This window comes from Enterobacter sp. JH25 (assembly GCF_021725435.1).
Lineage (GTDB): Bacteria > Pseudomonadota > Gammaproteobacteria > Enterobacterales > Enterobacteriaceae > Enterobacter > Enterobacter intestinihominis.
Genome location: NZ_CP091319.1, coordinates 1 through 56,627, shown reverse-complemented (window position 1 = coordinate 56,627; position 56,627 = coordinate 1). Strand labels below are relative to the sequence as shown.

The window sequence follows — 56,627 nt, the reverse complement described above, 5'->3', positions numbered from 1 at the left end:
GAGGCTTAATGCCCTCTCGCCGGAGATCGTTGTGCGCCACGTGTTAGCCGTGATCGGCAACGGGATCGGTGGTTAAAGATCCCTGGTCAGATAGTGTCTCTGCATTCCCTGATAAGGGTAATCCTGCAAGGACATCTGCACCTGATAACCCTGTTTTTCATAGAACGGACGCGCCTGGAAGCTGACCGTATCCACCAGCGCGTGACGACACCCTTTACGACGGGCCTCCTCTTCAGCCGTTTTGATCAGCTGGCTGCCGACGCCCGTTCCCCTCACCCTGTCGCTGACCCACAGAAAGTCGATATTCAGCCAGTCGCCTTTACGTACGCCGATTAACCCGCCCAGCATGACGCCGTTGTCGTCCCGCACATATACGCCAATATCGCCACTAAACGTCGCCAGATCTAAATACTGCGCGTTATAGGCTCTTAGCCCCGTTAATAATTCTTCTTTTTCTTCAGCCGTGACTTTATCTGTAATGCTCAGGTGCATAAATCTCTCCTTATTTTCAGCGCAATCTGAATATCTCACAGCTTAACCTTCATAAAAACTCCTTATTTCCTCCATTGTTTAAACAAGGAAATATTCATTCAATATGTAAATAAAAAAAACCTTTCCAATAGGCTCCGAAAACGTATAATGAGAACGATCATTCTCACTTTTTACGGTAGCCGACGATGAGCACAAAGCTGGAAGAACGACAAAAACTACGGCAGGACGAAATCATCACCGCCGCGCGCCGCTGCTTTCGCGCCAGTGGATTTCACGCTGCCAGCATGTCGCAGATCGCCAGCGAAGCCAGGCTCAGCGTCGGACAAATCTATCGCTATTTCAGTAACAAAGACGCGATCATTGAAGAGATGATCCGGCGCATTATCGACTCACGTATTGAGGAGATGCAGGGCAAAACCCTGGTTGAAGGGATGCCGCAGGCGCTTGCCTGGCGCCAGACGCTTAACGAAGATGATGACGCGCTAATGCTCGAAATGTCCGCAGAGGCCACGCGCAATCCGCTGGTGGCAAACATGCTGATCGAAGCCGAAGCCCGCATGTTCGCTAACGCCTGTGAGCACCTGAAAAAGCAGTTCCCCCACCTGAGCGATGAGCATATTCGCTGCTGCGTGGAGATTACCGCCGTGATGATCGAAGGCACGATTTACCGTCGACTCACGCCTTTAAAAGTACCGTCAGAACAATTAGAGCCCATTTACCAGAATATTTTAAATATGCTTTTCTCTGCGAAGTAATCGCATGTGAATAATTAGCGGAAATAAGTAATTTCCCTTTTTTCATTTCTGGCTCTGCCAGAGATGCGGGATCGCTGTGCTTTTAATTAGCCCTCCTCCCTGTTAAGCGATTAACAGGGCAGGCTTCGTTCACCCTGGAAAAAGATTATGAAAACCATAACAACCTCCATCGCAGCATTACTCCTCCTGACAGGGTGCGATAATGCGCAAACATCTGCTCCCCAGCGTCCTCTTCCGGAAGTGGGGATTGTCACACTCATGAGCCAGCCGGTGTCCGTGGTCAGCGAGCTGACCGGCCGCACCGCCGCCGCGATGAGCGCCGAAGTGCGCCCTCAGGTGGGCGGCATTATTCAGAAACGGCTCTTCACCGAAGGCGATACGGTCAAGGCCGGGCAGGCGCTGTATCAGATCGATCCTTCCAGCTACCGCGCCGCTTATGATGAAGCTGCCGCCGCACTGAAACAGGCGCAGGCGCTGGTGCAGGCCGACTGCCAGAAAGCCCGGCGCTATGCGCAGCTGGTTAAGGATGACGGCGTATCACGTCAGGATGCGGAAGACGCGAAGTCCACCTGCGCGCAGGACAAGGCCAGCGTCGAGTCAAAGAAAGCCGCGCTGGAAAGCGCCCGCATTAACCTCAACTGGACCACCGTCACCGCGCCGATTGCCGGACGTATCGGCATCTCCTCTGTGACCCCCGGCGCGCTGGTGACCGCCCAGCAGGATACCGCGCTGGCCACCATTCGCGGGCTGGACAGTATGTACGTCGATTTAACCCGTTCCAGCGCCGATCTGCTGCGTTTACGCAAGCAAACCCTCGCCAGCAACAGCGATACGCTGAACGTGTCGTTGATTCTCGAAGACGGCAGCAGCTACAGCGAAAAAGGCCGCCTGGCGCTGACCGAAGTGGCGGTGGATGAGTCTACCGGCTCAGTTACCCTGCGCGCCGTCTTCCCGAACCCGCAGCATCAGCTTCTGCCGGGCATGTTCGTCCGCGCCAGAGTGGATGAAGGCATCATGAATGACGCGATCCTCGCCCCGCAGCAGGGCATCACTCGCGACGCCAAAGGCACCGCCACCGCGCTGGTGGTGAACGCCAGCAACAAGGTCGAACAGCGTCAGCTGGAGACGGGTGACACCTACGGCGACAAATGGCTGGTGCTGAGCGGTTTGAAGGCTGGCGATAAGCTGATTGTGGAAGGCACCGATAAAGTCACCGCCGGGCAGGAAGTGAAAGCTGAAGAGATGAAAACCAACGGAGGAAACGCCTGATGTTTTCCCGTTTCTTCGTGCGTCGCCCGGTCTTTGCCTGGGTTATCGCCATTCTCATCATGCTCGCCGGGATACTGGCGATCCGCACGCTGCCCGTTGCGCAGTACCCGGACGTTGCCCCGCCGTCGATCAAAATCTCCGCCACCTACACTGGCGCCTCCGCACAAACGCTGGAGAACAGCGTGACGCAGGTGATCGAGCAGCAGCTCACCGAGCTGGATAACCTGCTCTACTTCACCTCCACCAGCAGCTCGGAAGGGTCGGTGAGCATTAACGTCACGTTTGAACAGGGAACCGATCCGGACACCGCTCAGGTACAGGTGCAGAACAAAGTCCAGCAGGCGGAATCACGCCTGCCGACCGAGGTTCAGCAGTCCGGGATCACCGTCGAAAAATCCCAGAGCAACTTCCTGCTGATCATGGGCGTGTATGACAAAACCGATACCGCCAGCAGCTCGGATATTGCCGACTGGCTGGTGAGTAATATGCAGGATCCGCTGGCGCGCGTGGATGGCGTCGGCAGCCTGCAGGTGTTCGGTGCAGAATACGCGATGCGCATCTGGCTCGACCCGGCTAAGCTGGCGTCGTACTCGCTGATGCCCTCCGACGTGCAGAGCGCGATTGAAGCGCAGAACGTGCAGGTCTCCGCCGGTAAAATCGGCGCGCTGCCCTCGTCGAACGCCCAACAGCTGACCGCCACCGTTCGCGCTCAGTCGCGTCTGCAAACGGTCGATGAGTTCAAAAAAATCATCGTCAAGAGCGAGTCCAACGGTGCGGTGGTGCGCATCAGCGACGTCGCGCGCGTGGAGATGGGCAGCGAAGATTACACCGCCACCGCGAAGCTGAACGGCCACCCGGCGGCGGGTATGGCGGTGATGCTCTCGCCGGGCGCCAACGCGCTTAACACCGCCACGGCGGTAAAAGACAAGATCGCCGAGTTCAAAAAGTCGATGCCGGAAGGCTACGACGTGGCCTACCCGAAAGACAGCACCGAGTTCATCAAGATCTCCGTTGAGGACGTGATTCAGACCCTGTTCGAAGCCATTATCCTCGTGGTGGTGGTGATGTACCTGTTCCTGCAAAACATCCGCGCGACGCTGATCCCGGCGCTGGCGGTGCCGGTGGTGCTGCTGGGCACCTTCGGCGTGCTGGCGCTGTTCGGTTACTCCATCAACACCCTGACGCTGTTTGCCATGGTGCTGGCGATAGGACTTTTGGTGGATGACGCCATCGTGGTGGTGGAAAACGTCGAGCGTATTATGCGCGACGAAGGGCTGCCCGCCCGGGAAGCGACCGAAAAATCGATGGGCGAAATTTCCGGCGCGCTGATCGCCATTGCGCTGGTGCTCTCTGCGGTATTCCTGCCGATGGCCTTCTTCGGCGGCTCTACCGGGGTCATTTACCGTCAGTTCTCGGTCACCATTATTTCGGCGATGTTCCTCTCCGTAGTGGTGGCGCTGACCCTGACGCCCGCGCTGTGCGGCTCGATCCTGAATCACACCGCTCCGCACAAAAAGGGCTTCTTCGGCGCGTTTAACCGCTTCTACAGTAAGACCGAGCACGGCTATCAGAATAAGGTTCTGCGCGCCCTGCGCCGTTCCGGCGGCATGCTGGTGATCTTCGCCCTGCTCTGCGGCGCGATGGGGTTCGCCATGCTGAAACTGCCGGGCAGCTTCCTGCCAACCGAAGACCAGGGAGAAATCATGGTGCAGTACACCCTCCCTGCCGGCGCAACCGCGGTGCGTACCGCAGAGGTAAGCCGCCAGGTACGCGAGTGGTTCCTCACCAAAGAGAAAGCCAATACCGACGTGATCTTTACCGTTGAAGGCTTCAGCTTCAGCGGCAGCGGCCAGAACGCCGGGATGGCGTTCGTCTCCCTGAAAAACTGGTCAGAGCGTAAAGGCGAGGAAAACACCGCGCAGGCCATTGCCCTGCGCGCCACGCAGGAGCTGAGCGCCATCCGCGATGCCACCATCTTTGCGATGACACCGCCGGCAGTGGACGGTCTGGGCCAGAGCAACGGCTTTACCTTTGAGCTGATGGCGAGCGGCGGCACCGACCGCGACGCGCTGCTGAAACTGCGTAACCAGCTGATTGGCGAAGCGAATCAGGACAGCTCGCTGCACGCCGTGCGCGCCAACGATCTGCCGCAGATGCCGCAGCTTCAGGTGGATATCGATAACAACAAAGCCGTGTCGCTGGGGCTCTCCCTGAGCGACGTCACCGACACCCTGTCCAGCGCCTGGGGCGGCACCTACGTGAACGACTTCATTGACCGTGGCCGCGTGAAAAAGGTCTACATCCAGGGCGACAGCGACTATCGCGCGGTACCGTCGGATCTCAACAAATGGTATGTGCGCGGCAGCGACAGCACTATGACCCCATTCTCCGCCTTCGCCACTACCCGCTGGGAGTATGGCCCAGAAAGCCTGGTGCGCTACAACGGCTCGGCGGCGTATGAAATTCAGGGCGAGAACGCCAGCGGCGCCAGCTCCGGTACGGCGATGAGCAAAATGGAGCAGCTGGCGAATAACCTGCCGTCCGGCAGCACCTGGGCGTGGAGCGGTTTGTCGTTGCAGGAAAAACTGGCGAGCGGTCAGGCGATGAGCCTTTATGCCCTCTCCATCCTCGTGGTGTTCCTGTGCCTGGCGGCACTGTATGAGAGCTGGTCGGTGCCCATTTCGGTGATCCTCGTGATCCCGCTTGGGGTGCTGGGCGCGGCCATTGCCGCCTCCCTGCGCGGCCTGAGCAACGATGTCTATTTCCAGGTGGCGCTGCTGACCACCATCGGTCTGTCGTCGAAGAACGCCATTCTGATTGTCGAGTTTGCCGAAGCCAAAGTGGCCGAAGGCTACTCACTGACGCGCGCCGCCCTGCGGGCCGCCCAGACGCGTCTGCGTCCGATCATCATGACCTCGCTGGCGTTTATCGCAGGCGTGACGCCGCTGGCGATTGCCACCGGCGCGGGGGCCAACAGCCGCGTGGCGATCGGCACCGGCATTATCGGCGGGACGCTGGCCGCGACGCTGCTGGCTATCTTCTTTGTTCCTTTATTCTTTGTACTGGTGAAACGTCTGTTCTCCGGTAAGCACGCAAACCGGAGGTCATAATGTTTCGTGTAACTGTTTTAGCGTTAGCACTGCTGAGCGCAGGCTGTGTGTCATTAGATCCCACGTATCAGCGCCCGGACGCGCCCGTTCCGGCCACACTGCCCGGCGCGCACGGCGAAGCCAGCGCCGTGGTGAGCCAGTGGCAGCAGGTGATGAATGATGCGCGGCTGAAAAGCGTGGTGACGATGGCGCTCAACAGCAACCGCGACGTGCAAAAAGCGATTGCGGATATCGACGCCGCCCGTGCCCAGTATGGCGAAACGCGCTCGTCCCTGTTCCCGACGGTGGACGCGGAACTGAGCCACACCCGCAGCCGCACGCTGGCGAGCGGCGTCGCGACGAGCGACGAAGCCAACGGCACGGTCTCCAGCTTCGAACTGGATCTGTTTGGCCGCAACCAGAGCCTGTCGCGCGCCGCGCGTGAAACCTGGCTTGCCAGCGAGTTCACCGCGCAGAATACGCGCCTGACGATGGTCAGCGAGCTGACCACGGCCTGGGTGACGCTGGCGGCGGATAACAGCAATCTGGCGCTGGCGAAATCCACCCTGGAGAGCGCCGCGAACTCGCTCAAAATCGTCAAACGTCAGCAGGAAGTAGGTGTGGCAGCGGCCACGGACGTCAGTGAAGCGATGGCGGTTTACCAGCAGGCGCGCGCCAGCGTGGCGAGCTACCAGACGCTGGTGATGCAGGACAAAAACGCCCTTAACCTGCTGGCGGGCGATACGGTGCCCGAGAACCTGCTGCCCGGCACGCTGGAGAGCCTGAGCGATAACGCCATCACGTTGATCCCGGCGGGCGTCAGCTCCAGCGCGCTGCTGCGTCGCCCGGACATTCAGGAGGCGGAACATAACCTGCTGAGCGCTAACGCCAACATCGGCGCGGCACGCGCCAACTTCTTCCCGACCATTTCACTGACCGCCAGCGCGGGCGTCGGCAGCGATTCGCTGTCATCCCTGTTCAGCCACGGCATGAAGGTCTGGTCGTTCGCGCCGTCCATCACCCTGCCGCTGTTTAGCGGGGGCAACAATATGGCGCAGCTGCGCTATGCGGAAGCGGAGAAAAAAGGGTTAATTGCGACCTATGAGAAAACCATCCAGAGCGCGTTTAAGGACGTGGCCGACGCGCTGGCGCGGCGCGAAACGTTGAGCGAACAGCTTGATGCCCAGCGTGAATACGTGGCGGCGGAGCAAAAAACGCTGGATGTGGCGACGCGCAGTTACAAGGCTGGCGCGGGCGATTATCTGACGGTGCTCACCGCGCAGCGGTCGCTGTGGTCGGCACAGGAATCACTGATTGCCTTGCAGCAAACCGACCTGGAAAACCGCATCACGCTGTGGCAATCGCTGGGTGGAGGGGTTCAGTAACGGCCTGAGAGGGCGATTCTCATACCAGGTGAAAAGTAAATTCATACTTTCGGCTGGAATCGCCTGCCTGAATGTAACGATACATTTCAGAGAAAGCCTGTGACTTTACCGGAGGTCTCAATGAAATCTGCACACCTGGTTTGCCTGCTCGTTTGCCTGATTTTCGCTGCGTTTGTTCACGCGCTGGAGAAGAGCGCTCCGGAGAAAGAGGCCCAGATAAAACAGCAGGTCCTGAAAGATGTGAAGAAAACCTGTACCCCGCAGAAAAAGCAGAGCGATAAGGCCTGGCAGGCGATGATTTTGTCGTCTGAGGCCAATCAGCTGCTGATCAAAAATGCCATCACCGCCGTGAAGCGTGACAACCTGGACGCCTACTGGGATGCAGTAAGTCAGGTGGATTGTATGGAAGATTACTGAGGGTTGAGCGCCGGGTGGCGGCTGCGCCTTACCCGGCCTACATCACATGTTTAACGCTTCCGCACATCCGGAATAATCAAATCCCCACGCAGAACGTAGGACCCGAGCATCTGCGTTTTCGCCGTCAGCCAGCTCACGATGCGCGCCGCCATGGCGTCCATGGAATACTCAATGGCCGGGATCACCGGAATACCCGGGAGATGCAGCGAACCGCCGAGGCTGAAGACCATGATGTCTTCCGGTACCGATTTATTAAACGCCTGTAACTGCGGGATCACCCGCTGGGCTTCCTGCTCGTCTGCCACCAGCAGCGCGTTGAAATTCAGCGTGGACGCGTTGTTGAGTAATTCCTGAAGCGCAACGGACGATGAAGTCGCGTCCATAAACACGAGGTTGCGATTAAAGGGCAGGAAGTTTTTCTCCAGCGCATGTTTGTAACCCAGCAGCACCTGATCGGCAAAGCCGCTGCCGTGCGGGTGGATCAGTGCTATCTGGCGACGCCCCTGGCTGGTGAGATAGTTGCAGGCCGTTTCAGCCGCGAACGCGTGATCGAACTGAATGCTGTTGGCGTTATCGGCTTCCATACAGTCGACCAGAATGACGTTGTCCATGTCCACGTCCAGCGGGAAACGCGCGCCAATCACCAGAATGTCATCACATAAGCCGCAGGAGAGTTCTTCAAGGGCGTTCATCACTTCTGTTTTCGTGTGTGCGAAACGCAGCAGCAGATGTTTTTGATGCTGGCTGAGGTGTTTTTCCAGCGCGTACAGGTAACCGGTGGTCTGGTTAATGTTCTCCTGCGCGCAAATCACCCCAATGCAGCCCGTCGACTGGCTGAGCAGCGACTGGGCGATCACGTTCGGACGATAGTTCAGCTCATCCACCGCTCTCAGAACAGCCTGTCGGCTGGCTTCTTTAACGCCACGCGACCCGCTCAACACCCGTGATACCGTGGCTTTGGACACCCCGGCCAGACGCGATACATCGTTGATTGTAGACATCTCTCTCCCCTGTCAGACGCAACTGGCGTCTGTAATTTCCATCACCGCTACGGCTCACATTATAGCCAGAACGGAGTATATCCGTTTCCGTTTTCCATGGAAACCGATTTTCCGTTTCCACTCAATTTGATGTCAAAACAGCCAAATTATGTGACCCACATCCGGTTAATTAGCGTCATAAGTAGTGGATATTGATGGTTGTCACACTTCTGTCTTTTATGAATGGAAACCGGTTTCCGTATCATGTCCAATCATCATCGCAATAACTTTTTACATTTTGAGGATGGTCGTCGATGTTCAAGATTATGCTGTGCTGCTCTGCCGGGATGTCCACCAGCCTGCTGGTCAGCAAAATGATCGATGTTGCAAAAGAACGGGGCTTGCCCGTGAAGATAGATGCGTATGGCGTATCCGAATTTGATACGCAGTTTCCGCACTATCAGGTGGTGCTTCTCGGACCGCAAGTGAAATACATGTTAAAGACACTCTCAGACAAGGCAGCGACGCAAGGCATACCGGTGCAGCCCATCGACATGATGGATTACGGCATGCAGCGTGGCGATAAAGTACTGGACTATGCTCTGTCGCTCATCGAAGCGGCACACTAAAAGGTGTTCACATGAGTTCGTTATATCAATCCATGGTCGCGGTGATTGAACAGTCAATTACGCCGCTGGCCGCGAAGCTCGGTCAGCAAAAGTATGTGATTGCCATCCGCGACGGCTTTACCGCCGCGCTGCCGTTTATGATCATCGGCTCGTTTATGCTGGTGTTTATCTTCCCGCCGTTTTCGGCGGATACCACCAACAGCTTCGCCCGCGGCTGGCTGGATTTCTCCGAGACCTACCGCGAACAGCTGATGCTGCCCTTTAACCTCAGCATGGGCGTGATGACCTTCTTCATCTCGGTGGGGATTGGGGCGAGCCTGGGACGTCAGTTTAACCTCGATCCGGTGATGTCCGGTCTGCTGGCCTTTATGGCCTTCCTGCTGGTCGCCGCGCCGTATGCCGACGGCAAAATTTCGACGCAGTATCTGTCGGGTCAGGGCATCTTCACTGCGCTTATCACCGCGATCTACTCCACCCGTGTATACGCGTGGCTAAAGCAGAACAACGTCACCATCCGCCTGCCGAAAGAGGTGCCGACCGGCGTGGCGCGTTCGTTTGAGATCCTGATCCCGGTGATGGTGGTGATTGGTACCCTACATCCGCTGAACCTGTTCATTGAAGCGCAGACCGGGATGATCATCCCGCAGGCGATTATGCACCTGCTGGAGCCGCTGGTGTCTGCGTCTGACTCGCTGCCCGCGATTCTGCTCTCCGTTCTGCTGTGCCAGATCTTCTGGTTTGCCGGTATCCACGGGTCGCTGATTGTCACCGGCATCATGAACCCGTTCTGGATGGCGAACCTCTCTGCAAACCAGGCGGCGCTGGCGGCGGGCGCGGCGCTGCCGCACGTTTATCTGCAAGGTTTCTGGGATCACTACCTGCTGATTGGCGGCGTAGGCTCGACCCTGCCGCTGGCGTTCCTGCTGCTGCGCAGCCGCGCCACTCACCTGCGCACCATCGGCAAAATGGGCGTTGTGCCAAGCTTCTTTAACATCAACGAACCGATTCTGTTCGGCGCGCCGATCATCATGAACCCGATGCTGTTTATCCCGTTCGTGTTTGTTCCGCTGGTCAATGCCTGCCTGGCGTACGGCGCAACCAAACTCGGCTGGCTGGCCCAGGTGGTTTCGTTAACCCCGTGGACCACGCCCGCGCCGATTGGCGCCTCGTGGGCGGCGAACTGGGCGCTGAGCCCGGTGGTGATGTGCCTGGTCTGCATGGTGATGTCGGCGCTGATGTACCTGCCATTCCTGCGCGCCTATGAGCGTACGCTCATCAAAAATGAAGAGCAGAAAGCCCAGGCAACCGTCGGCACCGCTGAAACAGTTAGCAATTAAGTCAAAGAGGAAGGGTCATGAAATACGCATTTCCCGATAACTTCTGGTGGGGCAGCGCAAGCTCCGCTCTCCAGACGGAAGGGACACGAGAGGGTGAAACCACGTGGGACTACTGGTTTTCCCGCGAGCCGAACCGTTTTCACAACGGCGTGGGACCGCAGCACACCTCCACGTTTTATCAGCACTGGAAAACGGACATTCAGCTGTTGAAGCAGCTGAACCACAACAGCTTTCGCACCTCGATTAGCTGGGCGCGCCTGATCCCCGACGGTATCGGTGAAGTGAACCCGGACGCGGTCGATTTTTATAATCAGGTCATTGATGAGCTGAATGAACAGGGCATCACGCCGTTTATCACCCTGTTCCATTTCGACATGCCGATGGCGATGCAGGAGATAGGCGGCTGGGAAAACCGTGACGTAGTGGACGCCTACGCCCGCTATGCGCAGATCTGCTTCGAGCTGTTTGGCGACCGCGTGCTGCACTGGTTTACCTTCAACGAGCCGATCGTGCCGGTGGAAGGCGGTTATCTGTACGATTTCCATTACCCGAACGTGGTGGATTTTCGTCGGGCGGCGACCGTGGCGTATCACACGGTGCTGGCCCATGCGAAGGCCGTTCAGGCTTACCGCGCCGGGCATTACGCGGGGGAGATCGGCATCGTGCTGAACCTGACGCCGTCATACCCGCGTTCGCAGAACCCGGCGGACGTGAAGGCGGCGCATATCGCGGATCTGATGTTTAACCGCAGCTTCCTCGACCCCGTGCTGCGCGGGGAGTATCCGGCCGACCTGGTGGCATTGCTGAAATCTTACGATCAGCTACCCGCCTGCAAGCCGGAAGACGGTTTCCTGATTGCGGAAGGGAAAATCGACCTGCTCGGCGTTAACTACTATCAACCGCGCCGCGTGAAGTGTCGCGACAGCGCGGTGAACCCGCAGGCGCCGTTTATGCCGGAGTGGTTCTTTGATAGCTACGAGATGCCGGGCCGTAAGATGAACCCGTACCGCGGCTGGGAAATCTACGAGCCGGGTATTTACGATATTCTGGTTAACCTGCGCGACAATTACGGTAACCCCCGCTGTTTTATTTCTGAAAACGGGATGGGTGTCGAAAACGAGCAGCGCTTTATTGAAAACGGTCAGATAAACGATCGGTACCGCATCGAATTTATTTCTGAGCATTTAGCGTGGCTGCATAAAGGTATTAGCGAAGGCTGCAATTGCCTTGGCTACCATATGTGGACGTTTATTGATAACTGGTCGTGGTGCAATGCCTATAAAAACCGCTACGGTTTTATTCAGCTCGATTTGGAGACGCAGCAGCGCACCATTAAAAAAAGCGGAGAGTGGTTTGCCGCTACCGCCTTAAATAATTGCTTTGATAAAGAGTAAAAATGATGATCGCATTAGAAGAAGCCGTAATGGAAATTATCGTCAACGCCGGTCAGTCCCGCAGCCTGTGCTTCGAAGCGCTGCATGCGGCGCGCCAGGGCAACCTTGACGAAGCCAAAAGCCTGCTGCGTGAAGCCGATGGCTACGCGCGCCAGGCACACAAGATGCAGACCAAACTGATCGAGCAGGACGCGGGCGAAGCCCGCCAGCCGATGACCTTAATTATGGTGCACGCGCAGGATCATTTAATGAATTCGCTATTAGCGCGTGAATTATCTGAAGAGATTATTCATTTATATCAGAGATAGTCTATGGCGAAATAAATTAATGTAATACCTCTGTACCTAAAACTAGAAATCCACTTGTTCTGATGATAGCGACATATTCTGTCAGATCGGAGCGGGATGGTTATTGTCTGAATAAAATTAAACTATATTGAGATAACCATGAATACGATTAAAAAACTTCCATTAACCATGGCGGTTATCGCCGCGCTTTGTCCAATTTCCGTGCTCGCGCAAGAATTTACGCAGGAGCAAATCGACGCCATTGTGGCGAAAGCGGTGGATAAAGCCCTGGCCGAGCGTCAGGCGAAAATGGATGCGGCGGTCGCGAAAAAAGCGGACGTCATCACCGAGCCGCAGAGCGCAGCGCAATCCCCGGACATGGCGATTCCGTTTGGCATCAAATTTACCGGCTACGCCCGCTACGGCGCGCACTTCCAGGCCGCTGACCAGAAGTATGTGGCGGTGGACGGCTCCTACAACGGCGCGTCCGCGATTGGTCGTCTGGGTAACGAAGGCAACGGCGGGGAATTCCAGCTCTCCAAGGCCTTCAAGGGTGATAACGGCGCCATCTGGGACATCAACGTGATGATCGACCACTGGGGCGACGAAGTTAACCTCAAAAAAGCTTACGCCGGGGTGACCAACATTATGGCCTCCAACCCGAACGCCTACTTCTGGGCCGGTCGTGACTTCCACCAGCGTCCGCAGCAGGGCATCAACGATTACTTCTGGATGAACCACGATGGCCAGGGCGCCGGGGTGAAGAACTTCGACATCGGCGGCGTGCAGTTCGACGTGGCTGCCGTGGCGGCGGTGGAATCATGTAGCCCGGAAGTGATGGAAGATGAAGCCAACCCGTCGCGCATCACCTGTACCGGCGGCTCCGGCACGGGTGACAAGGGCAACTACGCTGCCACCTCAAAAATCCACGGCATGAAGCTCGGCCCGATCGACCTGGAGCTGTACGCCAACTACGGTTTTGACTCCAAAGCCGTTGAGAGCGACGAGCGTCTGAACGCCTGGCAGGGCGGCGTGGTGCTGAGCCACACCAACGACAGCGGCGTGAACAAGGTGATCGCCCGCTACTCCGATAATTCGGACAACAGCGTGTTCAACAAAACCGAAGATCTGACCACGGTCTACGCCAGCTTCGAAGGGCTGTATAAATTCACCCAGGCCACGCAGGTGGAGTACATCCTCGCCTTCCACGACTATGACAACAGCCGTGATGACACCGACAACCGTAAGAACTACAACGCCATCGTGCGCCCGATGCACTGGTGGAACGACGTTCACTCCACCTGGCTGGAAGCGGGCTGGCAGCACGTAGATTACGACAACGGCGGTGACAACAAGGGCTGGAAGCTGACCCTGTCGCAGAACATGTCTATCGCCATGGGGCCGGAGTTCCGTCCGATGCTGCGCTTCTACGTGACCGGCGGCAAAGTGGACAACGAACGCACCGCGCGCGTGAACAACACCAAAGATGAGACGCTGGACGACTTCAACGTCGGCGCGATGTGGGAGGCGTGGTTCTAAGGTCAACAACATGCCGGGTGGCGCTACGCTTACCCGGCCTACGGTTTTCCCCCTCTCCCCGTGGGAGAGGGCAGGGGTGAGGGCATCAGGCCGCACACAACCATGCTATGCTGTTGGCCAATTAACGACAACATAACAGGGGAGAACATGGGTTCCACACGCAAAGGGATGCTCAACGTCCTGATCGCCGCCGTTTTATGGGGCAGTTCCGGGGTTTGCGCGCAGTACATCATGGAGAAAAGCCACATTTCTTCGCCTTACCTGACCATGGTTCGTCTGCTGTTTACCGGCGTGATCCTGCTGACGCTCTCCTTCGTTCACGGCGACAAGATTTTCTCGGTCATCAAAAACCGCAAGGACGCCCTCAGCCTGCTGTTTTTCTCGCTGGTTGGCGCGCTCACCGTGCAGCTCACCTTCCTGCTGACGATTGAAAAATCCAACGCCGCTACGGCCACCGTGCTTCAGTTCCTGTCGCCAACCATCATCGTGGCGTGGTTCGCCCTGGCGCGGAAGAAGCGTCCCGGCATATTTGTCTTATCCGCGATTTTTACATCGCTTGTGGGTACCTTCCTGCTGGTGACCCACGGCGATCCGACGTCGCTCTCCATCTCGCCTGCCGCACTGTTCTTCGGTATCGCCTCGGCGTTTGCCGCGGCGTTTTACACCACCTATCCATCAACGCTTATCGCCCGCTACGGCACGCTGCCGATTGTCGGCTGGAGTATGTTGATTGCGGGACTAATGCTGACGCCGTTCTACGCCGGACGCGGCACCACCTTCGCCATTGACGGCGGCCTGCTGCTGGCGTTTTTCTACCTGGTGGTGATTGGCACCGCGCTGACGTTCAGCCTGTATCTGAAGGGCGCGCAGATGATCGGCGGGCCGAAGGCAAGCATTTTGAGCTGCGCCGAACCCCTGAGCAGCGCGCTGCTGTCGGTGGTTTTGCTGGGGGTGGCATTCACCCTGCCGGACTGGCTGGGAACGCTGCTGATTGTGTCGTCGGTGGTGCTGATTTCGATGGATTCACGCAGAAGGGTTAAGGCATCGGCGTAAGCGAATGTCCCCTCACCCCGGCCCTCTCCCCAAAGGGGCGAGGGTGAAAAGACAGCACCGAGCAGTCCCCTCTCCCCGGCCCTCTCCCCAAAGGGGCGAGAGTGAAAAGACAGCACCGAGCAGTCCCCTCTCCCCGGCCCTCTCCCCAAAGGGGCGAGAGTGAAAAGACAGCACCGAGCAGTCCCCTCTCCCCTGCGGGGAGAGGGTTAGGGTGAGGGGAGAATTGACTTACTTCGCCTTAACCTTCCCCGCCACCAGCAGCGCGGTCAGCAGCATCAGCGTACCGGAGATCACCAGCGGTGACGTCAGCCCCAGATGGTCGAGCGCTACGCCGCCCACCGCCGCGCCGCAGGTGTTCGCCAGCTGGATCACCGCCACCTGAATCGACCCGGCTTTTTCCGCCTGATCGGCAAGCGAGCGGGTGATCCACGTCGACCAGCCCACCGGCACCAGCGCATAGGCAAAGCCCCAGACAATCGCAATCGCCGATGCGACCCACTTGTCGCTGCCCCACAGCACCAGCACCGCGGCACTGATCGCCAGCACCAGCGGCGCACCCGCCAGCGCCACCTTCAGGGAGCGCTTCAGGAACTGAGACGACAGTGAGGTGCCGACGAAGCTGGCGATACCGAAGCTCAGCAGCACCAGCGTCAGGCCATCCACGTCAAAGCCCGCCATGGTCATATACACCGGGCGAATATAGGTAAAGAAGGCAAACTGCCCGGCAAAGGCCATGAAGATGGCGGTCATCCCCGCCAGCACGCCCGGACGCTTGAGCAGCGCGAACATGTTCTGTTTGTGGTGCGCCGCTTCACCCGGCAGAGACGGTAGCGCTTTCCACACCCAGATAATGCACAGCACGCCCATCACTGCCGCCGCGTTAAAGACGTTACGCCAGCCGATAATCCCACCAAGGAAGCTGCCCAGCGGCGCGGCAATCACCAGCGCAATAGAGACCGCGCCGAAGATAACGGACAGCGCTTTTGGCACGGTGCGCGCGGGCACCAGGCGCATGGTCAGCGAGGCCGACATCGCCCAGAAGCCGCCTAACCCCAGCCCCAGGCAGGCGCGACCCAGCAGCAGCAGGGTGAAGCTTTCAGCGAAAGAGACCAGCAGGCAGGAGAGCGTCAGCAGCACGCTGAACAGAATGACCACTTTACGACGGTCAATGGTGCCAATCGCCTGGGTGATAAACAGGCTGGCGAACATCGCCACAAAGGCGGTGACGGTAACGGACTGCCCCGCCACGCCTTCGGAAATGCCCAGATCCTGCGCCATCGGCGTCAGCAGGCTGACCGGCAGAAACTCAACGGTGATCAGGCAGGCGACGCAAAATGCCACGGAGAAAACCGCCGACCAGTTGGGGCGAGACACCTCTTTGGCCTGCGGTGGAGTCGTGGGCTGGATATGTTCTGTCATGGCATCACCTGAGATAAAAACGTGCGGAAAAGTCGCGCAGTTTATCATCAAAAGTGTGACGGATTTAACGATTTGACAACTTTTGTGGTTTTAGAGGGGATTAGTGCAGATAAAACACACCTTCTTCCGGCAGAAATAGCTGGTTATAGCGCAGCTGGAAGGCGTTCAGCTCCTGCGGATCGGGCTCCATTTCGCGCATAAAGCCAAGTGCCAGTCGAATTTGCGCATCGGTAATGGGTGCGGCAAGGCGGGCTTTACGCAGCATACGGTGCCAGGTATGCAGATTCTCTTCACTGCCGTCGACAATGCAGACCTGCCAGATGAGCAGCACCTGCGCCGCATTTTGCAGATGTGCCTCGTCGGGGCGCTCAAGGTAGCGGATAAACTCATTGCCCGGCGTTTTACCGAACTGATCGATCATCGACTCGACTGGCATCGGGGTGATGCCCAGCCGCTCGCTTAAACGTTTGATGGCGCGGCGGGAGTCTGAGGTCAGGACACGAAATCCAACCACAAATACCACGGCAAGCGTTGCCAGCATTATCCAGACCATGCGTTCTCCTTAGACTAGCCGCCCATCATAGCGGGAAACGCAGCGCGTCAACAGCGGGAACGGCCAGAATAGTGAACCGAAAAAAGCTGGATAATTGCGATGAAAGCAATCCCGCGCAGGCGTGGCTGCGCGGGCTGTTGCTGGAGACCCGTCAGCGCGCCTGAAGCCCTTTCAGCAGCGCGTCGTGGAAACGTTCAGGATCCTGCATCTGCGGCGCGTGGCCCATGTCGTTAAACTCGACCAGCGTCGCGTGCGGAATGCGCTTCGCCGTCTCTTTGCCCAGCACCGCGTAATTGCCGAGCGTCTTGCGGATCTCCGGTGGGGCGAGATCTTTCCCGATGGCGGTATTGTCCTTCGTACCGATCATCAATAATACCGGCATCTTCAGCTCGCTAAATTCATAGACAACCGGCTGGGTATAAATCATGTCGTAGAGCAGCGCCGAGTTCCACGCCACGCGCGCTTTGCCCGGCCCGTTGTTCAGCCCGGCGAGCATAGTGACCCAGCGCTCGTACTCCGGTTTCCACTCCCCGGCGTAGTAGGTGTTTTTCTCGTACTGACGAATACCGTCGGCGCTAACTTTCAGCTCGCGCTGGTACCACTGGTCGACCGTAATATGCGGCACGCCGCGCGATTTCCAGTCTTCCAGACCAATCGGGTTTACCATCACCAGCTGCTCCACCTGCTGCGGCCACATCAACGCATAGCGGGTTGCCAGCATGCCGCCGGTCGAATGTCCTATAACCGTCACGCGCTCGACGCCCAGTGTTTTCAGCAGCGCGTGGGTGTTATCCGCCAGCTGCTGGAAGGTGTACTGGTAATGCTCCGGCTTGGTGGATTTACAAAAACCAATCTGGTCAGGGGCGATCACGCGATACCCACCGGCCGACAGCGCGCGGATAGTGCCGTCCCAGGTGCCAGCACAGAAGTTTTTGCCGTGCATCAGCACCACGGTGCGGCCGTTGGGTTTTTCCGGTTTCACGTCCAGATAAGCCATATCCAGAGGCTGGTTCTGCGAGGTAAAGGTAAAGTGTTTTACCGGCCAGCCGTAGTCAAAACCTTCCAGCTTCTCGCCGTAGGTGGGGGCATCCGCGGCCATTGCGGGGGACGCCAGCGCCATCAGCAGCGCAAGGCAGGACAATCGTCGGGTTAACATGCAAGCTCTCCGTTAGCAAAAGGGCTAAGGCTGCACGAAAGGCGGCAGCAAAAACACTGTAGAGCATAGAGAGGAGCGAGTGTGTAAAGCGGAGTAAAGGTAGGCCGTGCAAAATAAAAAAGCCCGGCATCACACACCGGGCAAAGAAGTTACCTGCACACTCAGGCTGCTTTTAATTTCTGCGCACGATTCTCACGGCGGATCTTACGCTCTTCCAGCACCGCAACCATCGCCATCAGGACGATACAGCCAATCGCGGCGGCATCCAGCGCGGCGAAGGTGCCCGCCCAGCCGGTAAGGCCGAAAATCGGCGTGCCGTCGGCGATCATCCCCAGACCCAGCTTGGCGAAGCTGTCGCCGATCAGGTAGGCGAAGGTGCCCTTAATCCCATCGGCGGCGCCGATCGCTTTTTTCGGGACGAAGCCCACTGCCGCCACACCGATCAGTAATTGCGGACCAAACACCAGGAAGCCGAGCGCGAACAGGGACGCCAGGTAAATGTACTGGTTGCTGGCGTGCTGGTAGACGCCAAGGGTGGCGATAATCAGCGCCAGCGCGACGCAGGCCACCAGCGCGCGGCGGCCATTGGCGAGGTCGGAGAGCCATCCCCACAGCAGCGTGCCGACCAGCGCGCCCACTTCAAACAGGGTGAAGCCCTGAATCGCCACTTCTTTAGAAAGCTTCAGCTCCTGGAAGGCATACACGGTGGACCACTGGTCGATACCAATGCGCACCACGTACAGGAAGATGTTCGAGAAACAGAGCAGCCAAATCACTTTGTTTTTCAGCACGTACTCAACAAAGATCTGCCATTTGGACATCTCGTTTTCTTCGGTCTCTTTGTCCTCTTCGCTGATCTCTTCCCCGAACAGCTCTTCGGCTTTGCCGAGGCCGTACGATTCCGGGGAATCGCTGCCGTAGCGCAGGCCGATAAAGCCAACAATCAGGGCAATAATCGACGGGAAGATAAACATGCCGATGACGTGACCGTCGAACAGGTAGTTCGCGCCGAACAGCGCCACGCCAGCCGCACCCGCTCCGCCGAGGTTGTGGGAGATGTTCCACATGCCGAGGTACGACCCCCGCTTGCGGCGCGGCGTCCATTTGGTGATGGTGGAGTAGCTGCACGACCCGCCGGTGCTCTGGAAGAAACCGCTCAGGGCGTAAAAGGCGATCATCAGGAACAGGCTGACGGAGCCCGCGCCCATGCTGGCGCTGAAGCCGAGCATACAGATGGCAGAGAGGATCAGCATAAACGGCAGGAACTGCTTGGTGTTTTTGCCGTCCGCATAGTAGGAAACGACGGTTTTCCCCACGCCATAGGTGATGGAGAAGCCCAGGCCAATCATCCCCAACTGCGTCATGCTCAGCCCGTAGGTCGAGATCATGTCGTTCTGCGCGATGTTAAAGTTTTTGCGGATCAGGTACATAGTCAGGTAGCCGATGAAGACCACCAGATAGGACTGCATGAACGGTTTGAACCACATTTTGCGCCGCACATCGAGCGGCAGATCCAGGGTCGGCTTGCGCACCTGATTTAAGAAGGCCAGCATGACTGAGTTACTCCTGAGCTGATTTTTGCAGCATTGTAAAAACCAGCCAGGAGAGATGCCTGAGACAGCGTCCAGGTGAAACCGGGAAAATTTCTTAGTTTTGCGCGACTCGGCAGCAAAAGGTGAGGCGCGTCACGCTTCGCGCGGTGCCTGCGCGTGCAAAAACGGCAGCAACAGCAGGGCGGAGATGCCCGCCGCGATGGCGATCACCGCGAAGAACCCGCTCCAGTGCCAGATGTCGATCACCCGCGCCAGCGGCCAGCCGGAGAGCGATGCGCCGAGGTAGGCAAACAGCCCGACAAAGCCCGTCGCCGCGCCTGCCGCCTCTTTGTGGGAGCACTCTGCCGCCGCCATGCCGATCAGCATCTGCGGGCCAAAGACGAAAAAACCGATGGTGAAGAAGCACGCCGCCTGCATCACGTAGCTGGCGAACGGCATCAGCCACAGCGAGCCGACGGAGAGCAAAATTCCGGCGGCGAAAATCAGGTTCATCGGCCCGCGGTTGCCGTTGAAGAGCTTGTCCGAGCCCCAGCCCGCCACCAGCGCGCCGATAAACCCGCCCAGTTCAAACATGGTCACCGCCGAGTTGGCGGTCACCAGATCCACACCGAGCGTCTCGGACATGTACAGGTTGCCCCAGTCGTTGATGGCCGCGCGCACCACGTAGACCAGCACGTAGCAGAGCGACAGCAGCCAGATGTAGGGGTTTTTCAGTACGTATTTGGTGAGGATCTGCTGGCGGGACAGCCCGGCCCCCTCCTGCTGCTGGGCGATCTCCATCTCGTCGTGCCGCCAGTCGCCCACCGGTGGAAGGCCGACGGTTTGCGGCCTGTCGCGCAGGCGCCAGCAGAGGAACAGCCCGGCGACAATCGCGAGGCTACCGGCAATCATCATCCCCGCACGCCAGCCGTAGTGCAGCGCGGCAGCCCCCACCACCATCGGGATCAGCGCTCCGCCAACGTTATGCGCGGTATTCCATATCGCCCACCAGCCGCCGCGCTCGTTGCGTGAGTACCAGGCGGTGAGCAGGCGGGCGCAGACCGGCGCGCCCCAGCCCTGGAAAAAGGCGTTCAGCGCCCACAGCAGGGCGAAGGCCCATAGCGACGTCGAGAAGCCAAACAGGATGTTCACCACGCCGGTGGCGATCAGCCCAACGCCCATGAAATAGCGCGCATTGGAGCGGTCGCTGACGATGCCGGAGAAGAACTTCGACAGACCGTAGGTGATGTAAAACAGCGTCGCCAGCAGGCCGATGTCGGTGCGCGCCATCACGCCGCTGGCGAGGATCTCCGGCGCGGCGGCGTTGAAGCTTTTGCGGGTGAAGTAGAACAGCGCGTAGCCGAGCCAGATAGTGACCAGGATATGACGTCGCCAGTAGCGGTAGCGGGCGTCGATTTCCGCTTTGTTGCCTAGCGGGGCGGCGCTGGCGGGGGTTTTAAACATGGTGCGTCCTTAACGGCAAACTGACGCTGACGCGCGTCCCGTGGGTGCAGGAGATCGTCAGCGTGCCGCCCAGCGCCTTCACGCGCTCGCGCATGCCCGCCAGGCCAAAGCCCTGTTGGCCGGATCCCGGCGGCAGGCCGCAGCCGTCGTCTTCAATCACCAGCATCAGGCGCTCGTCCTGCTGCCAGCCCTGGATCGTGACCGCGCTGGCACTGGCGTGTTTGACGATGTTGTTCAGCCCCTCCTGACAGACGCGGAACAGCGTCACGCGCTGACCTTCGCTCAGGGTAGCTTCATTGATGCGCCAGTCGAGATGGCTGACTATCCCGCGGCTTTCCAGCTCCATCTCGCGCATCAGGGAACGCACCGCCTGCTCCAGGGACAGATCGTCAAGCTGGCGCGGGCGCAGCCGCCCTAACAGGCGGCGAACGGAGTCATAGACACCCAGCGAAAGCTGTTCGATATGCGCCCCGCCCTGCTTCACACCCGCGTTTTCTGCCGCCAGGCGCTGGACAATGCCCGCCTGGGTGCGGATGGCGGTGATGGTCTGGCCGATGTCATCGTGCAGCTCGCGGGCAACCTCCTGGCGCACGCTCTCTTCCGTCTCCAGCAGACGCTCCGCCAGACGGCGATTGCGCGCCAGCTCGGCTTGCAGAGACTGGTTCAGCTCGCGCAGGCGCTGGATGCCCGCCCCCAGCAGCAGCCCGGTCAGGCTCTGGGCCAGCAGCGAGAGCAACAGATCTACCGGATGATCGTGCCAGGTCTGGCTGGCGATCAGCGCGATGGCATTCATTAGGGTCGCGATCAGCGCCCCCTGCCAGCCGTAGTGCCAGGCAAGGGCGATGATCGGCAGCGCCAGACAAAACGGCGTGAAGCGTGATAATTCAGCGGGCAGACCAAGCTGCAACCACAGGCTCACCACAAACAGGAGCAGATACCAGATCAGGTGCCGGGCGCGCCAGTTCACCGGCTGGGAGACCAGCGCCGGGCCGAGCGGCTGCCAGACGGTGCTGGTGAGGTAGTGCCAGAAAACCAGGCAGGTCGGTGCCAGCGTCAGGCCGCCGGTGAGGGTCAGCAGCAGGGCGTTGAGCACCTCCTTTTCGCCCACCCACGGCAGGGACTGCAACAGCGCGGCGGCAATCAGCGCCGCCCCCTGACGCAGCAGCGTGCGCCAGTCGCGCTGGTGACGGTAGCGGGAAATCAGGGCGACCGGGATAAGCGTGAGCAGGCTTCCGGTCATCAATAAAGGCAGATGCGCCAGCGCCACTTCCTGCGCCAGCCAGATCAGCATCAGCCACTCTGCACCGAGCAAAACGGGCCAGTATCCGCGCGGGCACTGAAGCATCAGTCCCAGACGCAGGCCAAAGGGGAAAAGCAGCACCGCCAGCTCCGGGCGTTCCACCAGATGCAGGCTGATGCTCCACAGGCAGAACCATGCGGCGGAGAAGATAAAAAAGCTGGCGACGACGGCGATCAGCCGTGAAAAAACGGGGCTCATTGCCAGCTGTCAAACATACGGCGCGCCAGCTCGACATCGTTACTGACGTTGAGTTTTTCCATCAGGTTGGCGCGATGAACATGCACGGTTTTCGGGGACAGATCCAGCTCCGCGGCAATCTCTTTCACCGACATGCCCTGGGCAAGTTTCTCTGCCACCTGACGCTCGCGTCTGGTGAGCGGATCCTGCCGTCCCGCCGCCAGCTTGATGGCGATATCCGGCGTCAGGTAGCAGCCGCCGGTGGAGACGGTGCGCACGGCGGCAATCAGCTCGTCGGGGCTACAGCGTTTAGAGAGGAAGCCGCGCGCGCCCGCGTTGAGCGCCTGCTCGACCAGCGCCGGGCTGTCGTGGACCGAGAGCATAATGGTCGCCATCCCTTTCGGCAGCTGGCTTAACAGCTCCAGCCCGGAGAGATCCGGCATTGAGATGTCGCAGATACAGACCTGCACCCCGCGTCCCGGCAGGCCCGCCAGCGCCTCGCGACCGGAGCCAAACTCGGCCACGACCTGAAAATCCGGTTCGAGGTTTAAAAGCTGGGCAAAGCCGGAGCGGACGATAAGGTGGTCGTCGATAAGGGCGATGGTGGTCATGGTTTGATCCTGATGCGTGAACACGCCGGATGGCGGCGTAAACGCCTTATCCGGCCTACGTGTAACGTCCTTGCAGGCTGGATAAGCGCAGCGCCATCCGGCAAAAGCCTTTTACCTTAAGTGATTTACTCGAAAAACACCGCAATTTTGTTAAACATGGTGGGATCGGACTGGTTGCGTGCCACTTTGGTGACATCTTCCAGCTTGTCGATCTGCGCCATCATCTGCTCCAGACGCTGATCGTCGTTCACCAGTAGCCAAATGCGGCTGTGCTCGCTGCCCTGAATCGGCAGGCACAGAATGCCTTCCACGTTAAACGCCCGTCGGGCAAACAGCCCGCAGACGTGGGTCATGACGCCAGGGTGGTTGCGGACGGTGAGTTCCAGAATGACATTATCACATTGTTTCTGCATGGCTTATTCCCCCACCATCTCAGTATTGGCCGCACCCGGCGGCACCATCGGATACACTTTTTGTTGCGCGTCGATACGCACGTGGATCAGCGCCGGGCCAGGGCGAGAAATCGCATCCTGCAACGCCGCGTGGGCATCTTCTTCGGCGTTCAGATCGCAGGTGTGCAGGCCAAAACCAGCGGCAATCTGCATGAAGTTGATCATCCCCGGATAGGTCGCCGCAAACACGCCCTGCTTATAGAACAGGCTCTGCTGCTGGTGTACCAGGCCCAGCGCCTCGTTGTTCATCAGAATGATTTTGACGTCTAACTGGTTTTCGGCTGCCGTCGCCATCTCCTGAATGTTCATCATCAGGCTGCCGTCACCGGAGAAGCAGATCACCTTACGGTCCGGGTTGGCGAGCGCCGCGCCAACCGCTGCTGGCAGGCCGAAGCCCATGGTGCCAAGGCCGCCGGAGGTCAGCCACTGGCGCGGGCGGTTAAGCGGATACGCCTGGGCGGTCCACATCTGATGCTGGCCGACGTCGGTGGTGATAATCGCGCTGTCATCCACGCAGGCGGCAACGGCGTTGATAAGGCCATAGTGGCTCAGCGGGTCGCCCTCGGTTGGGATAGCGCCCGGGAACTCGCGTTGCAGATCGGCTACCAGCTGGCACCAGTCGGCGCGGTCGTTTGCCTCCGTCTGTGGGATCAGCTGTGCCAGCACCTCGGCCACATCGCCCTGAATCGCCACGTGCGGCTGCTTGATTTTACCCAGCTCGGCGCGGTCGATATCCACGTGAATGATTTTGGCGTTCGGGCAGAACTCCTCGGTTTTGCCGATCGCCCGGTCATCAAAACGCGCCCCCATAACAATCAGCAAATCCGCCTCTTGCAGGATGTAGTTGGTGCTGCGCGCGCCGTGCATGCCCAGCATCCCTAAAGACAATGGGTGCGCTTTTGGCAGCATGCCGAGCGCCATCAGGGTCATGGTGGTAGGCAGGCTGGATTTTTCAGCGAACTGACGAATTTCATCCGCGGCGTTGATCGCCCCGCCCCCCAGATAGAGCACCGGGCGTTTCGCCGCGTTAATCATGGCGGCGGCATCGCGCACGCTCTCAGCGCTGAATTCCGGCGCCGGGGCACGCTCGCCCGGCTCCGGCAGCACGTCGATCTCAATTTCTGCGGTCTGGACATCCTTAGGAATGTCTATCCACACCGGACCCGGGCGGCCAGACTGGGCAATGCGAAACGCATCGCTGATCACCTGAGGCAGCTCGCTGATATCGCGAACTAAATAGTTATGTTTGGTGATGGGGATAGAGATACCGTAGGTATCCACTTCCTGGAACGCATCGGTACCGATCATCGAGGACGGCACCTGGCCGGTAATGCAGATCAGCGGAATGGAGTCGAGGCGCGCATCGGCGATGGCGGTCACCAGGTTAGTGGCGCCCGGCCCGCTACAGGCCATACAGACCGCCGGTTTACCCTGGGTACGCGCCATGCCCTGAGCGATAAAGCCTGCGCCCTGCTCGTGGCGCGCCAGCACGTGGCGGATCTGTGTGCTTTGGCTTAACGCATCATACAGCGGCAGCACGGTCCCACCCGGGATGCCCGCAACGGTGGTGATGCCCTGTCGTTCCAGTAAATGAACAATCAGCTGCGCGCCGGTGAAACGCGTTTTTGTGGATGTTGTGCCCGAACTTGCCATGCTCCAGTCCTTTTCTTCTGAGCCAGCTTTACGCGTCGTAGTTCAGGTTGCAGATGCGTTGGCTGCGTTCCCTCACCCCAGTCACGTACCTATGTACGCTCCTGGGGATTCGCTCACTTGCCGCCTTCCTGCAACCCGAACTACTTAGCGTATCCGGGAGGGGTCCTAAACGAAAAACCCCGCCCGGTTTGCGCCGGCGGGGTTTTGGATTCGTGTGTTGATCCAGTCCCTACGGCGCATTGCCGACGACCACCACCACACGCACGACGACCACTGCGGCAGGTTGCGCAGTTTTTAGTAGGGTCGAAGTGAAGATGGATGAAGTCATTGGGGACCTGTGTTTGGAATCATTGATAGAATTTATACAAACACAGGTTTTCGGATGTGACAATGGAAATATTTTCAACTGCGCAAAAATGCGTCAGGGATCACGTTTTGTTTGTTGGGCGATGACACTCAATAAAGGGTTTTTACTCACTCAATAAATAGCGCAGGTGATACCCCAAATCTGGCCGCCAGCTTTTTAATATGGTTCAGAGTAAGCTGTCTCTGACCATTCAGAACCCGTGAAACCATCGATTTACTACCAATTTCATCCTTAAAATCCGATATCGTCAGATTGTATTGATCCATCAAGGTTCTCAAAACTGCAATTCCGACGGGAACGGACTCCATCTCCTTGCGTAATGCGACTATCTCTGGCCGATTAGCTTCGTAATGGCTAATTCTGGCGCAAACAATATCCAGCAAGGGGCTATTGGGCTCGTTCATAAGGAGATACTCAACCAGCTCAAGCGCATCCTTATAATCTTTCTCGCTCGGCTGTTCACCCAGTAAAGGAACGGCCGCAACAAGGGCATGCGTAGCTTTCATTGCATCAGCGACGATCATCATTTCTTCCCCTTAGTGCGATGTTTCTCCGTAAAACGGTCATATTCCTTATGAGTAAAAACATGGCGCACATAAAACTTTTGGCTTTCAAAGAATATGAGAGCCACTACTCTGAGATTGTTATTTGCAATATCAATAACATAATGCTTATCAAGATACTTGAAGTTATCCAGCGTTGGGAAAAGTTTTCTCAGTGCAGCGGGCGTCGGGCAGTGGCTCTTTTCAATAACTCGTCCTAAAAAGAGAAGCTCTTCTCTGTATTGCGGGAACTGGCTTACCGCATCCAAAATTGCCTTCATTGAGATTAAATGCATCCTGCTTGCCTGCCGCGTCCGTTGCCATTATGGCAACGATAACACCTATTGCCAATAAGTCAACGGAGGATACTATTTTCACTTCGTCAGAAAACAAAAAACCCCGCCTAAGCGAGGTTTTTATCAGGGTTTTGCGGTTGGTTGCCGCAGAACACACTGTGTTACGTCAACACAAAAAGTATACGCGATCGAAGACGAACGCGCAATTCCGGCACGGATTTTGACGTTTTTGAGTATGGATCGCCTTCCAAAATTTGTCCATAAAATACTGTTCATACATACAGTATTTATCTATACTGAGGGTGTTCGCAGTGAGCGAGGGGGCCGCAGTTTACCGGCGCAACGAAGTCCTGGCTGAAACGGGTGGTGCCGTCAGTGCCTTAACCCCTGAAGTGAGCACACTGTGTTACGTCAATCCAGGTGCTGGCCACAGGCGGCGGAAAGGTACGCCAGCATCGTGCTCCTTTTAACCAAAAGGAGACGCGTATGAGCGTCGTGGATATGGTCATACTTGTCCTCAAACTCATTGTTGCTGTATTGCAACTGCTTGATGCTGTCCTGAAATACGTTAAGTGATTCAGGTTCAAGTCGCACCTGAGAGGGGCGGGCAACCGCCCCTCTTTAATAACGAGGGAATGCTATGTCGCGTCTGTTAATTGAGCCTGTTACGCCTGATGAACCGGGCTATATCGCCCTGAAGGCCGAGAGTATCGCGTTAAATTTCAATATGCTGCGCAGGCTGGAAGAGAACTGGCAGCGCGGTGAGAATCGCTTTAACGCGCCGGGTGAAAAGCTGCTGGGGGCGTTTCTTAACGGCAGGCTGGTGGGCGTGTGCGGTCTAAATCGCGATCCATTCAGCCAGCAGCCGCGCGCCGGACGTATTCGTCATCTCTACGTCAGCGAAAAGTGCCGTGGGATGGGGATTGGAAAACAACTTTTGACCGTGGTGATGGCGGATGCCAGCATCTGGTTTGATTTTCTTAATACCCATGCGCCGGAAACCGCGTACGGATTTTATCATCGGGCGGGCTTCAGGCTTGTGTCAGACGAGCCCCGGGTGACGCACCGCCTTTTTTGCGCAGTGTAAGCGGCTGGCAGCCTCGACGGGGGAATGTTACAGTTGGATGACATTTCACCAACCGATCCGCCATGTCCATCACCGTTTTCTGCATTTTACTGTTCGCCGCACTGCTGCATGCCAGCTGGAACGCCATCGTTAAAGCCGGAACGGACAAGCTCTACTCGGCGATCGGGGTCAGCGGTTCAGCCGCGCTTATTGCGCTGATTTTACTCCCCTTCTCGCCCCAGCCGACTGCCGCAAGCTGGCCTTATTTGTTCGTCTCCTGCGCGTTACAGATGGTGTATACGGTACTGGTGGCAAAAACCTATCAGGTCTCCGACATGAGCCAGACCTATCCGCTGATGCGCGGTACCGCCCCGCTGCTGGTGGCGCTGATCAGTGTGCTGGCGCTTGGCGACCACCTCTCCTGGCTTGCCTGGTCCGGTATCGGCGTCATTTGCCTGTCAATTCTGGCGATGGCGATGAATGGCCGCATGCAGTCGCGCAAGGGGATCTGGCTGGCGCTGCTGAACGCCTGTTTTATCGCCGGGTATACCCTGGTGGACGGCACCGGTGTGCGACTCTCGGACACTGCGCTGGGCTACACGCTCTGGACCTTCTTCATGAACGGTTTCAGCCTGCTGAGCTGGGCAATGGTGGCGCGGCGTCGCGAAGCGTCCAGCTACCTGCGCCTGCACTGGAAAAAAGGGCTGCTCGGCGGCGTAGGGACGATGGGATCTTACGGTCTGGCACTCTGGGCGATGACCCAGGCACCGCTGGCTGTGGTCGCCGCACTGCGTGAAACCTCTATTCTCTTCGGCGCATTAATCGCATTTGTGCTTTTAAAAGAGAAGGTTGCCGGCCTGCGCATCGCGGCGGCACTGGGAATTGCTGCCGGTGCGATCCTGCTGCGCCTGGCGTAATTCGCTGGCAACATTAGTTGCCGATCTTGTTTACAAATCCTGCCTTCACGTCTTCCGTCATTCATCACAGTAATGCTTAAATTGTCATCTCTCTGTGGTAGATTCCTCGCGCATTTATGGGAATGCGTAGTCACTTATTCTTTATTTATCTCTTTTGGCAAAAGTATTCAGCGACATGAAAAAGCAACGGAACGTGAACTTATTGTTGATGCTGGTGTTACTGGTGGCCGTCGGGCAGATGGCGCAAACCATCTACATTCCGGCGATTGCCGATATGGCAAAAGATCTGAGCGTCCGCGAAGGTGCAGTCCAGAGCGTGATGGCAGCCTATCTGCTGACCTATGGCGTTTCACAGCTGGTTTATGGTCCCCTGTCCGATCGCGTCGGGCGTCGTCCGGTCATTCTGGTGGGCATGAGCATTTTCATGGTAGCGACGATGATCGCCATTACCACTCACAGCCTGACCGTCCTGATTGCCGCCAGCGCCCTCCAGGGCGTGGGCACCGGCGTTGGCGGGGTCATGGCGCGTACCCTGCCGCGTGATATGTACCAGGGCACCCAGCTTCGCCACGCCAACAGTCTGTTAAATATGGGCATTCTGGTCAGCCCGCTGCTCGCCCCGCTGATTGGGGGTCTGCTGGACACCGTCTGGTCCTGGCGCGCCTGTTACGCCTTCCTGCTGGTGCTGTGCATTATTGTCACCTTCAGCATGGCGCGCTGGATGCCGGAAACACGTCCGCAGGACGCGCCGCGCACGAAGCTCATCGCCAGCTACAAAACGCTGTTCGGTAATGGGTCGTTTACCTGTTATCTGTTGATGCTAATCGGCGGCCTGGCGGGCATTGCGGTGTTTGAAGCCTGTTCCGGCGTGCTGCTGGGCGCTGGTCTTGGCCTGAGCAGCATGGTGGTGAGCATTTTGTTTATTCTGCCGATCCCGGCGGCGTTCTTCGGCGCATGGTTCGCCGGACGTCCGAACAAACGCTTCTCTACGCTGATGTGGCAGTCGGTGATCAGCTGTCTGCTGGCCGGGCTGATGATGTGGATCCCGGGGCTGTTTGACGTGATGTCGGTCTGGACGTTGCTTATCCCGGCAGCGCTGTTCTTCTTTGGCGCGGGCATGCTGTTCCCGCTCGCCACCAGCGGCGCAATGGAGCCGTTCCCGTTCCTCGCGGGCACCGCTGGTGCCCTGGTCGGCGGTTTACAGAATATCGGTTCCGGCGCGCTGGCCTGGCTTTCGGCTATGATGCCGCAGACCGGGCAGGCGAGTTTGGGCCTGCTGATGACCCTGATGGGGCTGCTGATTTTGCTGTGCTGGCTGCCGCTGGCGTCGCGCGTCCCGCATCACGAACAGCCGGTTTAACCGCATGATGGCCCGGCTTCTCGCCGGGCTTTTCACACACGGGCGCAATCATCGCTTGTAATAACGGCTCTGGCGCAGGCCGCCAGGCGCCCTCTTCCCCGTCGTAAAACTGGAAGTCCGCGTTAAGCGCATACGGGATTTTCGCCTTTTGCAGCTCGCAGGCCATAAAGTTAGCGAAGGCCATTTGCGAAGCGGTTGGCGTGAGGTGGTTTGACTCCCCCACGCCCCAGCCCCCGACCCAGCTAACGTGCCCGGTTTTTTGCTGCCAGTGCAGCGCGGCATTGATTCGGTTACGGATAGCCGCTTTCTCAGCCGCGGTTCCGGACGTCCACGGGTATTTGCCGTTCGTTTTCAGCGGACCCCAGGGGAAAATATGCCATTCCGCCAGCAGGTAATTCTGGCTGTGTGCGGGCAGCTTCAGGCTGGATAAATCCTCCGGCGCGGCGCGCAGACGAGGGGCGATAAAAATCATGCGGCTGGCATCAATGGCGTGAATGTCTTTGATCGCTTTCTCATACACCCGGTTGAGCGAAGCAACGTTGTGGTTGAGCTTGTCCGCCGGTTCGTAGATCAGGTCAAACCCCAGCAACGGCGAGCGCTGACCAAAATAGTGCGCCACGGCAATCCACCAGTTGATCACCGCTTTTTCGGTATCCGCTTTCGGATCGTTTTTATATTCATCGGCCTGATAGGCGATGATGGGGATGACGCCGTATTGCTCGCAAGCCTCCACCAGCTTACGCAGGTGAATCAGCCGCGCTTCCGTCGGTTCGCCCGCCACCCGAATACGGACATGATGTATGCCTTTCGCCTGGAAATCACGGACCACCAACGGGTCGAATTCGCGTATACCGCGCTCGGTGCGGGCCCAGTCGACATCCATTCCGACGCCCAACATCTGCGCGTAACGGGCAGCCGTCAGGGGTGGCTCAGCGGCACAGGCCCAGCCGGAAGCGAGCGCTAACACGGTGACAATGAACGGCTTTAACACGACGCCCCTTGCAAATAATCAAATGCTTTACTCTGTATTTAGCATGCTTTTTCACAATTGGTGTAGAGTCAAAACGAACTAAATTCTGAGACAGATTATGAAAACGACTGACCTGATCGGCCTCATTGACCGGTTTCCGCTGCTGGCGGATTTGATTGCCCTGAAAGAGATCACCTGGCTTAATCCGAACACCACGACGCTGGCGGAAGGGTTGCCATATGTCGGGCTGACCAAAGCCGACGTGGACGACGCGCATGCGCGCCTGAAACGCTTCGCGCCGTATCTGGCGAAAGCCTTCCCGGAAACGGCAGCAACGGGCGGGATTATCGAATCCGAACTGGTCGCTATCCCGGCGATGCAAAAGCGGCTGGAGAAAGAGTCCGGCAAGGCCATTCCAGGCACGCTGCTGCTGAAAAAAGACAGCCATCTGCCGATTTCCGGCTCCATTAAAGCGCGCGGCGGTATCTATGAGGTGCTGGCCCATGCGGAAAAACTGGCGCTGGAAGCCGGGTTGCTGAGCGTTGAAGATGACTACAGCATCCTGCTGGAGCCACGCTTTAAAGCCTTCTTCAGCCAGTACAGCATCGCGGTGGGTTCAACCGGCAACCTGGGGATGTCCATTGGCATTATGAGCGCGCGCATCGGCTTTAAGGTCACGGTGCATATGTCCGCCGACGCCCGCGAGTGGAAGAAAGCCAAACTGCGCAGCCACGGCGTGATCGTCGTGGAATATGAGCAGGATTATGGCGTGGCGGTGGAGCAAGGGCGCAAAGCGGCGGAAAGCGATCCAAACTGTTTCTTTATTGACGATGAGAACTCACGCACGCTGTTCCTGGGCTACGCGGTTGCAGGTGAGCGCCTGAAAGCGCAGTTTGCCGCGCAGGGGCGCGCGGTGGATGCTGAACATCCGTTGAATGTCTATCTGCCGTGCGGCGTCGGCGGCGGCCCCGGCGGCGTGGCGTTTGGCCTGAAGCTGGCCTTTGGCGATAACGTCCACTGTTTCTTCGCCGAGCCCACGCACTCCCCGTGCATGCTGCTGGGCGTTTACACCGGGCTGCACGATGAAATCGCCGTGCAGGATCTGGGTATTGATAACGTGACGGCGGCGGACGGTCTGGCGGTAGGTCGCGCGTCTGGCTTCGTGGGCCGCGCGATGGAGCGTCTGCTTGACGGGTTCTATACCCTCTCCGATCAAAGCATGTACGACCTGCTCGGCTGGCTGGCGCAGGAAGAAGGCATTTGTCTGGAGCCGTCGGCGCTGGCGGGGATGGCCGGGGCGGTACGCATAACGGCGAATGCTAACACTACACACCTGGTCTGGGCGACCGGCGGCGGCATGGTGCCGGAAGACGAGATGGCGAAATATTTAGCGAAAGGGAAGTAAATATGCCGGGTGGCGGCTGCGCCTTACCCGGCCTACAGGTGCAAAATTTGTTGAATGTGGGTGACCGCAAACAGCAGTGACAGCGACAGCACGGCCAGGGCGATAAGGAACTTATCCCGCACCGCCTTCGGCTGTACAAAGTCGCTCTGCGCCACGTCCATCAGGTTACGACTGCGGGTGTAGCGCCATAAAATGATGGCTACCAGCGCCAGCACCACAATGGAGATCCAGAATGGCGCCCCCGTGCGGTGCCAGTTGTGCTTAATGGCAAGCGCGATCAACGCACCATACCCAAGCAGCGTGCGCAGCCAGGCCAGCGAGGTTCGCTCCGGCTGAAGCCCGGGGTCCGCTTCCCGCCGCGCTTTGCGGCTATCCGGCATACAGCACCAGTAACATCACTACGCCCGCAACCATCAGCAAAATCGTACTGATGATGATCAAACCGCGCGTGTAGGGGAGATCCTGCTTCAGACGCATCGCCTTTTCATTTCTCAGCCAGCGCAGATAGCCATAAATCGCCAGCACGCCGGCAATCAGGCACAGCAGCAGGGCCAGCACTTCGCGAATCAACGGAGTGGCAAAATCGGGGGCGAGCTGATCAAGGCCGACGCCTGCGGCCAGAAAGCCCAGGGCGGTGCGGATCCACGCTAAGAACGTGCGTTCGTTAGCCAGTGAGAAGCGGTAGTCCGGCGCTTCACCGAGGCGGGAAATGTTCATGAAGGTTCCTTGTCGTGCAGCATGCAGGCTTCAGCATAGCGTAATTCAGCCAGGACAAGGAGACCGGCATCTGGCGATGCCGGTCAGAAAGATTAGTGCAGCTCTGGCCAGTAATCCTTATTAGCTTCAATCAGATCGTCCAGAATCGCCTTCGCCACCGATGCGCTCGGTACGGTTTTCGACAGGGTAATCGCCTGCCAGAGTTTCTGATACGAGCGCTGCTCCCAGGCGTCCACCACCAGTTTTTCCACCGCCACCTGCTGGCTCATGAGCCCTTTCTGGAAGTGCGGAATATCACCCACGGTCAGCGGCTCCGGTCCGTTGTGGCCGACCAGACACGGAATTTCTACCATCGCGTCGGCGTCAAAATTATGGATAGCCCCATTGTTAGGCACAATCAGCAACATGCGTTCCTGGGTATTAAAGGCAATCGCGGTCGCCAGATCGACGATGTACGATGCATGTTCGTCGATTTCCAGTTCACCGGCAGAAGAATGACCGGCTTCGATAATCGCCCGGCATGAACTGAATACATGCTTCTCACGGTGATCCATCACTTCATTGGCGCGGGTACGCTCCGGGTTGGAATGGGCGACCACATAGTCCGGGAACAGGTAATACTTCAGGTAGGTGTTCGGCATGGTGTCCGGATCCAGCGCCTGTACGTCTTTGGCCTTGGCGAAGGTATCGTTCCAGCTCGCTTCAGTATGCGCATCTTCCGAAGGTGGAACATAACCGTTTTTCGCCACGTATTCGCGCAGTTTCGGCATCAGATCGTTTCCGTTCAGATCTTCAATCGACGTCCACCAGCCGAAGTGGTTCAGACCGTAGTAGCGCACGCGCATCTCTTTGCGATCTTTCAGGCCGACGATTTGCGCCATACGGCCTTCAATGCCGATCGGCATGTCGCAGATGTTGAGGATTTTCGCGTTCGGACGCAGGCGGCGCGTGGCTTCCGCGACAATCGCCGCCGGGTTGGAGTAGTTCAGCATCCACGCTTTCGGGGAGTACTGCTCCATATAATCTACCAGCTCAAGCACGCCGCCGATGGAGCGCATGCCGTAGGAGATGCCGCCCGGCCCGCACGTTTCCTGGCCCAGCACGCCGTGGCGCAGCGGGATTTTTTCATCCTTTTCACGCATGGGATATTTGCCAACGCGAATATGCGCCATCACGAAATCCACATCGGTAAAGGCCGCTTCAGGATCGGTGGTGTAACTAAATTCAATCTCCGGCGCCTGCTCCTTAAGGATGATTTTGCACGCCTCCGCGATAACCTCCTGACGTGCTCCGTCATTGTCATAGAACTTCAGCGCACGCAGCGGGAAACGGTCACGGTTGGCTAACAGCATCAGGACGATACCAGGCGTGAATGTACTGCCGCCGCCTGCAATAACAACTGAGAATTTTTTCATGATATAGCCTCTGTCAGAGTGGTTTGTTCGTTTGTTAAAGGGGTTTTCATCAGCGATTCCAGCTGGTCGCGCACCTGAGGAACGTGCAGACCGACAATCACCTGTATGCCGTTGCCGCGCCGCACCACACCGTGTGCGCCCAGGGCTTTGAATACGTCATCGCTTTGGGTTTTCGTCATATCCACCAGGGCGATACGAAGGCGGGTGGCGCAGTTATTGATACTTTCGATATTTGCTGCGCCGCCGAGCGCCTGTAAGAACCCAGCGGCCTGTCCGACCTGCTGGCTGGCTGCTGCCGGGGCGGTGGTTTGCCCACGCGCCGCCTTATAGTCGGCCTTGCTGTAGAGCTTGATTTCGCTCTCTTCCCGGCCCGGCGTTTTCAGATTCAGACGTTCGATAAGCGTCCTGAAGACCACGAAATAGAGAGCGGTGAAGCAGAGGCCGATGCCAATCTGGGTGAATACCGTCGAGGCGTGGTTATGGAACATCGGGATCCAGTTTTGCGGCAGGAACTGGTCCAGCAGACCGCCCCCCATGTTCCCCACCACCCCGAAGGTATACATCACCGTCGCCATCGTTGCGGCCAGCACGGCGTGGATGGCAAACAGCAACGGCGAGATAAACAGGAAGGTGAACTCCAGCGGTTCGGTAATACCCACCAGCACGGCGGTAAGCGTGGCCGGAACCAGCAGCCCCGCAACCTTGACGCGGTTCTCCGGCGACGCGGTGTACCAGATCGCCAGCGCAATCCCGACCGAGCCAAACACTTTCGAATTGCCGTGCAGGGCGAAGCCGCCTTCAGGGAACAGTGTTTTTAGCGGCACAGTGCTCTGGCTGAATTCCTGCAGGTGCTGCGCCCAGTAGACCTGAATGCCGCCCTCTACCGCCGCCGGGCCGAAGATAAACGGACCGTAGACGAAGTGGTGCAATCCGGTTGGGATCAGAATGCGTTCCAGGAAGGTATAGACCCATACGCCGAGCGCACCGGCAGAGCGCAGGAACGCCTGCAGGGACTCAATGCCCATCTGCACTTTCGGCCAGCCCAGCAGCGTCAGCCAGGCGCAGGGGATCATCACGAAAAACGCGAGGATAACGACAAACGAGGTGCCCTGGAAAATCCCCAGGAAGACTGGCAACGGCTTGTCGAAAAATCGGTTGTGGATGGCGGTGACGAGCCCGGAAATGATAATCGCCCCGATGATGCTGGTATCAAGCGTTTTGATTCCGGCAATCATCGCCAGCCCGCTGCCAGCAGTGGGTTCAGCAGAGAAGTCGACGCCAAAGAAGTGACCCCAGGTCATCCCCATCGCGTTGATAAAGTAGTTCCAGGTCAGAAAGCTAATCAGCACCGCCAGACAGGCGCGGCCCTGCGCCTGCTTTGCCAGGCCAATCGGTAAGCCGACAGCAAAAATCAGCGGCATATTGCGGAACACCGCCCAGCCGCCCTCTTCGATGATGTGAACAATCTGCGCGAACAGATGATCGGGGGCCGTTAAAGCTTCGCCGACAAACAGCGGGTTGCGAAGCATGATGGCGATCCCGACCACGATCCCGGCAAAGGGAAACAGTAAAACCGGGGTGAACATGGCGCCGCCAAAACGTTGTATTTGACTGAGCATTTTTAAATCCTCATGAAACAACCTGTAGGGGTAGAGGCCTTTATGATTTTTTACTGGCCTGAGGTGAGCATAAGAAGTTACTGATGCGGGAACATGGCGTGCCGCTGCGATTCGTGATCGCATTCATGGTTTTAATTTGACCAATCAGGTCTACTTTTGATAGCAAATATGGACAAGTTAAGACGTAATCCACGCCATAACGGGCGAGCAGAGGTCTACAGGTGATCTACAAATCTATTGCCGACAGATTGCGGCTACGGCTCAATTCGTCGGACTACAACATTGGCAGCCCGTTACCCGGCGAAAAAGCGCTGGCAAAGGAGTTTGGCGTAGCCCGGATGACCATCCGCAAGGCATTGGATCTGCTGGTAAGCTGGGGGCTGGTTGAACGTCGACACGGCAGCGGGACGTTCGTGGCGCGCAAAGACGTTCATCATGAAACGACTAACCTGACCGGGCTGGTGGAGGTACTGCGCCAGCAGGGGAAAGAAGTGCAGAGCAAGGTGTTGCAGTTTGAAGTGATGCCCGCGCCGCCCGCCATCGCCAGCCAGCTGCGGATTCAGGTTGATGAGCGGATCTATTTTTCAAGGCGGGTGCGTTACGTGGACGGAAAACCGCTGATGCTGGAGGACAGCTTTATGCCGGTGAAGCTGTTCCGCAATCTTTCCCTGGCGCATCTCGAAGGGTCTAAGTTTGATTACATCGAGAAGGAGTGCGGGATCACCATTAGCGGCAACTACGAGAGCCTGACGCCAGTGCTGGCAGATAAACAGCTGGCCGGTTATATGAATCTGCCGGAACAGACGCCGCTGCTGCGCATCACCTCTCTTTCCTACAGCGACAGCGGCGAGTTCCTCAACTATTCCGTGATGTTCCGGAACACCAGCGATTACCAGGTGGACTACCATCTGCGGCGTATCCACCCGGAAGACTTATTAGCCCATCCCCCAGAACAGCACCGCCAGTAGTTGCGGGGTGATAATGCGCAAAAACATCACCAGCGGATAGACCGTGGCGTAGGACAACGCCGCCGCGCCGCTGGTGGCGTGCAGGTTATTGGCGAACGCCAGCGCGGGCGGATCGGTCATGGAACCGGCCAGCATGCCGCACAGCGTGAGATAGTTCATTTTAGCGAACATACGCGCCAGTAATCCGACCGTTATCAGCGGGATGGCGGTAATGAATATGCCGTAGCCTACCCAGCTCATCCCTTCGCCGTTAACCAGGGTATCGACAAAATCGCCGCCGGATTTCAGCCCCACCACCGCCAGAAACAGCACGATGCCCAACTCCCGCAGCGCCAGGTTAGCGCTCGGCGGCATAAACCAGTAGAGCTTACCGATGGAGCCGATACGCCCGAGGATCAGCGCCATAATGAGCGGCCCGCCTGCCAGCCCCAGCTTCAGTGCTACCGGGAAGCCGGGCACGTACAGGGGGATGGAGCCAAGCATGACGCCAAGCCCGACGCCGATAAAGACCGGCAGCATCTGCACCTGCTGGAGTTTTTGCTGGGCGTTGCCCACCATGTTCGCTACGGCATCAATAGATGAAGGACGCCCGACGAGGTTGAGAATATCACCGAATTGCAGGCTGGCATCCTGGCTGGCCACCAGCTCGACACCGGCGCGGTTAAGCCGGGAGATCACCACGTCATAACGCTCTTTTACCTGCAAATCGCGTATTTTCTTGCCCAGGACCTTCTCATTGGTCACTACCACGCGCTCCACGCGCATGTCCGTTCCACGGGTTGAGAGCGAGGTATCCACCTCCTGACCAATCACCAGCCGGGCATTGTTTAAATCCGCCGGTTGCCCTACCAGATGCAGGAGATCGCCGTGCTGAATGAGTGTGTCAGGTGAAGGCACCATCAGCGTGTCGTCACGTTTCAGGCGTGAACAGATAATGGTCGCGCTGTTCAGAATGGGGACATCCTGTATCGCCATATTATTCAGGTTGGGGTTTTCGACGCGAATGTTGATGGTTTTAATAAGCGCATGGCCGTTGGTCAGCGTGCTTTCATGCTCTTTCGCCTCCTGCTCGACGTTAATGCGGAACAGCACGCGCACCAGCCACATGGAGAGCAAAATACCGCAAATGCCAAACGGATAGGCCATGGCGTAGCTCATCCCCATCTGATCGACGACATCAGCAGGGATACCCAGATCGCGCAGAATTTGCTGGCCCGCCCCGAGCGCGGGCGTGTTGGTTACGGCGCCGGAGAAGATGCCCAGCACGACGGGCAGCGGAATAGCGAAGAGTTTGTGCAGAATGGCGGTGACCAGCCCACCCATCACGACGATGCCGAAGGCAAAGAGATTAAGGCGTAAACCGGAGACGCGCAGGGAAGCGAAGAAGCCCGGCCCCACCTGAATACCGATGGTATACACAAAGAGGATCAGGCCGAACTCCTGGATGAAATGCAGCATATCGGCGCTGAGCACCCACCCAAGCTGGTCGGCAAAATGGCCGACAAAAATCCCGCCGAAAAGCACTCCGCCAATCCCAAACCCGACGCCGCGGATTTTGATATTCCCCAGCCATAGCCCCACTACCGCGACAAGGGCCAACACGCTGACGGTTAACGCGATATCACTCATGTTCCACATCCTGTGCATAACCTTAGTTATATCAAGGATTCTCTCAGAGCTGGCGGCGGTTGTATGGGCGATGGCGCACAAAAAAGCCCTGCCGGGGCAGGGCCTTGTGCGGTCTGTGAGCGTTGTCGGGTGGCGGCTGCGCCTAACCCGACCTACAGTTTCGGCGGGTTTGTTAACTGTTTAACGCCGGCCTGTCGCTAATGGCGATGCGCTGCGGCGCGATAGCTTCCGGCACGTTACGGGTGAGGTCAATATTCAGCAGCCCGTTAGTGAACGTCGCGCCAGAAACTTCCATATGGTCTGCCAGGGTAAAGCTCAGGCTAAACGGCTGAGTGACAAGCCCCTGATGCAACCATTTGGTCTCGGTGTCAGGTTTTTCCGGTGACCCTTTAACGGTCAGGCGCGTACCCTCAAGCTGGATGTCGAGATCTTCCTGACGGAACCCGGCCAGCGCAAGCGTGATGCGGTAGTGGTTATCATCGCTTTTTTCGATGTTGTACGGCGGAAACGTCTGCTGTTCGGTTGCGCTTTGCAGCGCGTTAGCCAGTTTGTCAAAACCGATCCACTGACGCAGCAGGGGGGAAAAATCATAGTTACGCATACTAAATCTCCTTCTGAGAAGCGAGTTCGGCACAGTTTATTTTTGTGCGCAGTTGTACCTGCAAACCCTTACGGATTCGCATATGCTCCCTTTACGGCAAGCAATTTCAGGTGGGCCGCAGCCGCGACCCGCTTAATTAATTGATTTCGATACGACGCGGTTTTTTCTCTTCCGGAATCACACGTTCCAGCTCGATAAACAGCAGGCCGTTCACCAGGTTCGCGCCCTTGACGTGGATGTTCTCAGCCAGCTGGAACTTGCGTTCAAAGTTGCGCTCTGCGATGCCCTGGTAGAGGTAGGTTCGTTCTTTCTGCTCGCCCGCATGGGAGCCTTTCACCACCAGCAGATTGTCCTGCGCGGTGATCTCCAGTTCGCTCTCTGCGAAACCGGCGACAGCAATCGCAATGCGATAGTGGTTTTCGTCAACCAATTCAACGTTGTAAGGAGGATAGCCGTTGCTCTGGCTCTGGTTGTTTTCTAAGTGGTTGAACAGACGATCAAAACCTATGGCAGAACGGTATAGCGGAGAGAGATCGAAATTACGCATAGATAAAAACTCCTGGAATCAGCGAGAAAATGTAGCCTTCCACCATGGACAGGCTTCTGCTTCCCCGAACACCCATCAGGCGTGTCCGTTATCGGGTTACATTCTTAAAATGGGTCTGGATACGGCCTTTTCAAGCCTGTTGATGTGAGATTTTTTTGCACTTTGCTGGTTGTCGCATAGACTCAGGGGCACAGCACAAAGGGTTAAATTGCGATGGCGACCACAGTGCGGGAGTTTTGAGCTATCCATTTTGGACGCGCCTCGCTATAACCCTGAGTTGCAGGTCAATGCCGTGCTACTAATGATGACTGAGTGATGATGAGAAATGTTCTGATTAAGCTGGCGACGTTCAGCGGGGTTGTTTTACTTTGCGGGTGTTCGAGCGTGATGTCGCACACCGGCGGTAAAGAAGGAACATATCCGGGGACGCGCGCCAGTGCCGCCATGATCTCTGATGATGAGACAAACTGGGGTACCAAATCTCTGGCGATTCTTGATATGCCGTTTACGGCGGTTGCCGATACGCTTCTGCTGCCGTGGGATATGTTCCGCACCGACAGCTCAGTGCGTTCGCGCGTTGAGAAAAGCGAGCAGGAGACGCTGGCGACTAACTCCGTCATCCCGCCCGCAGAGATGACCCCGCGCTAATTCTGTGCGGTTTCCGTTAGCCACAGCTGGCGGAAACCGTCCTTCTCTTCCATCCACGCAACAAAACGTCCGTCCGGGGAAAACACCACAGCGTCAGCAGACGGCGGGTTGCCATGATCGGACGTCAAAAACGTCACCTTTCCGGTCTGCGCATCGCAGCAGGCAATGCGGCCTGCAAGCACAAATCCCAGCCCGTTGCCGGAAGGATGCCAGTTAAAGGACGACTGAATATCACTCTCAGCGTGGGTCAACTGACGCGGCTCACCGCCTTCAGGGGAGATAAGCCACAGCTGCACAATGCCGTTATCGTCCCGCATTAAAAACGCAATCTGCGTCCCCTGTGGATTGCTACGCACCCAGTGGCGCGGCACGTTCACCAGCCCCGGATGCGCCTTCTGATGGGTGAAGGTAAGGCGGCGTTGCATGACGCCCGCAGGCGGCGCGGGCATTGTATCCGGCGTCCCCTGCAACGGCGCATCGCCCGCCCGTTTCCAGCCCTGCTCGTCCTTGGGAAGGTCCACAATAAACAGTTCGGGCACTTTCTCGCCTTTCGCAGACACCGTATCGCCGATAAACGCCAGCCTGTCGTTGCCCACCCAGCCCTCTTCATAGGCGCGGTTAATCTCATCGCTGCCCGGTTGCGGGTTCGGCGTTGTCCGGCTTACCAGTACGCTCCAGAAGGTTCCGGCATATTCCCGCGGATGGTTCCCCTGTGGGTTTACCGGACCAAAAGGCGCCGCCACCCCGACGTTACGCAAATCCAGCTGCGGATCGCGCGCGTGCAGTACATGGTCGTTGTAGGTAAAGCTGACGAACTGCCCGTTCGGGCTAAAAACGTGAACGTGGCTGCCGCCACGCAGCGCCCCCGCCGTGTAAGGCGCGGTGATATCCATCGCATCAAGATTGCTCACCTGGCCGTTGTGCGCAATCACTCCCTGACGATGGTGAAAATCATACTGCCAGTCTGCATCCGGTTTTTTCGGGCCGTGGATAAAAATATATTTCTCCCCGGCAGGATGAACGGTCACCACGCCGACATGCGCGCCGTCAGTCGCACGGTAGATCACCTCAACCTCGCCCGTACCGACGTTGACCCGCTCAATGGTTTTACCGGTAAACGACGCGCCGGACGGGCGGACATCATAGACAAGCCACTGGCTGTCTGGCGTCCAGATGTTGATGTTGGTGAGCTGGTGGTTGCGGGAAGCGAAGGTGATTTGTTTCATGAAAATACCCTGATGCGCGGTTATCGCATCAGGGTAAAACATCCGAAGGGATTAGCCTACTCGTTTCACGTCACCTACCAGCAGGATGTAGGAGAGCGCGCCGATCAGCGCCACGGCAGAGATATACACCAGAGCCGGACCAAAGCCGTAGTCCTGCGCCAGGTAACCGATGACCAGCGGCACGGTGATCCCGCCCAGGCCGCCAACGAAGTTGAATACGCCACCAGTCAGGCCAATCAGCCGCATCGGTGCCAGGGACGACACCAGCGACCAGGTGATGGAGGCAAAACCGTTCCCGAAGAACGCTACCGCCATCAGGGTCATGATCCACACTGGATCGTTGGTGTAGTTCGCTCCCATGATGCAGGTAGAGATCAGCAGTCCGCAGATAATCGGCGTTTTACGCGCAACCCCCAGTGAGAAGCCTTTTTTCACCAGTTTGTCCGCCAGCCAGCCCGAGAGCAGCACGCCGAAAAACGCCGCAAGGAAGGGAACGGTGGTCATAAAGCCCGCCTTCAGCGCGGTTATCCCTTTTTCCTGGGTCAGATAGTTCGGGAACCAGGTGAGGAAGAACCACAGCGTGGAGGTCACCGCGAACTGGCCCAGATATACGCCCACCAGCTTACGGTGGAAGACCAGCTTCCAGTCCGCTCTGGTCAGCGGCTGGCGCGCCTCTTTTTTCACTGGCGCATCGCCATCCACCAGACCGCCGCCGTCGCGGATGTAGTCCAGTTCGGCTTTGGTGATACTTTTGGTCAGACGCGGCGGCTGATAGACCTTAAACCAGATTAACGACCAGATAATGCCGATCCCGCCGGTGACGATGAACACCCAGTGCCAGCTCAGCAGCTCCTGGATCCAGATTAACAGCGGCGTCAGAAACGCCAGACCAACAAACTGCCCGGAGGTGTAAAAACCAACAGCGGAAGCGCGTTCGTGTTCAGGGAACCAGCTGGTCACCATGCGGTTGTTGGTCGGGAACGCGGGCGCTTCAAACACCCCGGTGATGGCGCGTAGGCCTATCAGCGACATCAGCCCGGTGGCGAAGCCCTGGAACAGGGTCGCCACGGACCAGCCCAAAATAGCGATAAAGTAGGTCAGACGTGACCCCACGCGGTCAAGGAACCAGCCGCCGGGGATCTGGCAGAGCGTATACAGCCAGGCAAACGCCGAGAAGACGTAGCCCATTTCCGCTTTGGTGATGCCAAACTCTTCCTGAATATGGGCCGAGGCCACAGCAAGGTTGGCGCGGTCGACATAGCAAATGACCACGGTAATAAAAATCATAATTAGCGTCAGGTAGCGGCGACGCCCGGTTTTTGCAGCAGTAACTGGAATATCCATCGCAATCTGTCTCCAGATTTTGGGCATAGCGAAGCCGCTCACCATGCCCTGTAATTTACAGAGGGTTATATTTTTTCTATGTACGTTTTTTTTGCCCGGTGGCGCTTCGCTTACCGGGCCTACGAGAGAGTAGGCCGGATAAGCGTAGCGCCATCCGGCGATTTACCACTCGGCTACGGAACCGTCTTCAAGACGCCACAGTGGGTTACGCCAGTCCGGCGCACTTTTACTCAGCTCAATGACTTTGGCTTCGTCGATCTCCACGCCAAGGCCCGGCTTCGTTAACGGTTTAAAGAAACCACCTTCCATGCTGAAGTCTTCTTTGTTTTTCACAAAGTCGAGCAGCTCCGCGCCCTTGTTATAGTGAATGCCCATGCTTTGTTCCTGGAACACTGCATTACGGGAGACGAAGTCCACATGCAGACAGGCTGCCAGCGCAATCGGCCCAAGCGGACAGTGCGGCGCCAGCGCCACATCGTAGGCTTCTGCCATGCCGGCAATTTTGTAGCATTCGGTGATGCCACCCGCGTGGGAGAGGTCCGGTTGCAGGATCGCAATGCCGCCCGCTTCCAGCACGCGCTTAAACTCGAAGCGCGAGAACATACGCTCCCCCGCCGCGATGGGAATGTGCGTCTGTTCAGCCAGTTTTGGATAGTATTCCGCCTGCTCGGCCAGAACAGGCTCTTCAATAAACAGCGGGCGATACGGCTCCAGCTCTTTAATCAGCACTTTGGCCATTGGCGCGCTGACGCGGCCGTGGAAATCCAGGCCAAACTCAATCTCGTTGCCGAAAGCCTCGCGGATTTGCGCCACGGTGTTCACCGCCCGGTCTACCGCGCGCGAGTTGTCGATAACGCCCATCTCTTCGCAGCCGTTGAGTTTGAAGGTGTCAAAACCGATGTTGCGCAGCTGCCGGATACCGTCGATCACTTCCGCAGGGCGGTCACCGCCCACCCAGCTGTAGGCTTTGATTTTGTCTCGCACCAGGCCGCCCATTAATTGCCAGACCGGGGCATTCAGCACTTTGCCTTTGATATCCCACAGCGCCTGATCGATACCGGCGATGGCGCTCATCAGGATCGGACCGCCACGGTAAAATCCCGCCCGGTACATGACCTGCCACAGGTCGTTGATGCGCGCCGGATCCTGGCCAATCAGGTATTCACCCAGCTCGTGAACCGCGGCTTCAACGGTGCGCGCACGGCCTTCAATCACCGGCTCGCCCCAGCCAACCACGCCTTCGTCGGTTTCGATTTTCAGGAACATCCAACGCGGGGGTAAACGGTACGTGGTAAGTTTGGTTATTTTCATTGCACTGCCTCTCGATACGCTTTCACAAATGCTGCCGCCTGATGTGCGGTACGCTCAACGGGCTGTCCGGCACGATAGAGATCGCTGCCCAGCCCCGCGCCTGCACAACCCGCTTTTATCCACTGCACCAGGTTTTCCGGCGTGACGCCGCCCACGGCAAAGACCGGCACGCTGGCGGGTAAGACCGCTTTCAGCGCTTTGATGTAATCCGGACCAAAGGCCGACGACGGGAAAATTTTGAGAGACTGTGCGCCCGCATCGAGGGCGGCAAAGGCTTCTGTGGCCGTGGCGCAACCCGGGCATACGGTCATGCCGTAATCCACCGCCCGGCGGATCACCTCGGGGTTGATATTCGGTGTGACGATAAGCTTGCAGCCCATTTTCGCCAGTTCATCCACCTGCTCCGGTTGCAGCACGGTGCCTGCGCCAATCAGCGCCTTATCACCAAACGCCTTCACAATTGCCGGAATGCTTTTTTCCCACTCCGGGGAGTTGAGCGGGATTTCCACCGCGTCGAACCCGGCGTCGATCACCGCGCCAACGTGCGCTAAGGCCTCACCGGGCGTGATACCGCGCAAAATCGCGATCAGGGGAAGTTCAGTTTGCCACTGCATGAGCGATGCTCCTTATGCCTGCCTGAAATGCCGTGTCGCCTTCCACCGCAGCAACATCCCGTCCGATAGCGTGGAACGCCTGGCGGTAACGAGACGTCAGCGATGAACCCGCGACGAGCGTGATGGCCTGCTGCCCGGCGAACGCGTCGCTCAGAGTGGCGACTTCTGCGCCAATCAGCAGGCCGGACAGAAATTCGCTGACCTGCTCGCGCGGAAGATTTCCCAGCACGTGCGAGGCGCGAACCTCAAAAAGTTGCGGCAAAACGGCAGGGGATGCGATCCCGCGCTCAAGCCCGGCAGCAAACGCTTCCGGCGAAGGGGTTTGCTCCGGCAAACCGGCCCCCACCAGCGAATGCTTAAGCAGCAAGTGGTGCAGTTCGCCGGTCATCACCGTGCGGAAATCATGAATTTGCTCAGCATCCGCCTGGACCCATTTGCAGTGCGTCCCGGGCATGACGTAGACAGAAGAAGGAGAAAGGGTGCGCGCCCCGAGCAGCTGCGTCTCTTCGCCGCGCATCACGTTATGGTTATCGTCGCGAGAGACGCATAAACCGGGAATAATCCAGACATTGTCGCCAACGGACGTTAACTGCTCGCCAACGGCGGTGAAATGCACCGGAACCGACAGGTAAGGCGCAACCTTCCAGCCCACGTTACTGCCGACCATTCCGGCCATCACCACTGGCGTAGTACCGTCGCGCCAGTTTTGTGTCACCTCTGCTAACACCGCTTCGGGGGATTTACCGTTCAGGCGCGTCACACCTGCTTCTGATTGCCTGCTTTCCAGACACTGCTCCCCCTGGTAGAGCCAGGCGCGCAGATTGGTCGATCCCCAGTCAATTGCGATGTAGCGTGATGTCATGTGATTTCCTTCAACCTTCGTGTCGAGCTGGCGATCATGGTCAGTGCCGCCTGCTCTGCCGCATCGCCGTCCTGATGCCGTATCGCATCGAACAGCGCTTTATGTTCCTGAAGCGTTTTCGGCATGTTGGCCTCATCGCCCATCCAGGTACGTTCAAATACTGCTCGCTGTAGCGAGCTGATCGCCACGCTAAGCTGCTGTAACACCGGGTTATGCACCGACTGCAGTACCGCCTCGTGGTAGCGAATGTCCGCCTCGTTGAACGCCTCCCGATTCTGGTTATTGGCGATCATGTCGTTTAACGCCGACTCAATCTGTGCCAGGTCACCTGACGTTGCGCGCTCTGCCGCCCAGCGGGCGATGGCCGGTTCCACCAGATTTCGGACTTCGCTCATCGCGCCGATAAGCCGTGGGTCGTAGTCGTTTTCCAGTACCCATTGCAGAACATCGGTATCGAGGTAGTTCCACTGGTTACGCGGCGCAACAAACGCGCCGCGATAGCGCTTCATTTCAATCAGCCGCTTCGCCATCAGCGAGCGGAACACTTCCCGGATGATGTTGCGCGAGGTTTCAAACTCCTCGCACAGTTCCGCCTCTGCTGGCAGCGGCGAACCGGGAACGTATTTGCCACCCACAATCTGAGTGCCCAGCGTGATGACAATGCGATCGGTTTTATTGAGTGTCATGGAGAGTCCTTGTGCTCTGTAAGTCCATCACTACTTTACCGCGACCGCTGAATTTCGCCTCACTTTTGCAGTACAAACGTGAGTCCTTTCGCCTTTGCCGTGGTGACAATGTAGTACAATCAGTTAATGTTGTACTACAATCCAGATCACAAAAAGAACAATTCGATAAATTCAGCGCCAAAAAAAGCCCCGGTTGATAACCGAGGCTGATGATTACAGACAGCTGTTAGGACAGGACAAATTTCTCAATCGCATAAGCCACGCCGTCTTCCAGGTTAGATTTGGTGACGAAGTTCGCCACTTCTTTCACCGACGGGATCGCGTTATCCATCGCCACGCCCATGCCTGCATATTCGATCATCGCAATATCGTTTTCCTGGTCGCCCAGCGCCATAATCTCCCCAGGCTTGATGCCCAGCGCATCGGCAAGCGATTTGACACCCGTGCCTTTATTGACGCGTTTATCGAGGATTTCGAGGAAGTACGGCGCGCTTTTCAGCACGGTGTATTTCTCTTTTACCTCAGCCGGAATGCGTGAGATGGCTTTGTCGAGAACCGCAGGTTCATCAATCATCATCACTTTCAGGAACTGGGTTGCCGGGTCCATGTTTTCCGCTTCGCAGAACACCAGTGGAATGGTTGCAACGTAGGACTCGTGCACCGTGTAGTAGCTGATATCGCGGTTGGCGGTGTAAAGCGTATTGCGATCGAGCGCGTGGAAGTGAGAGCCCACTTCGCGGGAGAGCTTTTCCAGGAAACGGTAGTCATCATAGCTCAGTGCAGTTTGCGCCACCGTGCTGCCATCGGCTGCCTTTTGCACCAGAGCGCCGTTATAGGTGATGCAGTAATCGCCAGGCTGATTCATGTGCAGCTCTTTCAGGTAGCTGTGCACCCCGGCATACGGGCGTCCGGTGGTGAGCACCACGTTCACGCCTTTTTCGCGTGCGGCGGCGATCGCATTTTTAACGGCAGGAGAGATAGTGTGGTCTGGCAGCAGCAGCGTGCCGTCCATATCGATTGCAATGAGTTTGATAGCCATGAGGTCCCCGGGATAAATGAGTGCTATTTCATGCTAACGCGATTAAGCACACAAAAATAGAGCTACCTTGCGTAACAAAAAGCCCCTTTTATATTTATCCCGGGAACAAGAACTCACTCGCGGGTGAGAACGATTTTGCCAAACGCACCGCGATCCAGATGCTCAAGCGCCTGTTCCAGTTCGTCAAAACGATAGCGATGTTCAATCACCGGTTTTAACTCCGTGACATCAACAGCACGGACGAAATCTTCCAGCGCCCGGCGGTGTCCAACCCCAATCCCCTGAATGACGGGGGATTTCAGCAGCAGCTCGCCAGCAGGCAGGGAAATGTCCGTTCCGGCCAGCACGCCAATAACGGAGATACGCCCGTGAACGGCTACCGCGCGAAGGGAATGTCTCAGGTTCTCCCCACCCACGGTTTCGATAATATGGTCGATGCCGCGATCCTGCGTCAGTGCCAGCGTATTTTCAGCCCAGTCGCCTTTCAGTCGGTTGATGCCCTGGCTGGCCCCCAGCTTTTTGGCCAGTGCCAGTTTTTCATCACTCCCCGACGTAACAATAACTTCTGCGCCGTGCGCTTTTGCTATCTGCAAAGCGAATAGCGCCACACCGCCCGTGCCTTGTACCAGCACCGATTGCCCGGCGCGTAAATGACCGCGCTCCACCAGCGCGAACCATGCGGTAAGCCCCGCGCAAGGAAGCGTGCTGGCCTCAGCGTCATCCAGGCTTTCCGGGGGCGCCACCAGCGCGTTTTCACTCACAATCACATATTCGGCCAGCATGCCCTGGAAGTATCCACCGGACGTTTTATAGGGCAAATCGCGCGCGTCTGCCTGCGGCTTGCCGTCGATCCATTCCGGGAAGAAGGTTGAGATGACGCGTGCGCCGGGTTTGAAACGCGTAACGCCGTCGCCAACGCTGTCCACCACGCCTGCCATGTCAGATGCTGGGGTAAACGGGAAGGAAAGCGGAATCGGCATCGTGCCTTCAATCACCATTTTATCCCGGTAGTTGAGCGCAACGGCATTAACCCTTACGCGAACCTCCCCCGGGCCTGGCTGTGGCACAGGCACCTGAACAAGCTGAAGGCTCTCGCGCCCAAGGGCGTTCATTGACCAGCGCTGCATTGTTTCTGTCATTTTTTCTCTCCTGCCATCAAATAAGCTTTAGGACTGACAGTCTACCGTTGACACCTGGTCGCCAGTGGCGATAAGTTTTCCCATAATTGATGACGCAGTGGATACAATCCATGACCGATACGCTGAAGGATATACCTGTATTTGTGGCCGCCGTTGAGGCGGGAAGTTTTGCGCAGGCCGCCGTCCGTCTGCATTTGTCGCGCTCAGCGGTAGGAAAAAGCATTGCTCGTCTTGAAGAGCGGCTGGGCGTACGTCTTTTCCAGCGTACCACCCGCAGCCAGAGGCTGACCGACAACGGCGCTCTGTTTTATGAACGCTGCCTTCGCGCGCTGGAGGAGATTCGGGGCGCGGAGTCGCTGCTTGAAACAGGGAAGCAGCAGGTCAGCGGCCGCCTGCGCGTCGCCATGCCGGTTCTGTTTGGTCGCCAGTGCGTCGCGCCACTGCTGATAGAACTGACGCAGGAACATCCTGGGCTTGAGCTTGAAATGTCATTCAGCGACCGCGTGGTGGATCTGGTAGAGGAAGGCTTTGATATGGCGGTACGTAACGGCACGCTGCAGGACAGCAGCCTGCTGGTCGCCAGAAGGCTGGGCGAGCATCGCATGGTGCTGTGTGCCGCCCCGGATTACCTGATGAAGAACGGCCAGCCAGAAAACGTTGCTGATTTACCCCACCACACTGCCATTAACTATCTGCGATCAGGCAGAGTGCTGCCCTGGCAGCTAATGGATAGCGAAGGGAGATCGCACACCTTTACTCCCCGCTCATCGCTCAATATGGATGATTTACAGGCAATCTGCGACGCTGCGCTGGCCGGACACGGCCTTGCGTGGTTGCCCTGCTGGATGGCCCGCAGAGAAATACATCAGGGAAAACTCATCCCGCTTTTAAAGCAGGCACCGGACGTGCGCTTCGACATTCATGCAGTCTGGCAGCAGACGCCGCATCTGCCGCTGAGGGTTAGAATTGCTGTCGATACGCTTGCCAGCCGTTTACCGTCAGTGCTGTCGCTGGACTTTCCTGCAAGCCGCGTCGAAGGTGCAAGTTAACGTTCTGATTCAAAAAGGCAAACTTGCCTGCCAGGCGAAACCCTGCTGATAACAGTGAAGTACACATCCCGATGACGTTCTGACGTCCATAGCTCCCCGACGGGGGCCTTTCTGGCAAAGGCGTAGCCACGCGAAACAAGATATTGTTTTAGTGCAGCGGCATCAGATACCCCGCTAAAGCACACGCCAGCGGTCTCTGGCTGTCCATTTGCAGCAGAGTGGCTGAAGGTATAATCCGGTGACAGGCGTGGTGCCTGCTTAATCGATGCCGGTGTGTAAAAATGATAGCGAACCCTATCTGATTCACGATATGTCATCTCAGGCTCATACGGCAAAAGGAGGTATATGGCCGTGACAATCACAATGGCCAGCCCTGAGAATATGGCTAACTTTTTCATGCTCAACGTCGTCCTGAGTGGGTAAAGAAGGAATGATATGTGCCGTTATCGTTAAGAATACGAACAATGTCTGAACTGAAGTTATCAAACGGCGTTACCCACCTCATAAAGCGGGGAAGCGGGCCTTTATAGGGTTCATGCCGGATATTAAGGTCATCAGGGTCGGGAAAAATCAATGGAAGAAAACCCCGGTTCTTGAAATTACCGATCGGTCCGTAATGATCCCAGCGGCGTAGTGCGCTTTCACGACTGACAGGCCGCAACTGAGCCCGGTAATCCGAAGGAATCAGCGCCCTGTAAAAACCGAGCAGATCCGACACCAGGTCTTCTCCGCTGAACCCGCTATCGGTGTACCAACTGAAAAAAGCGCGGGACTGGTAATTTTCAAAATTTCTCGCGGTATCCATCATCATAGCCAGGGCAATGCTGTTAATTTCTGACATCGAGCGCCCACGTTTTATTTCCCAGCGAACAAACTTACCCGTTCCGGCCAGTCCTTTCCCGATATTCATTCTCTGATTGTATGCAATCGTGTAATAAGGTCTGCCACTGGCTTCGCCGCTGCTGAAATCAGCCAGAAGCAGGGAAATATCTTCGCCCCTGGCATGCCCCAGGTCGATCCAACCGAGGACCTCACTGTAGACGAGGCCGCTGCGGGTCGTTACCTGCCATTCATCGGCCCCGATAATATCGCTCCTGCTGCTCATACGGTTTATTCCTTTTTCCGTACCGATTTCAACTTTAACAGACCACCATACTCTTTATCGGGGTATATACTCCTGAGCGAGGATCACATCAATGAGATCGACTTCGTTTTATTGATATTCAAATATAAGTAAAAAAAAGAGAGTGACATCATGTCACTCTCTTTTTTGTTCTTAGCCGACTGCATTCTTTATGAGACGTCATTTGGAATGAGCCCCACAAAAACAACCGTTAAATATCGATGTTCGCCGCTTTCAGGGCGTTCTCTTCGATGAAGGCGCGACGTGGTTCAACCGCGTCACCCATCAGGGTAGTGAACAGCTGATCCGCTGCGATTGCGTCTTTAACGGTGACGCGCAGCATGCGACGGCTTTCCGGATCCATGGTGGTTTCCCACAGCTGATCCGGGTTCATTTCGCCAAGGCCTTTATAACGCTGAATAGAGAGGCCACGACGGGACTCTTTCACCAGCCACTCCAGCGCCTGTTCGAAGCTGGCTACCGGCTGACGACGCTCGCCACGTTCGATGAACGCGTCGTCTTCGATCAGACCACGCAGCTTCTCGCCGAGGGTGCAGATACGGCGGTATTCCGGACCAGTAACAAACTCGTGCTCCAGCGGGTAGTCGGTATCGACGCCGTGGGTACGCACGCGAACAATCGGCTCGAACTGCTGCTCAGCGTTCTGCTGAACGTCAAACTTCCACTGGCTGCCGTGCTGCTCTTTCTCGTTCAGCTCGCTCACCAGGGTGTTCACCCAGCGGGTGACGGTCTGCTCGTTGCTCAGATCGGCTTCGGTCAGGGTCGGCTGATTAATCAGCTCTTTCAGCAGCGCTTTCGGATAGCGACGCTCCATACGGCCAATCATTTTCTGCGTGGCGTTGAACTCGGAGACCAGACGCTCCAGCGGTTCACCGGCCAGCGCTGGCGCGCTGGAGTTTGCGTGCAGGGTCGCACCATCAAGGGCGATCGCGATTTGGTACTGATCCATCGCCTCGTCATCTTTAATGTACTGTTCCTGCTTGCCTTTCTTCACTTTATACAGCGGCGGCTGGGCAATGTAGACGTGGCCGCGCTCAACGATTTCCGGCATCTGACGATAGAAGAAGGTCAACAGCAGCGTACGAATGTGCGAGCCGTCGACGTCCGCATCGGTCATGATGATGATGCTGTGATAGCGCAGTTTGTCCGGGTTGTACTCGTCGCGACCGATGCCGCAGCCGAGCGCGGTGATGAGCGTCGCCACTTCCTGAGAAGAGAGCATCTTGTCGAAGCGCGCTTTCTCAACGTTGAGGATTTTACCCTTCAGCGGCAGAATCGCCTGGTTCTTGCGGTTACGGCCCTGCTTCGCAGAACCGCCCGCGGAGTCCCCTTCCACGAGGTACAGTTCAGACAGCGCCGGATCGCGTTCCTGGCAGTCAGCCAGTTTGCCCGGCAGGCCTGCCAGGTCCAGCGCGCCTTTACGACGGGTCATTTCACGGGCTTTACGCGCCGCTTCACGGGCACGCGCCGCATCGATAATTTTACCCACCACGATTTTCGCGTCGGACGGGTTTTCCAGCAGGTATTCGCTCAGCAGTTCGTTCATCTGCTGTTCAACCGCCGATTTCACCTCAGAAGAGACCAGCTTGTCTTTGGTCTGTGAGGAGAATTTCGGATCCGGCACCTTCACGGAGACCACGGCAATCAGGCCTTCACGGGCATCGTCACCGGTGGCGCTGACTTTCGCTTTTTTGCTGTAGCCTTCTTTGTCCATGTAGGCGTTCAGGGTACGGGTCATCGCCGCGCGGAAGCCCGCAAGGTGCGTACCGCCGTCGCGCTGTGGAATGTTGTTGGTAAAGCAGTAGATGTTTTCCTGGAAACCATCGTTCCACTGCAGTGCCACTTCCACGCCGATACCGTCTTTTTCAGTAGAGAAGTAGAAGATATTCGGGTGAATTGGCGTTTTGTTCTTGTTCAGATACTCAACGAACGCCTTGATACCGCCTTCGTAGTGGAAGTGGTCTTCTTTGTTGTCGCGTTTGTCGCGCAGTCGAATCGACACGCCGGAGTTCAGGAACGACAGTTCACGCAGGCGTTTCGCCAGGATCTCGTACTCGAATTCGGTGACGTTGGTGAAGGTTTCAAGGCTCGGCCAGAAACGCACCATGGTACCGGTTTTGTCGGTATCACCGGTAACGGCCAGCGGTGCCTGCGGCACACCATGGGTGTAAATCTGGCGGTGAATTTTGCCTTCGCGCTGGATAACCAGCTCCAGCTTCTGCGACAGGGCGTTTACTACGGATACGCCTACGCCGTGCAGACCGCCGGAAACTTTATAGGAGTTATCATCGAACTTACCGCCTGCGTGCAGAACGGTCATGATAACTTCCGCAGCAGATACGCCCTCTTCCGGGTGAATACCGGTTGGGATGCCACGACCGTCATCGGTAACGGACACGGAGTTGTCCGCATGGATCGTGACCACGATGTCTTTACAGTGACCCGCGAGCGCTTCGTCGATAGCGTTATCTACCACCTCGAATACCATGTGGTGCAGACCGGTGCCGTCATCCGTGTCGCCGATATACATACCCGGGCGCTTACGCACCGCATCCAGTCCTTTCAGGACTTTGATACTGGAGGAGTCATAAGAATTCGACATCAACGTTTCTCGCTCATTTCAACTTGGGTTAATCCGTTATTTTACCCTTTTCCACGGTAAACATCTTCGAATTTTCGTCCGACATGTCCATAACGTGTTCAGCGCTAATGGCGCTGACGAAAACCTGCGACTGCGTGGCTTTTAAGCGGCTGGCAAGTAGCCCGCGCCGCGCGTCGTCAAGTTCCGAGGCAAAATCATCTATCAGGTACAGGCAGCGTCGCCCACTTTCGCGGGTGAGGAACTCCCCCTGCGCCAGGCGTAGCGCGCACATCAGGAGCTTCAGCTGCCCGCGCGACAGCGTGTCTTCCACCGGCGCACCGTCGGCACGAATGCGGAAATCCGCCTTGTGCGGGCCGTGCGCGGTGTAGGTCAACATGCGATCGCGCTCGAAGCTTCTCTCTAACACCTCGGCATAATCCGTCTCTTTTTCCCAGCCACGCTGGAAAGAGAAGGTGAGAGAGAACTCGGGTAAAAACTGTTTGCAGGTGTCGGCCATGTCTTCGGCGATACCTGCGCTGTATTCGGCACGCCAGCGGCTGATTTGTTCCGCAAGAGGAATTAATTCCATGTCCCACGGACGCAGCTGGGCGTAGCGCGTGACCTGGCGCAATGCGGCGTTACGCTGTTTAAGCAGACGCTTCAGATTGCTCCAGGCGTTAAAGAAACCGGCTTCATTGTGAAAGCATCCCCAGTCGAGGAACGCTCTTCTGTATTTGGGGCCGCCGTTGAGTAAAGTAAACCCCTCCGGCGTAATCAGCTGCATCGGCATCAGCAGTGCCAGCTCCGCCACCTTGTGGCCGTCGGTGCCGTCGATGCGCACCTTGCTGTCGCCCTGCTTGTCTTTGGTCAGGCCGATGGCAGTTTCCCGCTCGGCACCCTGTAAGCGCCCATGCAGCACAAACGCATCCTGCTCGTGGCGAATCACGCGACCAATCTGCAAACTGCGAAACGCCCGGCCATGACCGAGCGTATAGATGGCTTCGAGCACGCTGGTTTTGCCGCTGCCGTTCGCGCCAACCAGGAAATTAAAGCCAGGGGATAAAGCGAGATCCGCGCTCTCGATGTTGCGAAAGTCGCGGATCAACAGACGGGTGAGCGACATTACAGTCTCATTGGCATGACAACATAAGCAGCCGACTGTGATGCGGCATCTTCAATCTGTACGCTCGAAACGGAGTCAGTCAGCAGGATGCGAACGTTCTCGCATTTCAGTGCATTCAGCACATCCAGCACATAGCTGACGTTGAAGCCGATTTCCATCTCAGCCCCGGCGTAGGTGACGTCCAGAATCTCTTCTGCCTCTTCCTGCTCCGGGTTGTTGGCGGTGATTTTGATCTGGTTTTCACTCACGTACAGACGTACGCCGCGGAATTTCTCGTTGGAGAGAATAGCGGCGCGCGCGAACGCCTGCTTGAGGATGTCGCAACCTGCCTCCAGCGTTTTGTCCGGGTTCTTCGGCAATACGCGGCGATAATCCGGGAAACGTCCGTCTACCAGCTTCGATGTGAAGACAAAATCGCCCACGTGGGCACGAATATTGTTGCTACCAATCTGCACGCGCAGCGGGGTGTCGCCGCCGTCGAGCATACGCATCAGTTCAATTACGCCTTTACGCGGTACGATCACCGAATGGTTTGGCAGTGAATCGCCAATCGGCATAGAACAGACCGCCAGACGGTGACCGTCTGTAGCCACGGTACGCAGCTCTTCACCTTCGGTTTCGAACAGCATGCCGTTTAAGTAGTAACGAACGTCCTGATGCGCCATAGAGAACTGCGTGGCTTCAATCAGACGCTTCATCGTCGCCTGCTGCAGGGTAAATTCAACTTCGCTCTGCCAGTCATCCAGGTTCGGGAAGTCCGCAGCGGGCAGCGTGGAGAGGGAGAAACGGCTGCGGCCAGAGCGCACCAGCATGCGGTCGCCCTCCAGCTGCACGGCGATTTCAGCGCCTTCCGGCAGCCCACGGCAAATATCAAAGAATTTACGTGCCGGAACCGTGGTCGCGCCCGCGTCGTGCGGCTGAGTCAGCGTAACGCGCGCGATCATTTCCATTTCCAGATCTGTGCCGGTCAACGACAGCGTACCGTCAGCGACCTGAAGCAGCAGGTTTCCAAGAATAGGCAGCGTAGGGCGGCCGCCTAATGGGCCACTCACCTGTTGCAGCGGTTTTAATAAATGTTCACGTTCAACGGTAAATTTCATAGCGTCACGATGATAATGTTCTGATTAAATTGGAAAAATCTTCTTTTATGTCGTGGCTTTCTTCGCGTAACTGCTCAATCTTGCGACAGGCGTGCAGCACGGTCGTATGGTCACGGCCACCAAACGCATCACCGATTTCCGGCAGGCTGTGGTTGGTGAGCTCTTTTGCCAGCGCCATCGCCATCTGACGCGGACGCGCCACCGAGCGGGAACGACGTTTAGACAGTAAATCTGCCACTTTGATCTTGTAGTACTCAGCCACCGTCTTCTGAATATTGTCGATGGTGACCAGTTTTTCCTGCAATGCCAACAGATCGCGCAGCGCTTCACGCACAAAATCGATGGTGATCGCACGACCGGTAAAATTGGCGTTGGCGATAACGCGGTTCAGTGCCCCTTCCAGCTCACGAACGTTGGAACGCAGGCGCTTGGCAATAAAGAACGCCACTTCACCCGGCAGGCGAATGTCGTTCTCGTCGGCTTTTTTCATCAGGATCGCGACGCGGGTTTCCAGCTCCGGCGGCTCGATCGCCACGGTCAGGCCCCAGCCGAAGCGGGATTTGAGACGATCTTCAACGCCGTTGATCTCTTTTGGATAACGATCCGAGGTCAAAATGATCTGCTGATTGCCTTCCAGCAGGGCGTTAAAGGTGTGGAAAAACTCTTCCTGCGATCGTTCTTTATTGGCAAAGAACTGGATGTCATCGATCAGCAGCGCATCAACGGAACGGTAGTAGCGTTTAAACTCTTCGATCGCATTGTTTTGCAGGGCTTTTACCATATCCTGAACGAAGCGTTCGGAGTGCATATACACTACTTTGGCATTGGGCTTACGCGCCATAATGCCGTTGCCCACCGCATGCAGCAGGTGCGTTTTACCGAGACCCGTGCCGCCATAAAGGAACAGCGGGTTGTAAGCACCACCGGGATTATCGGCAACCTGGCGGGCCGCCGCGCGCGCCAGCTGGTTCGACTTACCTTCAACGAAGTTATCGAACGTGTGTTTCACGTTAACATTAGAGCGGTAGGTAGGCTCAGCGGGGGCTGGAACGTTATCCCAGCCCTGACGAGCCGGTGCAACGCGAGGCGCTGGAGTGGGCGCCGCCTGTGCAGGGGCTGCCACATTGACAACTTCACGAACGGTTTGGGTGACCGGCTTTGTGCCCACTTCAAAACGCAGCTGTGGGGCATCTGACCCGCAGAAATCGTTCAGCAGTCCATTGATGTTATTAAGGTATTTATCCCTTACCCAATCGAGCACGAAACGGTTTGGCGCGTACAAAGCCAGCGTGTTATCGCTCAGTTCCGCCTGCAATGGGCGGATCCACATACTGAATTCTGTGGCTGGTAACTCATCCTGCAATCGGGCAAGACACTGCTGCCAAAGCGAAAGTGACAC

55 protein-coding genes, 1 pseudogene and 1 other annotated feature (1 of these 57 running past the window's edge) are annotated in these 56,627 nt (G+C 57.3%); of the genes and pseudogenes, 20 read left to right on the top strand and 36 right to left on the bottom strand.

All coding sequences use genetic code 11. The features are described 5' to 3' along the window. Positions 1-76: the 3' end of a TetR/AcrR family transcriptional regulator gene (locus L2Y28_RS00280; protein WP_032622106.1), read on the top strand. Its footprint begins 572 nt before the window's first position; 76 of the gene's 648 nt are visible here — the last part of the coding sequence; the start codon falls outside the window, past its left edge; its stop codon occupies positions 74-76. On the opposite strand, the gene L2Y28_RS00275 is transcribed toward L2Y28_RS00280, so the two are convergent. Further along, positions 73-492, bottom strand: coding sequence for a GNAT family N-acetyltransferase (locus L2Y28_RS00275; protein WP_022646571.1), 420 nt, complete (start codon positions 490-492; stop codon positions 73-75). The genes L2Y28_RS00280 and L2Y28_RS00275 overlap by 4 nt on opposite strands. 185 nt (positions 493-677) lie before the next feature. On the opposite strand from L2Y28_RS00275, the gene L2Y28_RS00270 reads away from it, so the two are divergent. From L2Y28_RS00270 to L2Y28_RS00250, 5 genes are all read left to right on the top strand, one after another. Beyond that, a complete protein-coding gene (locus L2Y28_RS00270; RefSeq protein WP_022646570.1) occupies positions 678-1,247 on the top strand; it encodes a TetR/AcrR family transcriptional regulator in 570 nt (189 codons plus the stop codon). A gap of 147 nt (positions 1,248-1,394) precedes the next feature. Beyond that, positions 1,395-2,516, top strand: a complete 1,122-nt coding sequence (locus L2Y28_RS00265; RefSeq protein ID WP_017383665.1) for an efflux RND transporter periplasmic adaptor subunit — start codon at positions 1,395-1,397, stop codon at positions 2,514-2,516. Next, positions 2,516-5,626: an efflux RND transporter permease subunit gene (locus L2Y28_RS00260; protein WP_022646569.1), complete on the top strand. Its 3,111-nt coding sequence runs from the start codon at positions 2,516-2,518 to the stop codon at positions 5,624-5,626. The genes L2Y28_RS00265 and L2Y28_RS00260 overlap by 1 nt, the downstream gene beginning before the upstream one ends. Further along, entirely contained in the window at positions 5,626-6,990 is a 1,365-nt protein-coding gene (locus L2Y28_RS00255) for an efflux transporter outer membrane subunit (protein ID WP_022646568.1), read from the top strand. The genes L2Y28_RS00260 and L2Y28_RS00255 overlap by 1 nt, the downstream gene beginning before the upstream one ends. A 120-nt stretch (positions 6,991-7,110) precedes the next feature. Beyond that, on the top strand, positions 7,111-7,407 hold the full coding sequence (locus L2Y28_RS00250) for a YicS family protein (RefSeq protein ID WP_022646567.1): 297 nt from the start codon (positions 7,111-7,113) through the stop codon (positions 7,405-7,407). A 50-nt stretch (positions 7,408-7,457) separates the two neighbouring features. Here the strand turns inward: L2Y28_RS00250 and L2Y28_RS00245 are convergent, their stop codons facing one another. Beyond that, positions 7,458-8,408: a LacI family DNA-binding transcriptional regulator gene (locus L2Y28_RS00245; RefSeq protein WP_022646566.1), complete on the bottom strand. Its 951-nt coding sequence runs from the start codon at positions 8,406-8,408 to the stop codon at positions 7,458-7,460. A gap of 293 nt (positions 8,409-8,701) precedes the next feature. Between L2Y28_RS00245 and L2Y28_RS00240 the strand changes: the two genes are divergently transcribed. The 6 genes from L2Y28_RS00240 to L2Y28_RS00215 all read left to right on the top strand — a co-directional run bounded on the left by L2Y28_RS00240 (position 8,702) and on the right by L2Y28_RS00215 (position 14,626). Then, positions 8,702-9,016 carry a PTS sugar transporter subunit IIB gene (locus L2Y28_RS00240; protein WP_003861034.1) on the top strand — a complete coding sequence of 105 codons (315 nt, stop codon included), beginning with the start codon at positions 8,702-8,704 and terminating at the stop codon, positions 9,014-9,016. 11 nt (positions 9,017-9,027) lie between these two features. Continuing rightward, positions 9,028-10,353: a PTS sugar transporter subunit IIC gene (locus L2Y28_RS00235; RefSeq protein WP_022646565.1), complete on the top strand. Its 1,326-nt coding sequence runs from the start codon at positions 9,028-9,030 to the stop codon at positions 10,351-10,353. A 17-nt stretch (positions 10,354-10,370) separates the two neighbouring features. Continuing rightward, positions 10,371-11,747, top strand: coding sequence for a glycoside hydrolase family 1 protein (locus tag L2Y28_RS00230; RefSeq protein ID WP_022646564.1), 1,377 nt, complete (start codon positions 10,371-10,373; stop codon positions 11,745-11,747). Positions 11,748-11,752: 5 nt separating this feature from the next. Then, positions 11,753-12,055, top strand: coding sequence for a PTS lactose/cellobiose transporter subunit IIA (locus L2Y28_RS00225; RefSeq protein WP_014168006.1), 303 nt, complete (start codon positions 11,753-11,755; stop codon positions 12,053-12,055). A gap of 138 nt (positions 12,056-12,193) precedes the next feature. Continuing rightward, positions 12,194-13,573: a carbohydrate porin gene (locus L2Y28_RS00220; RefSeq protein WP_022646562.1), complete on the top strand. Its 1,380-nt coding sequence runs from the start codon at positions 12,194-12,196 to the stop codon at positions 13,571-13,573. Positions 13,574-13,720: 147 nt separating this feature from the next. Continuing rightward, positions 13,721-14,626 (top strand): EamA family transporter, encoded by a 906-nt coding sequence (locus L2Y28_RS00215; RefSeq protein WP_022646561.1) that lies wholly within the window; start codon positions 13,721-13,723, stop codon positions 14,624-14,626. A 228-nt stretch (positions 14,627-14,854) separates the two neighbouring features. On the opposite strand, the gene nepI is transcribed toward L2Y28_RS00215, so the two are convergent. The 12 genes from nepI to L2Y28_RS00155 form a co-directional block, all read right to left on the bottom strand. Continuing rightward, positions 14,855-16,045, bottom strand: coding sequence for a purine ribonucleoside efflux pump NepI (gene nepI, locus L2Y28_RS00210; protein ID WP_022646560.1), 1,191 nt, complete (start codon positions 16,043-16,045; stop codon positions 14,855-14,857). 100 nt (positions 16,046-16,145) lie between these two features. Then, entirely contained in the window at positions 16,146-16,598 is a 453-nt protein-coding gene (locus tag L2Y28_RS00205) for a DUF1198 domain-containing protein (protein WP_014830062.1), read from the bottom strand. 151 nt (positions 16,599-16,749) lie between these two features. Beyond that, entirely contained in the window at positions 16,750-17,754 is a 1,005-nt protein-coding gene (locus L2Y28_RS00200) for an alpha/beta fold hydrolase (RefSeq protein ID WP_022646559.1), read from the bottom strand. A 161-nt stretch (positions 17,755-17,915) separates the two neighbouring features. Next, positions 17,916-19,307, bottom strand: coding sequence for a hexose-6-phosphate:phosphate antiporter (gene uhpT, locus L2Y28_RS00195; RefSeq protein WP_022646558.1), 1,392 nt, complete (start codon positions 19,305-19,307; stop codon positions 17,916-17,918). Between the two features lie 132 nt (positions 19,308-19,439). Further along, positions 19,440-20,750, bottom strand: coding sequence for an MFS transporter (locus L2Y28_RS00190; protein ID WP_022646557.1), 1,311 nt, complete (start codon positions 20,748-20,750; stop codon positions 19,440-19,442). Continuing rightward, on the bottom strand, positions 20,743-22,248 hold the full coding sequence (gene uhpB / locus L2Y28_RS00185) for a signal transduction histidine-protein kinase/phosphatase UhpB (RefSeq protein ID WP_022646556.1): 1,506 nt from the start codon (positions 22,246-22,248) through the stop codon (positions 20,743-20,745). The genes L2Y28_RS00190 and uhpB overlap by 8 nt, the downstream gene beginning before the upstream one ends. Then, positions 22,245-22,838 (bottom strand): transcriptional regulator UhpA, encoded by a 594-nt coding sequence (gene uhpA / locus L2Y28_RS00180; protein WP_022646555.1) that lies wholly within the window; start codon positions 22,836-22,838, stop codon positions 22,245-22,247. The genes uhpB and uhpA overlap by 4 nt, the downstream gene beginning before the upstream one ends. A gap of 125 nt (positions 22,839-22,963) precedes the next feature. Continuing rightward, positions 22,964-23,251: an acetolactate synthase small subunit gene (ilvN, locus tag L2Y28_RS00175; RefSeq protein WP_015570113.1), complete on the bottom strand. Its 288-nt coding sequence runs from the start codon at positions 23,249-23,251 to the stop codon at positions 22,964-22,966. A 3-nt stretch (positions 23,252-23,254) separates the two neighbouring features. After that, complete coding sequence (ilvB, locus tag L2Y28_RS00170) at positions 23,255-24,943, bottom strand: acetolactate synthase large subunit (RefSeq protein WP_022646554.1); 1,689 nt, start codon at positions 24,941-24,943, stop codon at positions 23,255-23,257. A 229-nt stretch (positions 24,944-25,172) separates the two neighbouring features. Then, on the bottom strand, positions 25,173-25,271 hold the full coding sequence (ivbL, locus tag L2Y28_RS00165) for an ilvB operon leader peptide IvbL (protein WP_057979964.1): 99 nt from the start codon (positions 25,269-25,271) through the stop codon (positions 25,173-25,175). 146 nt (positions 25,272-25,417) lie between these two features. Continuing rightward, a complete protein-coding gene (locus L2Y28_RS00160; protein WP_022646553.1) occupies positions 25,418-25,837 on the bottom strand; it encodes a type II toxin-antitoxin system HigA family antitoxin in 420 nt (139 codons plus the stop codon). Beyond that, positions 25,834-26,148, bottom strand: coding sequence for a type II toxin-antitoxin system HigB family toxin (locus tag L2Y28_RS00155; RefSeq protein WP_022646552.1), 315 nt, complete (start codon positions 26,146-26,148; stop codon positions 25,834-25,836). The genes L2Y28_RS00160 and L2Y28_RS00155 overlap by 4 nt, the downstream gene beginning before the upstream one ends. Positions 26,149-26,634: 486 nt before the next feature. Here L2Y28_RS00155 and tisB point away from each other — a divergent pair, with 486 nt between their 5' ends. From tisB to emrD, 4 genes are all read left to right on the top strand, one after another. Then, positions 26,635-26,724, top strand: a complete 90-nt coding sequence (gene tisB, locus L2Y28_RS00150; RefSeq protein ID WP_022646551.1) for a type I toxin-antitoxin system toxin TisB — start codon at positions 26,635-26,637, stop codon at positions 26,722-26,724. 64 nt (positions 26,725-26,788) lie between these two features. Continuing rightward, complete coding sequence (locus L2Y28_RS00145; protein ID WP_022646550.1) at positions 26,789-27,235, top strand: GNAT family N-acetyltransferase; 447 nt, start codon at positions 26,789-26,791, stop codon at positions 27,233-27,235. A 62-nt stretch (positions 27,236-27,297) separates the two neighbouring features. Then, entirely contained in the window at positions 27,298-28,131 is an 834-nt protein-coding gene (locus L2Y28_RS00140; protein ID WP_022646549.1) for a DMT family transporter, read from the top strand. 175 nt (positions 28,132-28,306) lie between these two features. Beyond that, positions 28,307-29,491 (top strand): multidrug efflux MFS transporter EmrD, encoded by a 1,185-nt coding sequence (gene emrD, locus L2Y28_RS00135; protein WP_022646548.1) that lies wholly within the window; start codon positions 28,307-28,309, stop codon positions 29,489-29,491. Here emrD and L2Y28_RS00130 read toward each other — a convergent pair. Next, positions 29,397-30,482, bottom strand: a pseudogene (locus L2Y28_RS00130) (cellulase family glycosylhydrolase); the annotation flags it as partial. The gene emrD and the pseudogene L2Y28_RS00130 overlap by 95 nt on opposite strands. A 97-nt stretch (positions 30,483-30,579) precedes the next feature. Between L2Y28_RS00130 and dsdA the strand changes: the two are divergent. Next, the gene (dsdA, locus tag L2Y28_RS00125; protein WP_022646546.1) at positions 30,580-31,866 is read left to right on the top strand and encodes a D-serine ammonia-lyase; all 1,287 of its coding nucleotides are present in this window, start codon (positions 30,580-30,582) and stop codon (positions 31,864-31,866) included. A 32-nt stretch (positions 31,867-31,898) separates the two neighbouring features. On the opposite strand, the gene L2Y28_RS00120 is transcribed toward dsdA, so the two are convergent. The 4 genes from L2Y28_RS00120 to L2Y28_RS00105 form a co-directional block, all read right to left on the bottom strand. Next, complete coding sequence (locus tag L2Y28_RS00120) at positions 31,899-32,246, bottom strand: DUF202 domain-containing protein (protein WP_022646545.1); 348 nt, start codon at positions 32,244-32,246, stop codon at positions 31,899-31,901. Then, on the bottom strand, positions 32,236-32,583 hold the full coding sequence (locus L2Y28_RS00115; RefSeq protein WP_022646544.1) for a YidH family protein: 348 nt from the start codon (positions 32,581-32,583) through the stop codon (positions 32,236-32,238). The genes L2Y28_RS00120 and L2Y28_RS00115 overlap by 11 nt, the downstream gene beginning before the upstream one ends. Before the next feature lie 92 nt (positions 32,584-32,675). Then, a complete protein-coding gene (locus L2Y28_RS00110) occupies positions 32,676-33,998 on the bottom strand; it encodes a 6-phospho-alpha-glucosidase (RefSeq protein ID WP_022646543.1) in 1,323 nt (440 codons plus the stop codon). Beyond that, a complete protein-coding gene (locus L2Y28_RS00105; RefSeq protein ID WP_022646542.1) occupies positions 33,995-35,617 on the bottom strand; it encodes an alpha-glucoside-specific PTS transporter subunit IIBC in 1,623 nt (540 codons plus the stop codon). The genes L2Y28_RS00110 and L2Y28_RS00105 overlap by 4 nt, the downstream gene beginning before the upstream one ends. A 221-nt stretch (positions 35,618-35,838) precedes the next feature. Between L2Y28_RS00105 and L2Y28_RS00100 the strand changes: the two genes are divergently transcribed. Beyond that, complete coding sequence (locus tag L2Y28_RS00100; protein WP_022646541.1) at positions 35,839-36,585, top strand: GntR family transcriptional regulator; 747 nt, start codon at positions 35,839-35,841, stop codon at positions 36,583-36,585. Here L2Y28_RS00100 and L2Y28_RS00095 read toward each other — a convergent pair. The 3 genes from L2Y28_RS00095 to ibpA all read right to left on the bottom strand — a co-directional run bounded on the left by L2Y28_RS00095 (position 36,553) and on the right by ibpA (position 39,362). Next, positions 36,553-38,214, bottom strand: a complete 1,662-nt coding sequence (locus tag L2Y28_RS00095; protein ID WP_022646540.1) for a putative transporter — start codon at positions 38,212-38,214, stop codon at positions 36,553-36,555. The genes L2Y28_RS00100 and L2Y28_RS00095 overlap by 33 nt on opposite strands. A gap of 172 nt (positions 38,215-38,386) precedes the next feature. Next, positions 38,387-38,815: a small heat shock chaperone IbpB gene (gene ibpB / locus L2Y28_RS00090; RefSeq protein WP_022646539.1), complete on the bottom strand. Its 429-nt coding sequence runs from the start codon at positions 38,813-38,815 to the stop codon at positions 38,387-38,389. A 136-nt stretch (positions 38,816-38,951) separates the two neighbouring features. Then, a complete protein-coding gene (gene ibpA / locus L2Y28_RS00085) occupies positions 38,952-39,362 on the bottom strand; it encodes a small heat shock chaperone IbpA (RefSeq protein WP_003861094.1) in 411 nt (136 codons plus the stop codon). After that, positions 39,356-39,430: a sequence feature (ROSE (Repression Of Heat Shock gene Expression) occurs in the 5'-region of heat shock genes and acts as an RNA thermometer to modulate expression.), on the bottom strand. Its footprint overlaps the gene before it by 7 nt. Before the next feature lie 247 nt (positions 39,431-39,677). Between ibpA and L2Y28_RS00080 the strand changes: the two genes are divergently transcribed. After that, positions 39,678-40,010: a YceK/YidQ family lipoprotein gene (locus L2Y28_RS00080; protein ID WP_032622035.1), complete on the top strand. Its 333-nt coding sequence runs from the start codon at positions 39,678-39,680 to the stop codon at positions 40,008-40,010. Here L2Y28_RS00080 and L2Y28_RS00075 read toward each other — a convergent pair. The 8 genes from L2Y28_RS00075 to L2Y28_RS00040 all read right to left on the bottom strand — a co-directional run bounded on the left by L2Y28_RS00075 (position 40,007) and on the right by L2Y28_RS00040 (position 48,231). Continuing rightward, positions 40,007-41,236, bottom strand: a complete 1,230-nt coding sequence (locus L2Y28_RS00075) for a DUF3748 domain-containing protein (protein ID WP_022646537.1) — start codon at positions 41,234-41,236, stop codon at positions 40,007-40,009. The two genes, L2Y28_RS00080 and L2Y28_RS00075, sit on opposite strands and share 4 nt — an antisense overlap. A 51-nt stretch (positions 41,237-41,287) precedes the next feature. Further along, positions 41,288-42,625 (bottom strand): MFS transporter, encoded by a 1,338-nt coding sequence (locus tag L2Y28_RS00070; protein ID WP_161496779.1) that lies wholly within the window; start codon positions 42,623-42,625, stop codon positions 41,288-41,290. A gap of 117 nt (positions 42,626-42,742) precedes the next feature. Then, the gene (dgoD, locus tag L2Y28_RS00065) at positions 42,743-43,891 is read right to left on the bottom strand and encodes a galactonate dehydratase (RefSeq protein WP_017694024.1); all 1,149 of its coding nucleotides are present in this window, start codon (positions 43,889-43,891) and stop codon (positions 42,743-42,745) included. Beyond that, entirely contained in the window at positions 43,888-44,505 is a 618-nt protein-coding gene (locus L2Y28_RS00060; protein WP_022646535.1) for a 2-dehydro-3-deoxy-6-phosphogalactonate aldolase, read from the bottom strand. Before L2Y28_RS00060 ends, dgoD begins: the two co-directional genes overlap by 4 nt. Next, positions 44,489-45,367 (bottom strand): 2-dehydro-3-deoxygalactonokinase, encoded by an 879-nt coding sequence (locus L2Y28_RS00055; protein ID WP_022646534.1) that lies wholly within the window; start codon positions 45,365-45,367, stop codon positions 44,489-44,491. The genes L2Y28_RS00060 and L2Y28_RS00055 overlap by 17 nt, the downstream gene beginning before the upstream one ends. Continuing rightward, entirely contained in the window at positions 45,364-46,053 is a 690-nt protein-coding gene (gene dgoR / locus L2Y28_RS00050; protein ID WP_003861109.1) for a D-galactonate utilization transcriptional regulator DgoR, read from the bottom strand. Before dgoR ends, L2Y28_RS00055 begins: the two co-directional genes overlap by 4 nt. A gap of 226 nt (positions 46,054-46,279) precedes the next feature. After that, the gene (gene yidA, locus L2Y28_RS00045; protein ID WP_022646533.1) at positions 46,280-47,092 is read right to left on the bottom strand and encodes a sugar-phosphatase; all 813 of its coding nucleotides are present in this window, start codon (positions 47,090-47,092) and stop codon (positions 46,280-46,282) included. Positions 47,093-47,205: 113 nt separating this feature from the next. Then, positions 47,206-48,231, bottom strand: coding sequence for an NAD(P)-dependent alcohol dehydrogenase (locus tag L2Y28_RS00040; RefSeq protein WP_022646532.1), 1,026 nt, complete (start codon positions 48,229-48,231; stop codon positions 47,206-47,208). 110 nt (positions 48,232-48,341) lie between these two features. Here L2Y28_RS00040 and L2Y28_RS00035 point away from each other — a divergent pair, with 110 nt between their 5' ends. Further along, entirely contained in the window at positions 48,342-49,280 is a 939-nt protein-coding gene (locus tag L2Y28_RS00035; protein WP_022646531.1) for a LysR family transcriptional regulator, read from the top strand. Here the strand turns inward: L2Y28_RS00035 and L2Y28_RS00030 are convergent. The 6 genes from L2Y28_RS00030 to dnaA form a co-directional block, all read right to left on the bottom strand. After that, on the bottom strand, positions 49,277-49,678 hold the full coding sequence (locus tag L2Y28_RS00030) for a hypothetical protein (protein WP_022646530.1): 402 nt from the start codon (positions 49,676-49,678) through the stop codon (positions 49,277-49,279). The genes L2Y28_RS00035 and L2Y28_RS00030 overlap by 4 nt on opposite strands. A gap of 2 nt (positions 49,679-49,680) precedes the next feature. Continuing rightward, on the bottom strand, positions 49,681-50,385 hold the full coding sequence (locus L2Y28_RS00025) for a hypothetical protein (RefSeq protein WP_022646529.1): 705 nt from the start codon (positions 50,383-50,385) through the stop codon (positions 49,681-49,683). 229 nt (positions 50,386-50,614) lie between these two features. Continuing rightward, on the bottom strand, positions 50,615-53,026 hold the full coding sequence (gyrB, locus tag L2Y28_RS00020; protein ID WP_022646528.1) for a DNA topoisomerase (ATP-hydrolyzing) subunit B: 2,412 nt from the start codon (positions 53,024-53,026) through the stop codon (positions 50,615-50,617). Positions 53,027-53,054: 28 nt separating this feature from the next. Then, positions 53,055-54,128: a DNA replication/repair protein RecF gene (gene recF, locus L2Y28_RS00015; RefSeq protein ID WP_022646527.1), complete on the bottom strand. Its 1,074-nt coding sequence runs from the start codon at positions 54,126-54,128 to the stop codon at positions 53,055-53,057. Further along, on the bottom strand, positions 54,128-55,228 hold the full coding sequence (gene dnaN, locus L2Y28_RS00010; protein ID WP_022646526.1) for a DNA polymerase III subunit beta: 1,101 nt from the start codon (positions 55,226-55,228) through the stop codon (positions 54,128-54,130). The genes recF and dnaN overlap by 1 nt, the downstream gene beginning before the upstream one ends. A gap of 4 nt (positions 55,229-55,232) precedes the next feature. Beyond that, positions 55,233-56,627: a chromosomal replication initiator protein DnaA gene (gene dnaA, locus L2Y28_RS00005; protein WP_023298950.1), complete on the bottom strand. Its 1,395-nt coding sequence runs from the start codon at positions 56,625-56,627 to the stop codon at positions 55,233-55,235.

Bases quoted from the DNA above. Each gene is read 5' to 3' on its own strand.
- L2Y28_RS00145 (WP_022646550.1), top strand. From the start codon at position 26,789: ATGTCGCGTCTGTTAATTGAGCCTGTTACGCCTGATGAACCGGGCTAT.
- recF (WP_022646527.1), bottom strand. From the start codon at position 54,128: ATGTCGCTCACCCGTCTGTTGATCCGCGACTTTCGCAACATCGAGAGC.
- L2Y28_RS00235 (WP_022646565.1), top strand. From the start codon at position 9,028: ATGAGTTCGTTATATCAATCCATGGTCGCGGTGATTGAACAGTCAATT.
- L2Y28_RS00190 (WP_022646557.1), bottom strand. From the start codon at position 20,750: ATGTTTAAAACCCCCGCCAGCGCCGCCCCGCTAGGCAACAAAGCGGAA.
- L2Y28_RS00205 (WP_014830062.1), bottom strand. From the start codon at position 16,598: ATGGTCTGGATAATGCTGGCAACGCTTGCCGTGGTATTTGTGGTTGGA.
- uhpA (WP_022646555.1), bottom strand. From the start codon at position 22,838: ATGACCACCATCGCCCTTATCGACGACCACCTTATCGTCCGCTCCGGC.
- L2Y28_RS00225 (WP_014168006.1), top strand. From the start codon at position 11,753: ATGATCGCATTAGAAGAAGCCGTAATGGAAATTATCGTCAACGCCGGT.
- L2Y28_RS00265 (WP_017383665.1), top strand. From the start codon at position 1,395: ATGAAAACCATAACAACCTCCATCGCAGCATTACTCCTCCTGACAGGG.
- dgoR (WP_003861109.1), bottom strand. From the start codon at position 46,053: ATGACACTCAATAAAACCGATCGCATTGTCATCACGCTGGGCACTCAG.
- L2Y28_RS00260 (WP_022646569.1), top strand. From the start codon at position 2,516: ATGTTTTCCCGTTTCTTCGTGCGTCGCCCGGTCTTTGCCTGGGTTATC.
- nepI (WP_022646560.1), bottom strand. From the start codon at position 16,045: ATGACAGAACATATCCAGCCCACGACTCCACCGCAGGCCAAAGAGGTG.
- L2Y28_RS00115 (WP_022646544.1), bottom strand. From the start codon at position 32,583: ATGAACATTTCCCGCCTCGGTGAAGCGCCGGACTACCGCTTCTCACTG.
- L2Y28_RS00105 (WP_022646542.1), bottom strand. From the start codon at position 35,617: ATGCTCAGTCAAATACAACGTTTTGGCGGCGCCATGTTCACCCCGGTT.
- gyrB (WP_022646528.1), bottom strand. From the start codon at position 53,026: ATGTCGAATTCTTATGACTCCTCCAGTATCAAAGTCCTGAAAGGACTG.
- L2Y28_RS00095 (WP_022646540.1), bottom strand. From the start codon at position 38,214: ATGAGTGATATCGCGTTAACCGTCAGCGTGTTGGCCCTTGTCGCGGTA.
- L2Y28_RS00040 (WP_022646532.1), bottom strand. From the start codon at position 48,231: ATGACAGAAACAATGCAGCGCTGGTCAATGAACGCCCTTGGGCGCGAG.
- L2Y28_RS00275 (WP_022646571.1), bottom strand. From the start codon at position 492: ATGCACCTGAGCATTACAGATAAAGTCACGGCTGAAGAAAAAGAAGAA.
- L2Y28_RS00240 (WP_003861034.1), top strand. From the start codon at position 8,702: ATGTTCAAGATTATGCTGTGCTGCTCTGCCGGGATGTCCACCAGCCTG.
- uhpB (WP_022646556.1), bottom strand. From the start codon at position 22,248: ATGAGCCCCGTTTTTTCACGGCTGATCGCCGTCGTCGCCAGCTTTTTT.
- L2Y28_RS00060 (WP_022646535.1), bottom strand. From the start codon at position 44,505: ATGCAGTGGCAAACTGAACTTCCCCTGATCGCGATTTTGCGCGGTATC.
- L2Y28_RS00120 (WP_022646545.1), bottom strand. From the start codon at position 32,246: ATGCCGGATAGCCGCAAAGCGCGGCGGGAAGCGGACCCCGGGCTTCAG.
- L2Y28_RS00250 (WP_022646567.1), top strand. From the start codon at position 7,111: ATGAAATCTGCACACCTGGTTTGCCTGCTCGTTTGCCTGATTTTCGCT.
- L2Y28_RS00220 (WP_022646562.1), top strand. From the start codon at position 12,194: ATGAATACGATTAAAAAACTTCCATTAACCATGGCGGTTATCGCCGCG.
- L2Y28_RS00030 (WP_022646530.1), bottom strand. From the start codon at position 49,678: ATGAAAAAGTTAGCCATATTCTCAGGGCTGGCCATTGTGATTGTCACG.
- L2Y28_RS00160 (WP_022646553.1), bottom strand. From the start codon at position 25,837: ATGATGATCGTCGCTGATGCAATGAAAGCTACGCATGCCCTTGTTGCG.
- L2Y28_RS00245 (WP_022646566.1), bottom strand. From the start codon at position 8,408: ATGTCTACAATCAACGATGTATCGCGTCTGGCCGGGGTGTCCAAAGCC.
- L2Y28_RS00200 (WP_022646559.1), bottom strand. From the start codon at position 17,754: ATGTTAACCCGACGATTGTCCTGCCTTGCGCTGCTGATGGCGCTGGCG.
- L2Y28_RS00230 (WP_022646564.1), top strand. From the start codon at position 10,371: ATGAAATACGCATTTCCCGATAACTTCTGGTGGGGCAGCGCAAGCTCC.
- L2Y28_RS00270 (WP_022646570.1), top strand. From the start codon at position 678: ATGAGCACAAAGCTGGAAGAACGACAAAAACTACGGCAGGACGAAATC.
- L2Y28_RS00075 (WP_022646537.1), bottom strand. From the start codon at position 41,236: ATGAAACAAATCACCTTCGCTTCCCGCAACCACCAGCTCACCAACATC.
- dsdA (WP_022646546.1), top strand. From the start codon at position 30,580: ATGAAAACGACTGACCTGATCGGCCTCATTGACCGGTTTCCGCTGCTG.
- ibpB (WP_022646539.1), bottom strand. From the start codon at position 38,815: ATGCGTAACTATGATTTTTCCCCCCTGCTGCGTCAGTGGATCGGTTTT.
- ilvB (WP_022646554.1), bottom strand. From the start codon at position 24,943: ATGGCAAGTTCGGGCACAACATCCACAAAAACGCGTTTCACCGGCGCG.
- L2Y28_RS00025 (WP_022646529.1), bottom strand. From the start codon at position 50,385: ATGAGCAGCAGGAGCGATATTATCGGGGCCGATGAATGGCAGGTAACG.
- dnaN (WP_022646526.1), bottom strand. From the start codon at position 55,228: ATGAAATTTACCGTTGAACGTGAACATTTATTAAAACCGCTGCAACAG.
- L2Y28_RS00110 (WP_022646543.1), bottom strand. From the start codon at position 33,998: ATGAAAAAATTCTCAGTTGTTATTGCAGGCGGCGGCAGTACATTCACG.
- ibpA (WP_003861094.1), bottom strand. From the start codon at position 39,362: ATGCGTAATTTCGATCTCTCTCCGCTATACCGTTCTGCCATAGGTTTT.
- emrD (WP_022646548.1), top strand. From the start codon at position 28,307: ATGAAAAAGCAACGGAACGTGAACTTATTGTTGATGCTGGTGTTACTG.
- L2Y28_RS00255 (WP_022646568.1), top strand. From the start codon at position 5,626: ATGTTTCGTGTAACTGTTTTAGCGTTAGCACTGCTGAGCGCAGGCTGT.
- L2Y28_RS00055 (WP_022646534.1), bottom strand. From the start codon at position 45,367: ATGACATCACGCTACATCGCAATTGACTGGGGATCGACCAATCTGCGC.
- tisB (WP_022646551.1), top strand. From the start codon at position 26,635: ATGAGCGTCGTGGATATGGTCATACTTGTCCTCAAACTCATTGTTGCT.
- dgoD (WP_017694024.1), bottom strand. From the start codon at position 43,891: ATGAAAATAACCAAACTTACCACGTACCGTTTACCCCCGCGTTGGATG.
- L2Y28_RS00215 (WP_022646561.1), top strand. From the start codon at position 13,721: ATGGGTTCCACACGCAAAGGGATGCTCAACGTCCTGATCGCCGCCGTT.
- ivbL (WP_057979964.1), bottom strand. From the start codon at position 25,271: ATGACTTCATCCATCTTCACTTCGACCCTACTAAAAACTGCGCAACCT.
- L2Y28_RS00140 (WP_022646549.1), top strand. From the start codon at position 27,298: ATGTCCATCACCGTTTTCTGCATTTTACTGTTCGCCGCACTGCTGCAT.
- L2Y28_RS00070 (WP_161496779.1), bottom strand. From the start codon at position 42,625: ATGGTGAGCGGCTTCGCTATGCCCAAAATCTGGAGACAGATTGCGATG.
- L2Y28_RS00080 (WP_032622035.1), top strand. From the start codon at position 39,678: ATGATGAGAAATGTTCTGATTAAGCTGGCGACGTTCAGCGGGGTTGTT.
- uhpT (WP_022646558.1), bottom strand. From the start codon at position 19,307: ATGCTGGCCTTCTTAAATCAGGTGCGCAAGCCGACCCTGGATCTGCCG.
- L2Y28_RS00155 (WP_022646552.1), bottom strand. From the start codon at position 26,148: ATGCATTTAATCTCAATGAAGGCAATTTTGGATGCGGTAAGCCAGTTC.
- L2Y28_RS00035 (WP_022646531.1), top strand. From the start codon at position 48,342: ATGACCGATACGCTGAAGGATATACCTGTATTTGTGGCCGCCGTTGAG.
- yidA (WP_022646533.1), bottom strand. From the start codon at position 47,092: ATGGCTATCAAACTCATTGCAATCGATATGGACGGCACGCTGCTGCTG.
- ilvN (WP_015570113.1), bottom strand. From the start codon at position 23,251: ATGCAGAAACAATGTGATAATGTCATTCTGGAACTCACCGTCCGCAAC.